Origin of the sequence: Erwinia sp. V90_4, assembly GCF_029967685.1 — a bacterium.
Taxonomy (GTDB): Bacteria; Pseudomonadota; Gammaproteobacteria; order Enterobacterales; family Enterobacteriaceae; genus Erwinia; species Erwinia aphidicola.
Genome location: NZ_JASCAQ010000046.1, coordinates 1 through 56,861 on the forward strand (window position 1 = coordinate 1; position 56,861 = coordinate 56,861).

Annotated in this window: 46 protein-coding genes, 1 pseudogene and 1 riboswitch; of the genes and pseudogenes, 32 read left to right on the forward strand and 15 right to left on the reverse strand. The window is 57.3% G+C overall.

The annotated features are described in order from the left end of the window. From QLG07_RS11570 to wbaP, 4 genes are all read right to left on the reverse strand, one after another. On the reverse strand, positions 1-2,114 hold a 2,114-nt coding region (locus QLG07_RS11570; protein WP_282469255.1), incomplete at its 3' end, for a polysaccharide biosynthesis tyrosine autokinase. A gap of 11 nt (positions 2,115-2,125) precedes the next feature. Further along, the gene (locus tag QLG07_RS11575) at positions 2,126-2,560 is read right to left on the reverse strand and encodes a protein-tyrosine-phosphatase (protein ID WP_048915574.1); all 435 of its coding nucleotides are present in this window, start codon (positions 2,558-2,560) and stop codon (positions 2,126-2,128) included. A 15-nt stretch (positions 2,561-2,575) separates the two neighbouring features. Continuing rightward, positions 2,576-3,709 (reverse strand): polysaccharide export protein, encoded by a 1,134-nt coding sequence (locus QLG07_RS11580; protein ID WP_048915573.1) that lies wholly within the window; start codon positions 3,707-3,709, stop codon positions 2,576-2,578. A gap of 129 nt (positions 3,710-3,838) precedes the next feature. Further along, positions 3,839-5,272 carry an undecaprenyl-phosphate galactose phosphotransferase WbaP gene (gene wbaP, locus QLG07_RS11585; RefSeq protein WP_048915572.1) on the reverse strand — a complete coding sequence of 478 codons (1,434 nt, stop codon included), beginning with the start codon at positions 5,270-5,272 and terminating at the stop codon, positions 3,839-3,841. Positions 5,273-6,083: 811 nt separating this feature from the next. Here wbaP and QLG07_RS11590 point away from each other — a divergent pair. Continuing rightward, a complete protein-coding gene (locus QLG07_RS11590; RefSeq protein WP_099754597.1) occupies positions 6,084-7,649 on the forward strand; it encodes a TerC family protein in 1,566 nt (521 codons plus the stop codon). A 92-nt stretch (positions 7,650-7,741) separates the two neighbouring features. Here QLG07_RS11590 and asmA read toward each other — a convergent pair whose 3' ends face one another. The 3 genes from asmA to udk all read right to left on the reverse strand — a co-directional run bounded on the left by asmA (position 7,742) and on the right by udk (position 10,928). Beyond that, positions 7,742-9,589 carry an outer membrane assembly protein AsmA gene (asmA, locus tag QLG07_RS11595; RefSeq protein ID WP_099754598.1) on the reverse strand — a complete coding sequence of 616 codons (1,848 nt, stop codon included), beginning with the start codon at positions 9,587-9,589 and terminating at the stop codon, positions 7,742-7,744. Between the two features lie 90 nt (positions 9,590-9,679). Further along, positions 9,680-10,261 (reverse strand): dCTP deaminase, encoded by a 582-nt coding sequence (gene dcd, locus QLG07_RS11600; protein ID WP_048915569.1) that lies wholly within the window; start codon positions 10,259-10,261, stop codon positions 9,680-9,682. Positions 10,262-10,286: 25 nt separating this feature from the next. Then, positions 10,287-10,928, reverse strand: a complete 642-nt coding sequence (udk, locus tag QLG07_RS11605; protein ID WP_048915568.1) for a uridine kinase — start codon at positions 10,926-10,928, stop codon at positions 10,287-10,289. 189 nt (positions 10,929-11,117) lie between these two features. On the opposite strand from udk, the gene QLG07_RS11610 reads away from it, so the two are divergent. From QLG07_RS11610 to QLG07_RS11620, 3 genes are all read left to right on the forward strand, one after another. After that, positions 11,118-11,747, forward strand: coding sequence for a phosphatase PAP2 family protein (locus QLG07_RS11610; RefSeq protein WP_282469256.1), 630 nt, complete (start codon positions 11,118-11,120; stop codon positions 11,745-11,747). A gap of 155 nt (positions 11,748-11,902) precedes the next feature. Then, the gene (locus QLG07_RS11615; protein WP_282469257.1) at positions 11,903-15,241 is read left to right on the forward strand and encodes a diguanylate cyclase; all 3,339 of its coding nucleotides are present in this window, start codon (positions 11,903-11,905) and stop codon (positions 15,239-15,241) included. A gap of 112 nt (positions 15,242-15,353) precedes the next feature. Beyond that, complete coding sequence (locus QLG07_RS11620; RefSeq protein WP_282469258.1) at positions 15,354-15,623, forward strand: helix-turn-helix transcriptional regulator; 270 nt, start codon at positions 15,354-15,356, stop codon at positions 15,621-15,623. 44 nt (positions 15,624-15,667) lie between these two features. Here the strand turns inward: QLG07_RS11620 and QLG07_RS11625 are convergent, their stop codons facing one another. Then, positions 15,668-16,348, reverse strand: a complete 681-nt coding sequence (locus QLG07_RS11625) for a helix-turn-helix transcriptional regulator (RefSeq protein WP_282469259.1) — start codon at positions 16,346-16,348, stop codon at positions 15,668-15,670. Between the two features lie 244 nt (positions 16,349-16,592). On the opposite strand from QLG07_RS11625, the gene yegD reads away from it, so the two are divergent. Beyond that, complete coding sequence (gene yegD / locus QLG07_RS11630; protein WP_282469260.1) at positions 16,593-17,945, forward strand: molecular chaperone; 1,353 nt, start codon at positions 16,593-16,595, stop codon at positions 17,943-17,945. Positions 17,946-18,126: 181 nt separating this feature from the next. On the opposite strand, the gene QLG07_RS11635 is transcribed toward yegD, so the two are convergent. Further along, positions 18,127-19,089 carry an aldo/keto reductase gene (locus QLG07_RS11635; RefSeq protein WP_099755259.1) on the reverse strand — a complete coding sequence of 321 codons (963 nt, stop codon included), beginning with the start codon at positions 19,087-19,089 and terminating at the stop codon, positions 18,127-18,129. Between the two features lie 246 nt (positions 19,090-19,335). Here QLG07_RS11635 and QLG07_RS11640 point away from each other — a divergent pair, with 246 nt between their 5' ends. The 15 genes from QLG07_RS11640 to QLG07_RS11710 all read left to right on the forward strand — a co-directional run bounded on the left by QLG07_RS11640 (position 19,336) and on the right by QLG07_RS11710 (position 39,963). Next, a complete protein-coding gene (locus QLG07_RS11640) occupies positions 19,336-20,568 on the forward strand; it encodes an MdtA/MuxA family multidrug efflux RND transporter periplasmic adaptor subunit (RefSeq protein ID WP_282469261.1) in 1,233 nt (410 codons plus the stop codon). Next, on the forward strand, positions 20,568-23,687 hold the full coding sequence (locus tag QLG07_RS11645; protein WP_282469262.1) for an MdtB/MuxB family multidrug efflux RND transporter permease subunit: 3,120 nt from the start codon (positions 20,568-20,570) through the stop codon (positions 23,685-23,687). Before QLG07_RS11640 ends, QLG07_RS11645 begins: the two co-directional genes overlap by 1 nt. Then, positions 23,684-26,758 (forward strand): multidrug efflux RND transporter permease subunit MdtC, encoded by a 3,075-nt coding sequence (gene mdtC, locus QLG07_RS11650; protein WP_282469263.1) that lies wholly within the window; start codon positions 23,684-23,686, stop codon positions 26,756-26,758. The genes QLG07_RS11645 and mdtC overlap by 4 nt, the downstream gene beginning before the upstream one ends. Position 26,759: 1 nt before the next feature. After that, a complete protein-coding gene (gene mdtD, locus QLG07_RS11655; protein WP_099754689.1) occupies positions 26,760-28,169 on the forward strand; it encodes a multidrug transporter subunit MdtD in 1,410 nt (469 codons plus the stop codon). Beyond that, a complete protein-coding gene (baeS, locus tag QLG07_RS11660) occupies positions 28,170-29,555 on the forward strand; it encodes a two-component system sensor histidine kinase BaeS (protein WP_099754688.1) in 1,386 nt (461 codons plus the stop codon). It begins immediately after the preceding gene. A 14-nt stretch (positions 29,556-29,569) separates the two neighbouring features. Next, complete coding sequence (gene baeR, locus QLG07_RS11665) at positions 29,570-30,277, forward strand: two-component system response regulator BaeR (RefSeq protein ID WP_048915558.1); 708 nt, start codon at positions 29,570-29,572, stop codon at positions 30,275-30,277. Between the two features lie 177 nt (positions 30,278-30,454). Next, complete coding sequence (yegQ, locus tag QLG07_RS11670; protein WP_282469264.1) at positions 30,455-31,846, forward strand: tRNA 5-hydroxyuridine modification protein YegQ; 1,392 nt, start codon at positions 30,455-30,457, stop codon at positions 31,844-31,846. A 359-nt stretch (positions 31,847-32,205) separates the two neighbouring features. Then, positions 32,206-33,105 carry a lipid kinase YegS gene (yegS, locus tag QLG07_RS11675; protein ID WP_191149694.1) on the forward strand — a complete coding sequence of 300 codons (900 nt, stop codon included), beginning with the start codon at positions 32,206-32,208 and terminating at the stop codon, positions 33,103-33,105. 182 nt (positions 33,106-33,287) lie between these two features. After that, positions 33,288-33,743: a hypothetical protein gene (locus QLG07_RS11680; protein WP_282469265.1), complete on the forward strand. Its 456-nt coding sequence runs from the start codon at positions 33,288-33,290 to the stop codon at positions 33,741-33,743. After that, positions 33,712-33,909 (forward strand): hypothetical protein, encoded by a 198-nt coding sequence (locus QLG07_RS11685; protein ID WP_282469266.1) that lies wholly within the window; start codon positions 33,712-33,714, stop codon positions 33,907-33,909. The genes QLG07_RS11680 and QLG07_RS11685 overlap by 32 nt, the downstream gene beginning before the upstream one ends. Before the next feature lie 162 nt (positions 33,910-34,071). Continuing rightward, positions 34,072-35,286, forward strand: coding sequence for a D-mannonate dehydratase ManD (manD, locus tag QLG07_RS11690; protein ID WP_048915555.1), 1,215 nt, complete (start codon positions 34,072-34,074; stop codon positions 35,284-35,286). A 10-nt stretch (positions 35,287-35,296) separates the two neighbouring features. Next, entirely contained in the window at positions 35,297-36,307 is a 1,011-nt protein-coding gene (locus QLG07_RS11695; RefSeq protein ID WP_282469267.1) for a Zn-dependent oxidoreductase, read from the forward strand. Positions 36,308-36,400: 93 nt separating this feature from the next. After that, complete coding sequence (locus tag QLG07_RS11700) at positions 36,401-37,684, forward strand: MFS transporter (protein WP_048915553.1); 1,284 nt, start codon at positions 36,401-36,403, stop codon at positions 37,682-37,684. A 43-nt stretch (positions 37,685-37,727) separates the two neighbouring features. Next, a complete protein-coding gene (locus QLG07_RS11705; RefSeq protein WP_282469268.1) occupies positions 37,728-39,191 on the forward strand; it encodes a mannitol dehydrogenase family protein in 1,464 nt (487 codons plus the stop codon). 91 nt (positions 39,192-39,282) lie between these two features. Then, complete coding sequence (locus QLG07_RS11710) at positions 39,283-39,963, forward strand: GntR family transcriptional regulator (RefSeq protein ID WP_048915551.1); 681 nt, start codon at positions 39,283-39,285, stop codon at positions 39,961-39,963. Between the two features lie 88 nt (positions 39,964-40,051). Here the strand turns inward: QLG07_RS11710 and fbaB are convergent, their stop codons facing one another. From fbaB to thiM, 4 genes are all read right to left on the reverse strand, one after another. After that, complete coding sequence (gene fbaB / locus QLG07_RS11715) at positions 40,052-41,104, reverse strand: class I fructose-bisphosphate aldolase (RefSeq protein WP_048915550.1); 1,053 nt, start codon at positions 41,102-41,104, stop codon at positions 40,052-40,054. 161 nt (positions 41,105-41,265) lie between these two features. Beyond that, entirely contained in the window at positions 41,266-42,639 is a 1,374-nt protein-coding gene (locus QLG07_RS11720; protein WP_282469269.1) for a hypothetical protein, read from the reverse strand. Between the two features lie 186 nt (positions 42,640-42,825). After that, a complete protein-coding gene (gene thiD, locus QLG07_RS11725; RefSeq protein WP_282469270.1) occupies positions 42,826-43,626 on the reverse strand; it encodes a bifunctional hydroxymethylpyrimidine kinase/phosphomethylpyrimidine kinase in 801 nt (266 codons plus the stop codon). Next, the gene (gene thiM, locus QLG07_RS11730; RefSeq protein WP_282469271.1) at positions 43,623-44,414 is read right to left on the reverse strand and encodes a hydroxyethylthiazole kinase; all 792 of its coding nucleotides are present in this window, start codon (positions 44,412-44,414) and stop codon (positions 43,623-43,625) included. Before thiM ends, thiD begins: the two co-directional genes overlap by 4 nt. Positions 44,415-44,448: 34 nt before the next feature. Continuing rightward, a riboswitch (TPP riboswitch) is annotated at positions 44,449-44,546 on the reverse strand. Positions 44,547-44,650: 104 nt separating this feature from the next. Here thiM and QLG07_RS11735 point away from each other — a divergent pair. After that, positions 44,651-44,887 (forward strand): annotated as a pseudogene (locus QLG07_RS11735) (carbonic anhydrase family protein); the annotation flags it as partial. A gap of 8 nt (positions 44,888-44,895) precedes the next feature. Here QLG07_RS11735 and QLG07_RS11740 read toward each other — a convergent pair. Further along, entirely contained in the window at positions 44,896-45,444 is a 549-nt protein-coding gene (locus QLG07_RS11740; RefSeq protein ID WP_282469272.1) for an XRE family transcriptional regulator, read from the reverse strand. 103 nt (positions 45,445-45,547) lie between these two features. Here QLG07_RS11740 and QLG07_RS11745 point away from each other — a divergent pair, with 103 nt between their 5' ends. The 4 genes from QLG07_RS11745 to QLG07_RS11760 all read left to right on the forward strand — a co-directional run bounded on the left by QLG07_RS11745 (position 45,548) and on the right by QLG07_RS11760 (position 47,411). Beyond that, complete coding sequence (locus tag QLG07_RS11745) at positions 45,548-46,210, forward strand: AzlC family ABC transporter permease (RefSeq protein ID WP_048915545.1); 663 nt, start codon at positions 45,548-45,550, stop codon at positions 46,208-46,210. Further along, positions 46,210-46,533 (forward strand): AzlD domain-containing protein, encoded by a 324-nt coding sequence (locus tag QLG07_RS11750; RefSeq protein WP_282469273.1) that lies wholly within the window; start codon positions 46,210-46,212, stop codon positions 46,531-46,533. The genes QLG07_RS11745 and QLG07_RS11750 overlap by 1 nt, the downstream gene beginning before the upstream one ends. 93 nt (positions 46,534-46,626) lie before the next feature. Next, positions 46,627-47,052 carry a GNAT family N-acetyltransferase gene (locus QLG07_RS11755; protein ID WP_048915543.1) on the forward strand — a complete coding sequence of 142 codons (426 nt, stop codon included), beginning with the start codon at positions 46,627-46,629 and terminating at the stop codon, positions 47,050-47,052. Positions 47,053-47,162: 110 nt separating this feature from the next. Continuing rightward, positions 47,163-47,411 (forward strand): hypothetical protein, encoded by a 249-nt coding sequence (locus QLG07_RS11760; protein ID WP_062818168.1) that lies wholly within the window; start codon positions 47,163-47,165, stop codon positions 47,409-47,411. A gap of 54 nt (positions 47,412-47,465) precedes the next feature. Here QLG07_RS11760 and apbC read toward each other — a convergent pair whose 3' ends face one another. Further along, on the reverse strand, positions 47,466-48,578 hold the full coding sequence (gene apbC, locus QLG07_RS11765; protein ID WP_048915541.1) for an iron-sulfur cluster carrier protein ApbC: 1,113 nt from the start codon (positions 48,576-48,578) through the stop codon (positions 47,466-47,468). 132 nt (positions 48,579-48,710) lie between these two features. On the opposite strand from apbC, the gene metG reads away from it, so the two are divergent. The 7 genes from metG to cui all read left to right on the forward strand — a co-directional run bounded on the left by metG (position 48,711) and on the right by cui (position 56,551). After that, positions 48,711-50,792, forward strand: coding sequence for a methionine--tRNA ligase (gene metG / locus QLG07_RS11770; RefSeq protein WP_282469277.1), 2,082 nt, complete (start codon positions 48,711-48,713; stop codon positions 50,790-50,792). 82 nt (positions 50,793-50,874) lie between these two features. Continuing rightward, complete coding sequence (locus QLG07_RS11775; protein WP_048915539.1) at positions 50,875-51,270, forward strand: CidA/LrgA family protein; 396 nt, start codon at positions 50,875-50,877, stop codon at positions 51,268-51,270. Continuing rightward, the gene (locus QLG07_RS11780; RefSeq protein WP_048915538.1) at positions 51,263-51,955 is read left to right on the forward strand and encodes a CidB/LrgB family autolysis modulator; all 693 of its coding nucleotides are present in this window, start codon (positions 51,263-51,265) and stop codon (positions 51,953-51,955) included. The genes QLG07_RS11775 and QLG07_RS11780 overlap by 8 nt, the downstream gene beginning before the upstream one ends. Positions 51,956-52,078: 123 nt before the next feature. Next, on the forward strand, positions 52,079-52,969 hold the full coding sequence (gene cdd, locus QLG07_RS11785; protein ID WP_282469274.1) for a cytidine deaminase: 891 nt from the start codon (positions 52,079-52,081) through the stop codon (positions 52,967-52,969). Positions 52,970-53,103: 134 nt separating this feature from the next. Beyond that, the gene (locus tag QLG07_RS11790; protein ID WP_048915536.1) at positions 53,104-54,801 is read left to right on the forward strand and encodes an NAD-dependent malic enzyme; all 1,698 of its coding nucleotides are present in this window, start codon (positions 53,104-53,106) and stop codon (positions 54,799-54,801) included. A 151-nt stretch (positions 54,802-54,952) separates the two neighbouring features. Continuing rightward, entirely contained in the window at positions 54,953-55,666 is a 714-nt protein-coding gene (gene sanA / locus QLG07_RS11795; RefSeq protein ID WP_282469275.1) for an outer membrane permeability protein SanA, read from the forward strand. A gap of 348 nt (positions 55,667-56,014) precedes the next feature. Beyond that, a complete protein-coding gene (cui, locus tag QLG07_RS11800; RefSeq protein ID WP_282469276.1) occupies positions 56,015-56,551 on the forward strand; it encodes a colicin immunity protein Cui in 537 nt (178 codons plus the stop codon). The last annotated feature ends 310 nt before the right edge of the window (positions 56,552-56,861 follow it).

Genomic DNA, 56,861 nt, shown 5'->3' on the forward strand with positions numbered 1-56,861 from the left:
GCCTTACGCACTACGGCATTGAGGATCACCCCTTTAATATCGATACCATTCTGGGCGAAGCGCTTGTAGCTGAACTCGACCTCTTTCACGGTGTTGGTTTCGAAACGCGCCACCATCAGTGAAGTCCCTGCCATCTTGCCAATGATGGAGGCATCGGTCACAGCCAGAATCGGTGGCGTATCGATCAGCACCAGATCGTAGTTCTTGCTGGCCCAGTCGAGCAGCTCGCTCATGCGGTTATGCATTAACAGTTCGGACGGATTCGGTGGCACCTGGCCGCGGGCGATAAAGTCAAAGCCGTACGGACCGTGCTGCACCAGTTCACTGCTGAGCGGCGTTTTACCGGACAGGATGTTCGACAAACCGCTTTTGGTTTCCGCACCCAGCAGGTCGTGGGTGTATCCACGGCGCATATCACCATCGATGAACAGCACTTTCTGACCGGCCTGAGCCACCAGTGTCGCCAGGTTGGTACTGATAAAGGTTTTACCAATCCCCGGGCTGGCACCGGTAATCATCAGAATGTTGTTTTTCGCTTCCATCATCGCAAAGTGCAGGCTGGTACGCAGGCTGCGGATCGCTTCGATAGAGAGGTCGGTCGGGTTACCCAGCGCCAGCAGCGTGTTGTGCGGGTCAGCTTTGGCTTTCAGGCCGCGTTTGGCCAGCGCTTCAGCATCTTTCTTACGCTGCCAGTCGGAGAGCGGCACGCTGGCGTAAACGCTCAGGCCCAGCTCTTCCAGCTGCTCAGGGTTGTCGATACCGTGGTGGAACAGTGCCTTCAGCAGAATCACGCCTACGGAGACCACCAGGCCAACAATCAGGCTGGCGGCAATCAGCAGCAGTTTCTTCGGTGCCACAGGCGTACCGGCAGTTTCCGCATGGTCGATAATACGCACATCACCGACGGTGCTGGCTTTGCTGATGTTCAGCTCCTGCTGACGGTTCAGCAGCTGCATGTAGATCTCCTGCCCGGCCTGCACATCACGCGTCAGACGCACGATTTCCTGCTGGGTTTGCGGCATCTGGCTGATTTTGCCGTTCAGCTTTTTCTGCTGATCTTCCAGCGTCTGGCGTTTTTCCAGCAGCGCACGGTAGGTTGGGTGATCTTTCTTGAACAGCTGGGACACTTCTGCTTCACGGAAGGTCAGCTCGTTCAGCTGGCTCTGGATGCTGACGGAAGAGTCGAGCGCCGACTTGGCTTCCAGCGACATATCCACCGAGTCATTCTGGCGACGGTAGCTGTTGAGCTTATCTTCAGCCTGGTCCAGCTTAGCGCGCACTTCCGGCAGCTGGTGCTTAAGGAACTCGAGGCTCTTCTCGGCTTCTTCAGATTTACGCTCAACGTTCTGATACAGATAGTTGTTAATAATCTGGTTCAGGACCAGGCTGATCTGCTGCGGATCTTCACCGTTATAGGTCAGGCCCAGCACGCCGGTGTCTTTACCCATATCGGCCACGGTCAGGTTGCTGCTGACCAGTTTGATCGCCTGCAGGTCGCTGAGTTTGGTCACGGTGAAGCTGGTACCCTCATCCGCTTTAATGTCGCTGACCAGCATGGTGACATCGCCGTGCTGCTCGAACTGACCCACTTTACCTTTAAACAGCTCATCACCATCTTTGCTGACGGTGTAGCTGTCCGGGCCATCAACTTCAACGGTCAACTGACGCTTTTCCCACACCGCCGGCACTTTCATGCGCGAGATGGCGATCTGCGCCGGTTTGTTGCCCATCATGCGCGACAAACCTTTACCGATCAGCGGGAAGAAGTCTTCCTGCACCAGCACGTCGAGGCCAAGGTCCTGAACCGTTTTGCCCAGCACCATACGCGAGGTCACGATTTCCACTTCGGTCGCGGAGGCCGGCTGTGAATTCGGCATCATCTGCGTCAAATCATTCAGGACGGTGTTGGCGTTTTTCGACTCCACCTGCACCATTGCATCGGCGCTATAAATCGGTGTTGCGAACAGGCTGTACAGCGTGCCCATCAGCATAAACAGCGCTGTGACAGCCACAATGATCCAGCGATGGTCAATAAGTTGTCCCACAAGGTGCGCCAGATCGAATCCGCTAGAATCGTCTTTAGGCGCTGACGGTGCCTTACTTTTTATTTTCATGGAGGTCCCAACTATCGGCTTAATGCGTTGACCCATTTCTGGGCAGCGTTTTCAAGGATTCCGTACACGGCTTCAAAGGCATCGCGGCTTTTCTTATACGGGTCCGCTATTTCCTGCTGATTGATCCAGTGTCCAAACAGCATGGTTTTGCCACGTACGGAGGGGTTGATGCGGCACACCTGGTCGACATGTTTTTTTTCCATCACCAGGATCAGGTCATAATCCCGGCACATGTTCGAGGTGAGCTGCTGTGCCGCATGACCTTCCAGCGACACACCATGCTCACTGGCCACGCTGCTGGCGGTTTCGTCAGCAGCGTGATCAACCAGAGCGCCCAGCCCTGCGGAAGCGATATTCTTCTCAGGCAGTGCGGTTTTCAGCAGCCGTTCCCCGGTCGGGGAGCGGCAGATGTTGCCTACACAAACGACTAAGATTGAATTAATCATAATGATCCCCGAGGGTTACCAGTTATGAAGCGTCTGCACGGTTCGTGTCGCATCGTAAACACCACTGATGGTTGGGACCAGCTGTGAAATCACGCGGTTCCAACGTGCCAGAGGCGTCGAGGTGACATAAACGATGTCATAAGGTTCTAGCTGGAACTCAGTTCCCATTACCATCGCGGCGGCATCTTTAGTATTAAGCTGATAGATGTTGGCGATTTTACTGCGGTTTTGTCCACGAATCGGACGGATAACGAAGACGCCCGTTGCATCTGCCACGGTCTGGTCCATACCCTGTGCATTACCCAGCGCTTCCGACAGCGTCATACCGCTGCGGTCCATTTTCAGCGTGGCCTGCTGCTTGACTTCACCCATCACAAACACTTTGAGATCGTCATTACGCGGCACATAGAGAATGTCGCCCGGGTAGAGCAGATGGTTTTGCGACAGGTCGCCATTCTGCATCAGCGCCTGCAGCGAGATCGGCTGCTCCTGGCCGTTGTGCGTCAGCACCACGTTGCGCCAGTCGGCGTTGGCAGTCAGACCGCCCGCGGCATTGATCGCATCCAGAATCGTCAACGGCACGTTAGTGATTGGCTGCTGGCCAGAGGTGGTCACTTCCCCGGTCACGTAAGTTTTTTGCGATTTGAACGAGGCGATGCTGACATCCACCTGCGGGCTTTCGATGTACTGCGCCAGACGGCGGGCAATCTCATCGCGCACTTCCTGCACGGTACGGCCGGCAACGCGCACGCGGCCGATGTACGGATAGAAGATGGTGCCGTCGGAATGTACCCAGTTACCGGTGTCGCTGGCGCTACGATACTGACCGGCTGGCGTGGTCAGTTCCGGGTGATCCCAGACGGTCACGGTCAGGACATCGCCCACACCAACGCGGTATTCATAGTTCTGCACCTCGCGCTGCAGACCGGCATTGGCCTGCGCCACAACGGGCTTCGGCTTCATGCGTTCTACCAGGCTTGGCGTCAGCGGGTAGACATTGACGTATTTATCAATGTCGAAGTCGCTGTCCTGTTGCTTGACGACATCTTTCCCCATGGTGGAGAGATGACTGCCCGGCTCGATAGTACAGCCGGAAAGGAGTGCTGCCGATACCAGCAGGGGTATCAATTTAGTTTTGATTGTAATCATCTAGTTCATCGCTATCAGTAATTTGAATGATAGTGGCGAGACCGCCGCTGTGTAGCGTCTAAAAGTAGCTAATTGCTCAAATCAGGCACTGGTACTGTTGGTCATTATCTTTAGCCCCCTGGCTTCGTTTTAATAAGCCCCATCGCGTTTCAACACCACGCCGACGGTTTTAAATAAGATGGCGATATCGTTCCACAGTGACCAGTTCTTCACGTACCAGGAGTCGAAGTAAACACGGGTTTCATAGTCCACGTCGTTACGCCCACTCACCTGCCACAATCCAGTCATGCCTGGTTTAGCCATAAAGTAGTAATCAACATCCCCCGCATAACGCTCCAGTTCGGCTTCGATCACCGGACGTGGACCCACCAGGCTCATCTCACCGCGCACCACGTTCCACAGCTGCGGCAGTTCATCAAGGCTGGTTTTGCGGATGAAATGGCCAACGCGGGTAATGCGCGGGTCATTTTTCAGCTTAAAGTCTTTATCCCATTCTTCACGCGCTGCCGGGTCGGTTCGCAGCACCTCCTCCAGAACCTCCTTGGAGTTCACTACCATTGAGCGGAACTTCAGACATTTGAATTTGCGGCCGTTAAGGCCCACGCGTTCGTGACCGTAGATAGGCGCCCCACCATCGCGGGAGACCATAAAGATCAGGACAGCCAATGCGGGCATCAGCATGGTGATAATGCTCAGCGCACCCACAATATCGAAGCTGCGTTTCAGGAAACGCGAAGTGCGCTTGGCGAGATTGTTATTTACGCGCAGGATCATCACTTCATGACTGAAGATATATGCCATATCCGTGCCATAAAGCGGAACGCCGCGTAAAGAAGGGATGACCGAAACAGAACGGCAGTTATGCTTAGCCAGATTTTTCAGCCACAGATCGCGCGACTGGCTCTGCTCATATTCCACGGCCACGATAAACTGCGTTTCGCTGTTTACCAGTGACCATAGCTGCTGCTCATCTTTGAGTACCGGAATACCAAACAGCTCCAGAGCGGGCTGGCTACCGTCAACATCAAAGAATGCCACCACGTCGAAGCCCATCACTTCTTCGCTTTGCAGCGCTTTATACGCCTCTTCCGCATTCTTACCGCTGCCAAGAATAATGGACTGTTTCTTCCATAACTTGTTGCGGTTAAGCACGCGTTTCACTACCGAGCGCCCGATTGGAATCATCACCATCGCCAGCAGCCAGGTTAATACCCAGATCCAGCGGGAGAGTTCCCATTTGGACAGTGCGCTAATCGACAGATCAACAATGGAGAACACCAGAATTGTTCTGAAGACTTCTTTTAACTCAAACCAGAACGGCTTGCGGTAAGTGTAATGGCGTAATCTCACCCAGAACCAGCCAACACAAACTACAGAGAGTAAAATATGTGTTGCTATTTTCAGGTTTAGATCGTGAGCCGGTATTTCTGACAGAATATCACCAGGCAAACTATTAATCAGCATAATGGCAATTGCCAGTGCTGCATTAAAACAGATGAGATCTGAAAGAGCCAATGACAGTTTTATTAACAACCCTTTAAAGGTAAATTCAATATCGCGCATAGTTAACTCGTAATTTTTATCTTAGGAAGCCTGTGTTTTATTGGTTTCAAACCTGAAGATGCGTGTCTTAGCAACACGGCGGTTATTACACAGGAAACTTATTTAGGGAGTCTGGCAAAAAGGTCATTATAGCTGCATAGCGGCAAGAGATTTTGGCAATAAAATCAACATAAACGTTTACTGTCCGCGGCGCTTCCTGAACAGTCTCAAGACTCGTCAGGACACGCTACCGCCCCTGGCTTGTAGCTGCCAATGCGCTGTAAATGTTTCCGTACCATGTTGTTCACCCGTCATCTCTTACGGCAGGCTTTAGCGTTTATCAGCAAGTTGCGTGTCGAATCACATAAATCAACATCCAACCGCTCAGCACTGCGCTAAATACAACATCCACGCAGACATTCAGTAACACGTTGCTATACTAGTTATAACTGGCCTGTTTACAAGAGGCTCCCTGCGCCCGTACCTTCTTTTAGGAATAAGACTACCTTACGACTGTGTCAGTACCACTCATAGCCCCACCCCTTACACAGTAAAATTCGGAATTAGCCCATATAGCAATTTAAGACTAATCCTGCTCGGTGCGTTATTACCCGTTAAGTATCACGCTTTAATCAGATAGCCCCTATACGATTATTCCTGAAAGCCATCAGATTAAGAATTTCGGAAGTAATGGGTTAATAACACAGCGTGATTGCTGTTTTTTTGTTCGCCAGCCTGCTAAGCAAAAGGCGCAGAAATGCCGTTGCAGGTTGAAATGCCCGGCAAAGCGTCCCATCATTGAAATATTGCAAATGCTGTTCAGGTGAAAACAATGTTCGAATGGATCGCCGACCCGTCAATATGGGCTGGCCTGGTCACGTTAGTGGTACTGGAACTGGTGCTGGGCATTGACAACCTGGTGTTCATTGCCATTCTGGCGGAAAAACTCCCCCCTGCCCTGCGCGACCGGGCGCGCGTAACCGGATTACTGCTGGCGCTGGTGATGCGCCTGCTGCTGCTGGCTTCAATTTCCTGGCTCTCTTCACTGACCGCACCATTATTCAGCGTGGGCGCGCACCCCTTTAGTGCACGCGACCTGATCATGCTGGTCGGCGGATTATTCCTGCTTTTTAAGGCCACCATGGAGTTGAATGAGCGGCTGGAAGGCAAGGATGATGAAGAGGGGCCGCAGAAGCGTGGCGCACGTTTCTGGCCAGTGGTGGCGCAAATCGTGGTGCTGGATGCGGTATTCTCACTCGACTCGGTGATTACTGCCGTCGGAATGGTAGACCACCTGGCCGTGATGATGGCCGCAGTGATTATCGCAATCCTGCTGATGCTGCTGGCCAGTAAGCCGCTCACCCGCTTCGTCAACGGCCACCCCACGATTATTATTCTCTGCCTGAGCTTCCTGCTGATGATTGGCTTTAGCCTGGTGGCTGACGGCTTTGGCTACGCGATCCCGAAAGGCTATCTGTACGCGGCGATTGGCTTCTCGGTAATTATTGAAGCGCTTAACCAGCTGGCGCACTTTAACCGCCGACGTTTCCTGTCAGGCAATGCCCCGCTGCGCAAACGCACCGCAGAAGCCGTTCTGCGCCTGCTGCGCGGGCATCATGAAGAGTCAGAGCTGGATGCTGAAACCGCCTCGCTGGTGGCCGATAATCCAGGGCGTAAAGCGATCTTTAATAAGCAGGAGCGCATGATGATTGCACGCGTGCTGGCCATGGGCCAGCGCAGCGTCAGCAGCATTATGACTTCACGCCACGATATTGAGCATATTGATCTCGCCGAAACGCCGCAGCAAATTATGGCGTTGCTGGATAATAACCAGCACACGCGATTGATTATTACCGAGGGCAATGACGACCCACTCGGCGTGGTCCATGTCATTGACCTGCTGAAGCAGGCGCTGCACGGCAACGATCTCGACCTGCGGGGGTTAATTCGCCAGCCGCTGGTGTTCCCGGAGCAGCTCTCCCTGCTGCCCGCGCTGGAGCAGTTTCGCAACGCGCGTACCCACTTTGCCTTTGTGGTCGATGAGTTTGGTTCGGTCGAGGGCGTGGTCACGCTGAGTGACGTCATGGAAACCATTGCCGGTAATCTGCCCAATGAGGGGGAGAAAACCGACCCGCGCTATGATATTGAGCAGCACAGCGACGGCAGCTGGACCGCCAACGGCCATATGCCGCTGGATGATTTAGCCATGCATCTGCCGCTGGAACTGGATGATAAGCGTGAGTACCACACCCTGGCGGGCCTGCTGATGGAACATTTGCAGCACGTGCCGCAGGAGGGAGAAGAGGTGGAGGTCGGCCAGTATCTGTTCCGTACCCTGCAGGTGGACAGCCACCGGGTGCAGAAAGTGCAGATCGTTCCGTTAAATATCACCCCATAATGCTAACTGTAGGGGCGGACCCTCTTTTTCGGTCCGCCCGGTGCAAACATCCGCACGGGTCGACCGCAAAAAATGGTCGACCCCTACAGCTTTTACATATCCTTGAGTAACTTTTTCGCATCGCTGTTTTTGTCACTGTCCGGGTTGCGGCCAATCCACTCTTTCAGGCGTTGGCGCGCTTCGTCACGCAGCTGCTGGCGCAGCACATCATCCACCTTCAGGTTGTAGTTAATCGCTGACCACGGACCGTAAATGCGCAGCGGCACCGGCGTTTGCTGCAGGCGTTTAACCAGCGTGTCGTCGCCGCTCCAGCCCGCCGTCACCGTGACGCCAAAGCGCACATCCAGCGCCCGCTTAACCAAATCAACGCTGCCCGCACCGGTATAGTTCAGCAGGTTCGAGCGGGCATCCAGCGTGCCGAAATCAATCACCCCATTGTTCAAGGTGGCGCTGCCGGTAATTGACTGCAGGTCCGGAATATTCTCATCGCCCTGGCCGTGCACTTTGCTGCTGCTATTTTCCACCGCACGCTGAATCAGCTGTTGGAAATTCAGCCCGGCGAACTGGGCATTCTCCACACTAAGCTGGGCTTTGCCCCGCCACTGGCGTTTAAAGTCATCCACGCTCAGGCCGCTGCCGGTAAAATTGCCGTTTAGCGACAGAACGCCGCTGACGGTGTCCGGCATGGCGAAACTTTTCAGCAGCGGTGGCAGATTGATTTGATGCAGTTCAGGAGCCAGCGTCACGCGCGTCGTGGCGGTACGCACATCAACGGTCCCGGGCAGCGAGAAACTGCCGTTTTCAGACTGCCCTTTAAAGTTGTCCACCGTCAGCAGCCCGTCTTTACTCACGCCATGCACCGCAACCTTGCTGAACGGCATACCGCGCCAGCGCAGCTGATCCACCGCCAGCGTCAGTTCACCGTCCATCGCGTTCAGCACCGAATCGGCATTATCAGATTCAGGAGTGCTGGAGATCACCGGCCCGCGCCCGCTGCGCTGATCTGACCCGCTGGTGCTGTCCTCGGCATCGGCGACAAATCCGAACAGCGAGTCAAGATTCAGGCTGGGCGAGTGCAGATCGGCCAACAGCTGCGGCCGCTGGCCGAGGGTGCCCGAAAGGGTACCGGCCAGCGTGCTGTCGTTGGCGCTGAGGCTGAAATCGCTCAGTTCGAAACGCTGAGCGGTTGCCGCCCAGCGCGCTTTCATCTGCCCTTTACCCTTGATGCCCTCCTGCGGCAGATCGGCCCCTTTCAGCTGGTAATCAAGCTGGTTAACCAACGCGCTGAGGTGCTTCGGGTAATCGGTGATATCGAGATCGGCATCAAAGTGCAGCTGCAGTTCACGCTGATCGCGGTTGATGCGGCTGCTGAATTCAATGTGTGCCTGGCGCGGCTGAGTTTGATCGAGCGACAGATTAAAATCGCGCACGTTAAGCTGCTCGCCGTTATTTTGCTGCCAGACCAGCAGGCTGTCGTTGATACGCAGGCGGGAGATATCAAAGCGCCAGCCGCGCGTCACCTCATCCACCGACAGCTCGCTGTTGTCGCTGGCCGGGCCAATCGGTGCATCTGCCGGGCGCTGGCTTTCGCTGTCCGGCGTCAGGCGCACCACCGCCCCTTTCAGCATCACCTGCTTAACGGAAAGCTGATGGGAGAGCAGCGGCAGTAAGTTGACGTCGAGGCGCATATTGTCTGCGTGGACAATCGGCTGGGCCGCACCGGGTGCGGTCAGGGTGATCGGGCCGGAAAGAATGCTGAGCTGCGGCCAGACGTGCCAGCGCAGCTCACCGTTCAGCGCCAGCTGATAGCCGCTGCGCTGCTCGACCTGACGGATCATATAGGCGCGAAAATCATTCGGATTGACCAGCACCACTAACGCAGTCATTCCTGCCACCATCACCACCAGGAGGATGGCCAGTGTGGTTATCAATCTTTTCATGCCTACTCCTTAAACCCTTCATCTTTCAAATTGCAGGTGTGTTGGCTGCCTTCCTGCAACCTGAAATCTCTTGGGCCTGACATCTGTCCGCTAGTCTTTATCTATCCGGCTGGCGTCGGCACCCTGCTGACCCTTGTACTTGGCATCCTGGCGGCTGTTATAAGGACGAGCAGCCGGCCCGGAAAGTGGCTCAAAACTGAGTGCGCCAATCAGCATCCCGGGGCGCAGCGCCAGCGGTAGCTTACCTGAATTATAGAACTCCAGCACGATGCGACCCTGCCAGCCAGGGTCGATGCGGTGCGCCGTAACGTGCACCATCAGGCCAAGGCGCGCCAGCGAAGAGCGCCCGTCCAGCCAGCCGACTAAATCGTCAGGCAGCGTGACGGATTCAAACGTCACCGCCAGCGCCAGCTCGCCAGGATGAAGATAAAAAGCATCCCCTTCCGGCAGCACAATCTCGTCGCTCATCACGCGGTCAAGCGCTGCGCTGACTTCATCCTTAGGGCCGCTTAAATCGATAAAGGGGGCCGTATGGCCGCGAAAGGTGCGGAACTGGTTGCCCAGACGCACATCAACGGTTGCTCCATTGATACGCTCAACCGGCGGGCGCGGCTCAATGCCCAGCTTGCCGTTGTCGAGCCAGGCTTCTATATCGCGGTCACATAATCTCATTGCGCTACTCCAGCTGACGCTTCGATCATTCGAAGAACTGATTAATTTTTGCTTTCAGGATATCGATAGCAATGCGGTTTTTACCGCCGCGCGGCACGATGATATCGGCGTACTGTTTGGACGGTTCGATAAACTGCAGGAACATCGGGCGCACTGTCTTCTGATACTGTGCCATGACCGAATCCATCGAGCGGCCGCGTTCGTTAACATCACGCTTCATACGGCGCATCAGGCAGATATCCAGCGGCGTGTCGACGAAGATGGAGAAGTTCATCTCCTGGCGCAGGCGCGCATCGGTCAGCAGCAGAATGCCTTCAAGAATAATCACTTTCTTCGGTTTGAGAATAATCGTTTGCGAGGTGCGGGTATGCTCAACGTAGCTGTAGACCGGCAGTTCAATCTGCTGCCCTGCTTTCAGCATCTGCAGATGTTGCAGCAGGAGGCTGTGATCCATGGCGCTCGGGTGGTCGTAGTTGGTTTTGACCCGCTCTTCCATGGTTAAATGGCTTTGGTCTTTGTAATAGGCATCCTCTGGGATAACGCCGATGTTTTCATCACCCACCCGATCGCGCACTTCACGATACAGCGTACTGGCAATAAGACTTTTTCCCGAGGCAGATGCGCCCGCGATACCTACGATGACGCACTGGTGTGACTTGTCAGTCATATATTAAAGACCTGATTTTGAGACGATATTAAAAAGTATGAATACACCTGGATGGAACGCCGCAATTATAGGGAGTTAGCCGCTCTGATGCCAGAGAAAAGCGCCCTTGCTGTTTTCGGACTTTCCCGTTAGGCGACAAATGCTTTCACCGTTAAACTGGACAGCAGAAAAACAGCAAAAGGAAACAGCGTGTCCTGGCATCTCATTCATCTCCTGACTTACTTTGGCGACAGCATGTTGCTGATCCCGACCGCCATTATTATGGCGCTGCTGCTGCACTGGAAAAGTGACGATAAGCGCACCGCGTGGTACTGGGTGCTGGCGTTTTGCGCGGCGGGTGCAGTAGTTAGTCTGTCTAAAATTGCCTTTCTCGGATTTGGCATCGGCAGCGCACGCTTTAATTTTACCGGGTTCAGCGGCCACAGCGCGATGTCTGCCACCCTGTGGCCGGTGATGCTGTGGCTGCTGAGCGGCCGCCTTAGCAACTTCTGGCGCGGGCTGGCGCTGGTTGTCGGCTATCTGATCCCGCTGATGGTGGGGATTTCACGCCTGGTGCTTAACTACCACTCCACCAGCGAAGTCATCTGCGGTCTGATCCTCGGTTTCACCCTCAGCACCGCCTTCCTCGTCAGCCAGCGCCGCATCCGCCCGCACGGATTCTCCCCCGTCCAGCTGTGCATTGCCCTGCTGCTGCCGCTGTTGCTGATTGGTCATGGGCGCATCGCCACCACTCAGCAGTTTTTACAGCGTCTGTCGGTGCAGATAGCCGGCATCGACCATGCCTGGACGCGCGAAGAGCTGCTGAAGCTGCGCCAGTAACAAGATTCACTGGCCGCCCCGCGCGGCCACAATCGCCGGTCAATCGTCCGAATACAGGCATCTTTGTATTTCGCGCGCTGCATCGCTTATTTCTTATGCTAGCATGGCAAAAGTTATTAAGATTACGCCTATATCGGCGCCGTGCTGGATGTGTGATGACGATAGAAACTTTGCCCCGCCCCGAGACCTCTCCCCAACCCTGGCTTAACGTCGGGCTGCTGGGGGTATTGAGTTTTGTCGTCACGTTTTACTGCCTGGAACTGATTAAGGTCAGCGGGCAGATCTCCCCGCTCTGGTTCTCTACCGCCCTGATGACCATCGTGGTGTTCCGCAACCCACGCCGCACGCTGCCGCTGCTGTTACTCGGCTGCGTGCTGGGCGTTGCCTGCGCCAATGCGCTGGTGATTGGCCCGGCTCTGTCTAACCTTCTCTTCCCGCTGATCAACCTGATCCAGGCGCTGCTCGGCGGCGCTCTGCTGCGCCTGCTGCTCGATCGCCATGCGCCGCTTAGCTCGTTATTAAGCTGGAGTAAAATGTTGGTGGCCGTGGGGATTTTCACCCCGCTGGTCGGCGGGCTGCTGGCCAGCTGGCTGCTGGACATTCATGGTCATGCCTCGCTGCGCTTCTTTACGACCTGGGTCATGTCTGAAGTGGTCGGCATGCTGGCAATCGGACCGGTCTGCCTGCTGTGGCAGCGCGATTATGTGCGCCGCCACCTGCGTCAAAATGTGCTGTTTGAAGCCCTGCTGACGCTGACCGCCACGCTGGCGCTGTGTTGGGTCACGCTGCGCTATGCGCCCTGGCCATTTACCTTCGTGATTGTGATCCTGTTCTACAGCGCGGTTCGCCTGCCGCGCCTGGAAGCTTTTGTGGTCTATCTCGCCACCGTATCGATGATGTCGCTGATGCTGGTGTTCCAGCTGATCCCCACCGACACCACCGCGCGCCAGCTGCTCTCCATGCCCTGGGTCCCCTTCCTGCTGGCGCTGATCCCCAGCCATATGATGACGCTGGTGATGCACTCCTTCCGCGAAGAGCGCAAACATATCTCGGAGAGCGAAACGCGTTTCCGCCATGCCATGGAGTTTTCCGCCATCGGCATGGCGCTGGTTTCCCCCTCCGGCCAGTGGTTACAGGTCAATAAATCCCTGTGCAAACTGCTGGGGTACACCCCGAAAGAGCTGCTGTCGCTTAACTTCCAGCAGCTGACCCATCCGGACGACCTCAACGCCGACCTGACGCAGCTGCATGCGCTGCTGACGGCAGAGGTCGACAACTACAGCATGGAAAAACGCTATCTGCGCAAGGACGGCGAGATTGTCTGGACGCTGCTGGCGGTGTCGCTGGTGCGCGACAGCGAGCACACTCCGCTGTATCTCATCGCACAGATCGAAGATATCACCGGCCTGAAGCAGACCGAAAAGGTCAACCAGCGCCTGATGGAACGCATCACGCTGGCGAATGAGGCGGGCGGGATTGGCGTCTGGGAGTGGGATTTTAATAGCGGCACCATGAGCTGGGATAAGCGCATGTTCCAGATCTATCAGTTACCCAGTGCGATGCAGGCCAGTTATCTGACATGGGTAAACAGCCTGCACCCCGCCGACCGGGAGATGGCGATTAAAGTCTTTGATGATGCTGCCAGAAATGGCACCCCGGCGGACGTGGAATTTCGTATTGAAACCGCCACTGGCATTCGCTACATCCGCAGCCAGGGCAGCATCGTGCTGGATGAGAAAGGCAATGTCGAACGCATGCTGGGTATTAACCAGGATGTCACCGCTATGCGCCTGCTGACCGACGCGCTGTATCAGGAAAAAGAGCGGATGCACATCACGCTCGACGCCATCGGCGAAGCGGTGATCAGCACCGATGAAGAGATGCGGGTCATCTTTATGAACCCGGTGGCCGAGAAGATGAGCGGCTGGCTGCAGCATCAGGCTTCCGGCAGGCCGCTAAGTGATATTCTGCGTATCACCCACGGCAGCCATGGCCCCCGCATGGATAATCTGCTGCAGTGCGATGTGCCGCAGGAAAAAACGCCGGGCGACTTTGACGCCGAGCTGGTGCTGCATAACCGCTCCGGCGAGCAGTACGCCATTCACTACAGCCTGTCGCCGTTGAGCACACTGCAAGGCGAGCAAATCGGCAGCGTGATGGTAATTCAGGACGTCAGCGAGTCGCGGGAGATGATGAAGCGCCTGAGCTACAGCGCCTCGCACGATATGCTGACGCGCCTGCCGAACCGGGTCAGCTTCGAGCGTCAGCTAAAACGCCTGATCGCCAGCGCCAGCGAGCATCAGGTGCAGCATGCGCTGGTGTTTATCGACCTCGACCGCTTTAAGGCGGTGAACGATACCGCAGGCCACGCGGCGGGCGATGCGCTGCTGCGCGAAATCTCCGGGGTGATGCAGCATCACCTGCGCGGCACGGATTTCCTTGCCCGCCTCGGCGGCGACGAATTCGGCGTGCTGCTGGCGGAGTGCAGCATGGAGAAAGCCAGTGAGGCGGTCGGCCGCATCGTTGATGCCGTTAACCAGCATCGCTTTCTTTGGGAGGGCCGCCTGCACCGCGTCGGGGCCAGCGCCGGGTTAACCGTGATTACCCGGGAGAATGCCAGCGCCAGCGAGCTGATGGCCCAGGCCGACCTCGCCTGCTATAACGCTAAGCATAACGGCCGGGGTCAACTGTCGGTGTATGAAAATCACCTGCACCAGCGCCTGAAGCCAGTGATGAGCCGCATTGAAAATGAGCAGATTATCACCCAGCAGCCGATGCGCCTGCAGATCCGCGCCGCCGCCCCGCCGCGCAAAATTCATGCGGTCAGCTTCTGGCTGGCGGAGATGCAGCTGTTTACCCCGGAAGGTTATGAGATTGATGAGGCCAGCTTCCGCGCTGGCTTACAGGATGGTGAGCTGTTCGTTGCGCTCGACCGCAAGCTGATGAGTGAGTTTTTCCAGCACTATGCGCAGGGAGTAATCGGCAAGTCGCTGACGCTGGCCCTGCCGCTTTCCGGCTTCGGGCTGCGTGAGGATGCCTTTATCAGTGACGCGCTGGCGATGATAGGGCGCTATAACGTTCCGGATCATCTGCTGTGGTTCACCATCAATGCCGATGTGCTCAGCCAGCCGGACGAGCGCCTGCATGCTAATATCGGCCGCCTGCGCGCTGCCGGCTGCCGCATCGTGCTGCGCGATTTTGGCCGCAATCTTGATGCCTTCAATCAGCTGCCCGCTGATGAGATTGATTACCTGATCCTCGCCCCGGAACTGGTCAGTAACGTCCACTGTAATCTGATGGACGAAATGATGGTGTCAATTATTCACGGTCACGCCCAGCGCCAGGGGATCCTGACGCTGGCCGGCCCGGTCGACCTGCCCGCCGCGCTTAATACTCTGTCATCAATCGGTATTGATGCCGTGTGGGGCGATGCCATCGCCGCACCCCAGCCATTATCTACGCTGCTGGTGAACAGCTATTTTGCGATTAAGTGACCGATGACGAGCGGTAATTTTCTCCGTTAGAGGTATTCACATGAGTTCTTCATCCTTGTTTAAACTGGCCAAATGCTTAAATTAAGCAGCTGTTTAATCAAGGAATGAAAAAATGAAAAATCAAGCTGGCGCCTCTTTTTCAGACTGGCATAAAGAAACGATTATGGCTGAGGTGCGGAAAATACACGGTTCCCTGGCTGAGCTTTCTCGTCAACACGGCCTGGCCTCTGGCACCCTGACCAATACGTTGTCACGCAACTGGGCAAAAGGTGAGGAGATAATAGCACAGGCAATAGGTATCAGCCCGGAAGTCATCTGGCCATCACGCTACTTTAGGCCTAATGGTGAAAGGATAGTCAGGAAAAGAAGAAATAAAATTTAGCGTTGGTAAAATAGCCTGAAGCGCCCAAACCTCAGGCTATTTGTTTATTTTTTGCAGAAAAAATTTTTTGGCACGTAGTTATCGAAGTTATTTGCAATGCAATAATCAATTAACTCTCTTCTACTCGACACGCCGCATTTGAGATAGATTCTGTTTAATGAGTTATCCACGGTGCCGCTGGATATGCCCAGCATAGAACCAATATCTTTGCTGGAAAATGCCTGAATAACATAAAAAACCAGCTCCCACTCTCTCTCTGTGAAAATTTCCGACGGGCGGTTGAACGATATGCAGGAGCGAATTTTTATCTGCTTCATACGGTTAACGATAATATTTTCTACCGGGCGGCAGTGAGAGAAGGTACCCAGGCAAATGCCGGCACCATCTGTGATAGGAAATTTATCAAAGTACCAAGGCTGAAACCAGGAGTGACGATTAAATTGGTAAATTCTTGCAACGGTCACTCTGTCCTTCTTGCGCTCAACCATGCGATCCTGTTGCTGAAATAAGGGTGCGTCTACATGATGAGCATTCGGTAGTTCGTCATCAAAATGCCCTTCTATTTTATAATTAACTGGAAGACTGGCTAACTCAAGATAGCGTGAATTTGCATAAACATACTGCGATTTATTATCTTTTACCGCCCAGGGATCCTCGCTATGCTCCCAGAACTGAATCAGTGGCTGGATGATCTCCTCCAGCTTACTTTTACGCGCTTTGTTCATCCGTGCCTCTCTGTCATTAAAAAAATAAACACGATCAACCTAGCAAAGGTAATACCTCTGAGAACCTCAGAACATCACATTGATAACTAAATCGTAAAAATACTATTCGCAGATATTAATCTCAGCCCGCTGCGGCAGAGCGCGCTGTTAACGCCTCTGCTGTGTATTGCCACACTTGCCGCTTGCGCCGCCCCCGCACACAGGCTAAAGTCGCCCCCTTTTTTCACACTCAGCGGAGGAAACGATGTTTATCGGTTTCGACTACGGTACGGCAAACTGCTCGGTTGCCATCATGGAAAACGGCGCACCAAAGCTGCTGCCGTTAGAGCAGGGCTCGCCTTATTTACCTTCAATGCTGTGTGCGCCGACCCGCGATGCCGTCAGTGAATGGCTGTTCCGTCACCACCAGGTGCCGACTCCGCAGGCGGAAAACCAGGCGCTGCTGCGCCGTGCCCTCGCCTTTAACCGTGAGGAAGATATCGAAGTGCTGCCGGGCAGCGTGAAATTCGGGCTGGCGTCGCTGGCGCAATATATGGATGACCCGGAGGAGGTGTGGTTTGTTAAATCACCAAAATCCTTCCTCGGTGCCAGCGGCCTGAAACCTCAGCAGGTGGCCTTCTTTGAGGACCTGGTGTGCGCGATGATGCTGCAAATTCGCCATTCTGCGCAAAGCGCGCTGAATGACAGCGTGACGCAGGCCGTGATTGGCCGCCCGGTCAACTTCCAGGGGTTGGGCGGCGATGATGCCAACCAGCAGGCTGAAGGTATTCTGGCACGCGCTGCCAGCCGCGCCGGGTTTAGCGATGTGGTATTCCAGTTTGAACCGGTCGCTGCCGGGCTGGATTTTGAAGCCACGCTGAGCAAAGAGATGCGCGTGCTGGTGGTGGATATCGGCGGGGGAACCACCGACTGCTCGATGCTGCTGATGGGGCCGCAGTGGCATGATAAAGCCGACCGTAAGCAGAGCCTGCTGGGCCACAGCGGCTGCCGCGTTGGCGGAAACGATCTCGACATTATGCTGGCGTTTAAAGAGCTGATGCCGCTGCTGGGCCTTGGTGGGGAAACCGTGAAGGGCACTGGCCTGCCCGCGCTGCCGTGGTGGAATGCCGTGGCGATTAACGACGTTCCGGCGCAGAGTGATTTTTACGCCGCAGCTTCGCGCAAGCTGCTGCAGGACCTGATCCGCGACGCGGCCGAGCCGCAAAAGGTGCAGCGTCTGCTGAAAGTGTGGCAACAGCATCTCGGCTATCGCCTGGTGCGCGCGGCGGAAGAGAGCAAAATTGCCCTGTCGCAGCAGAGCGAGGTGCTGACCGCGCTGGACTTTATCGAGAGCGGGCTGGAAACCGGGATTAGCGTGGCGGGATTAGAGACGGCTATCAGCCAGCCGTTAGAGCGGATCCAGGAGCAGGTGACGCTGGCGTTAAATACCAGCGGCACCCGTCCTGACGTCATTTATCTCACCGGCGGCAGCGCCAAATCCCCGGTACTGCGTGCCGCACTGCAGCAGCAATTGCCGGATATCCCGCTGGCCAGCGGCGATGATTTCGGCTCGGTCACCGCCGGGCTGGCACGCTGGGCGCAGGTGATGTTCCGCTGATTTGATGCGGTTGCGGGCTGGCCCGCCTGTAGGAGTCGATCATCTTTTTCGATCGGCCCTTTCACTCGTGCGGTGCGGGCGGGCTGACCGGAAAAGAGGGTCAGCCCCTACGAATCCCTCATCCCGCTGATTTCAGACCTTGAAATCCCTCGTAGGGGTCGGGCATGCCCGACCCGTTTTTTTAATAACTGCTCACTTCCGACAGCAGGCGCAAATCGTCATCCTTCAGCTTCAGCACCGCCGCTTTGCTTAGCTCTTCAACCTGTGCCAGGGATGTTGCGCTGACGATCGGAGCGGTGATGCTCGGGCGGGCAATCTGCCATGCCAGTGCCACCTGCGTCGGCGTAGCGCGATGTTTCTCCGCCACCTCTACCAGCGCTTTCACAATCTTCAGCCCGCGATCGTTAAGATACTTCTCGACCACGCCCTGCCCGCGCGCGCTTTTCGCGGCGTCCTCTTTACTCAGGTATTTCCCACTGAGGAAACCGCTGGCCAGCGAGTAGTAGTTAATCACCCCCAGTCCGTGATCTTTCGCGACTTTCTCCAGCCCGCTCTCATAGCCTTCACGGTCGTAAAGGTTATATTCCGGCTGCAGAGTCTCGTAGCGCGCCAGGCCATTGTCGCTGCTGACTTTCAGCGCCTCCTCCAGACGTTCATCGGAGTAGTTAGAAGCACCAATCACCCGCACCTTGCCCTCTTTAATCAGCGCATCAAACGCCGCCAGCGTCTCCTGCAACGGCGTATCGGCATCGTCACGGTGCGCCTGATAGAGGTCGATATAGTCGGTTTGCAGGCGCTTGAGCGATGCCTCAACCGCCTGACGAATATAGTGCGGCGCGAGGCCGGTTTTGCCATCACCGAGGTCCATGCCAACCTTGGTGGCGAGAATAATTTTGTCGCGCTTGCCGCTCTGCTTCAGCCAGTTACCAATAATCACCTCTGACTCGCCGCCCTTGTTGCCCGGCGCCCAGCGTGAATAGACATCGGCGGTATCAATAAAATTGAGTCCCTTTTCCACCAGCGCGTCGAGCAGCGAAAAAGAGGTCTTTTCGTCGACGGTCCAGCCAAATACGTTGCCACCAAAAGTCAGCACCGGAACCTGAAGCTTGCTGCGGCCCAGCTGGCGATGTTCTAAATTACTCATGATCATTCTCCTGATATGAAGGATGCAACAGCCTGTAAGCTTAGCAAACTAAGCTTTTCGCGCTGCGCTAATTTGTGGCAAAAGATTTGCGTATTCGGCCCGATGAACGCGGGACAGAACAAAACTAACCCGTTATCCTTATTTCCTTCATTTTTCAGCGCTTGAAATCCGCTATTGTGACTATATTCGGGATACTGTTTTGTCCCGCCTGGGCTTCAGGCCCTGCTACCGGAGAGCAAAAAAACCATGAAATCGCAGCGCCGCGTTCCGCTAATTCCCCTGATTATCCTCGTTGCCCTGATCGGTGGTGGCGCTTACTGGTGGCACAGCCACAGCGCCTCATCCACTGCTGAGCCAAAAGCCGGCACTCAGCAACCGCGTGGCAAAGGTGGGCGACACGGCGGCGCGGGTGCAGCGATGGCTCCCGTGCAGGCGTCAGAGGCGGTACGTCAGAGCGTGCCGCAGTACCTTTCCGGATTAGGGACCGTCACCGCGGCCAATACCGTGACGCTGCGTAGCCGGGTGGACGGCGATTTAATGGCGATTCACTTCACCGAAGGGCAGGAAGTCAAAGCCGGTGAGCTGCTGGCCGAAATCGATCCGCGCCCGTACCAGGTCGCGCTGATGCAGGCTCAGGGACAGCTGGCGAAGGATCAGGCGACATTAGCCAACGCCCGCCGCGACCTGGCGCGCTATGAAAAGCTGGCAAAAACCAGCCTGGTGTCAAAACAGGAGCTGGATACGCAGCGCTCGCTGGTCAGTGAAACCCTCGGCACCCTTAAAGCCGACGAAGGCAGCGTGGCCAGCGCCCAGCTCAACCTGAGCTACAGCCGCGTCACCGCACCTATCTCCGGCCGCGTCGGGCTGAAACAGGTCGATATCGGCAATTACATCACCAGTGGCGATACCAACGGTATTGTCGTGATCACCCAGACGCACCCGATTGACCTGGTGTTCAGCCTGCCGGAAAACGATATTTCCAGCATTCTCAGCGCGCAGAAAAGCGGCGCGGTGCCGGTCGAAGCCTGGGATCGCAACAACAAAAACCTGCTCACTACCGGCCAGCTGCTGAGCATGGACAATCAGATTGATACCACCACCGGCACCGTCAAGCTGAAGGCGCGCTTTACCAATGAAGACGATCGGCTGTTCCCCAATCAGTTTGTTAATGCGCGTCTGAAGGTCAGCACGCTGCAGGATGCGATTGTTATCCCGACCGCCGCGCTGCAGATGGGCAACGAAGGCAGCTTCGTCTGGGTGGTCAACAGCGACAGTAAAGTCAGCAAGAAAATTGTCAGCGTAGGCTTCCAGGACAGTGAAAAAGTCGTGGTGAAGGCCGGGCTGGAAGCCGGGGAGAGAGTGGTCACCGACGGGATTGACCGCCTGACCGAAGGCGCGCAGGTGGAGGTGGTGGCTGCGCAGGCCACGCCGCTGACCTCAGGGAAAAGCGCCCTGCCAAGCAAGGGAGCCAGCGACTGATGCAGGTGATGCCCCCAACGCCAGGCGGCGGACCGTCCCGCCTGTTTATTCTGCGCCCGGTCGCCACCACCCTGCTGATGATCGCTATCCTGCTGGCGGGGATTATTGGCTACCGCTCGCTGCCGGTTTCGGCCCTGCCGGAAGTCGACTACCCCACCATTCAGGTCGTCACGCTCTATCCGGGCGCCAGCCCGGACGTGGTGACCTCGGCGATTACCGCCCCGCTGGAGCGCCAGTTCGGGCAGATGTCCGGGCTGAAGCAGATGGCCTCGCAGAGTGCGGGCGGTGCATCGGTAGTCACGCTGCAGTTCCAGCTGGCGCTGCCGCTCGACGTTGCCGAGCAGGAAGTGCAGGCGGCGATCAATGCCGCCACCAACCTGCTGCCTGACGATCTGCCCAATCCGCCGGTTTACAGCAAGGTTAACCCGGCCGACCCGCCGATTATGACCCTTGCCGTCACCACCTCCAGCATGCCAATGACCCAGGTGCAGGATATGGTGGAGAACCGCGTGGCGCAGAAAATTTCCCAGGTGTCCGGCGTCGGGCTGGTGACGCTCTCCGGTGGCCAGCGGCCCGCGGTGCGGGTGAAGCTCAACGCCCAGGCGCTGGCGGCGCTCGGTATCACCAGTGAAACGGTGCGCACCGCCATCAGCAACGCCAACGTCAACTCGGCCAAAGGCAGCCTGGATGGCCCTGACCGCTCGATTACCCTCTCCGCCAACGACCAGATTAAAACCGCCGAAGGCTACCGCCAGCTGATCGTCAGCTACAGCAACGGTGCGCCGGTGCGCCTGGGCGATGTGGCATCGGTTGAACAGGGGGCGGAAAACAGCTGGCTCGGCGCCTGGGCTAACCGCCAGCAGGCCATTGTGCTGAACGTGCAGCGCCAGCCGGGCGCCAATATTATTGCCACCGCTGACAATATCCGCCAGATGCTGCCTGCCCTCACCGCCTCGCTGCCAAAGTCGGTCAACGTGCAGCTGCTGAGCGACCGCACCACCAATATTCGCGCTTCGGTGCACGACGTGCAGTTTGAGCTGCTGCTGGCGATTGCGCTGGTGGTGATGATCATCTATCTGTTCCTGCGCAACGTGGCGGCGACCATCATCCCGGCGGTGGCGGTACCGCTGTCGCTGGTCGGCACCTTCGCGGTGATGTACTTCCTCGGCTTTTCGGTGAATAACCTGACGCTGATGGCGCTGACCATCGCCACCGGCTTTGTGGTCGATGACGCTATCGTGGTCATCGAAAACATCACTCGCTACATCGAGAAAGGCGAAAAGCCGCTAACGGCGGCGCTGAAAGGGGCGGGTGAGATCGGCTTTACCATTATCTCGCTGACCTTCTCGCTGATTGCCGTGCTGATCCCGCTGCTGTTTATGGGCGACATCGTCGGCCGCCTGTTCCGCGAGTTTGCGGTAACGCTGGCGGTGGCTATCCTGATCTCCGCGCTGGTGTCGCTGACGCTAACGCCGATGATGTGCGCGCGCATGCTGAAGGCCGAGTCGCTGCGCAAACAGAACCGGTTCTCCCGCGCCAGCGAAGCCTTTTTTGAGCGCGTGATTGCGCGCTACGGCATCATGCTGCAAAAGGTGCTCAGCCATCCGTGGCTGACGCTGGGCGTGGCGCTCAGCACCATGGCAATCACCGTGCTGCTGTGGCTGGCTATCCCGAAAGGCTTCTTCCCGCTGCAGGATAACGGCATTATTCAGGGCACCGTTCAGGCGCCGCAGTCGGTTTCCTACAGCAATATGGCGCAGCGCCAGCAGGAAGTGGCCTCGATCATTATGAAAGATCCGGCGGTGCAGAGCCTGACCTCCTTCGTCGGCGTGGACGGCACCAACCAGGCGCTGAACAGCGGCCGCCTGCAGATCAACCTCAAGCCGCTTGACCAGCGTGACGACCGTATTCCGGTGGTGATCGCCCGCCTGCAGCAGGAGGTGGCGAAGCTGCCGGGCATTAACCTCTATCTGCAGCCGGTGCAGGACCTGACGATTGATACCCAGGCCAGCCGCACGCAGTATCAGTTCAGCCTGCAGGCAGGTTCGCTCGATTCGCTCAGCCTGTGGGTGCCGAAACTGCAGGCCGAGCTGAACAAATTACCGCAGCTGAAAGAGGTGAGCAGCGACTGGCAGGACCAGGGACTGGAAGCCTATATCCGCGTCGATCGCGACAATGCCAGCCGGTTGGGCATCTCCCTGTCTGACGTCGATAACGCGCTGTATAACGCCTTCGGGCAGCGGCTGATCTCAACGATTTATACCCAGGCCAGCCAGTATCGCGTGGTGCTGGAGCACGACACCGCCGCAACGCCGGGGCTGGCTGCGCTGCAAAGCATCCGGCTGAAGAGCACCGATGGCGGCAGCGTGCCGCTCAGCGCCATTGCCAGCATCGAGCAGCGCCACGGCGCGCTGAGCATTAACCACCTCGATCAGTTCCCGTCGACCACCTTCTCGTTTAACGTCAGCGACGGTTATTCGCTGGAGCAGGCAGTGAATGCGATAACCCAGGCGGAACAGGATCTGGCCATGCCGACGGAGATCATTACCCAGTTCCAGGGCAGTACCCTCGCCTTCCAGGCGGCGCTCTCCAGTACCGTGTGGCTGATTGTTGCGGCGGTTGTGGCGATGTATATCGTGCTCGGCGTGCTGTACGAGAGCTTTATTCACCCGGTCACCATTCTCTCGACGCTGCCGACCGCCGGGGTGGGTGCGCTGCTGGCGCTGCTGATCAGCGGCAGCGAGCTGGACGTGATTGCCATTATCGGCATTATTCTACTGATCGGCATCGTCAAGAAGAACGCCATCATGATGATCGACTTTGCGCTGGCGGCCGAGCGTGAACAGGGCATGACGCCGTATGAGGCGATTTATCAGGCCTGTCTGCTGCGCTTCCGTCCGATCCTGATGACCACGCTGGCGGCACTGCTCGGTGCGCTGCCGCTGATGCTGAGCACCGGCGTCGGTGCCGAACTGCGCCGCCCGCTGGGCACCGCGATGGTGGGCGGCCTGATCGTCAGCCAGGTACTGACGCTGTTCACCACGCCGGTGATCTACCTGCTGTTTGACCGTCTGGCGCTCGCCACGCGCCGCCGCTTCAGCAAGCAGGAGGCAGAGTGAAATTTTTCGCGCTGTTTATTCATCGCCCGGTCGCCACCCTTCTGCTGACGGTGGCGATCCTGCTGGCGGGCATGCTCGGCTTTCGCCTGCTGCCGGTGGCCTCGCTGCCGCAGGTCGATTTCCCGGTGATTGTGGTCAGCGCCTCGCTGCCCGGCGCCTCGCCGGAAACCATGGCCTCCTCGGTTGCCACCCCGCTGGAACGGGCGCTGGGACGCATTGCCGGGGTGAGTGAAATGACCTCTACCAGCTCGCTCGGCAGCACGCGGGTGATACTGGTATTCGACTTCGAGCGCGATATCAACGGCGCGGCACGTGACGTGCAGGGCGCGATTAATGCCGCCCAGAGCCTGCTGCCAACCGGGATGCCAAGCCGCCCGACCTATCGCAAAGTGAATCCGTCCGATGCGCCGATCATGATTATGACGCTAACCTCGGACACTTACTCCCCCGGCCAACTGTACGACTATGCCTCAACGCAGCTGGCGCAGAAGCTGGCGCAAATTGATGGCGTAGGCGATGTCACCATCGGCGGCAGCTCGCTGCCTGCGGTGCGCGTCGACCTCAATCCGCAGGCGCTGTTTAATCAGGGCGTGTCGCTGGACGCGGTGCGTACCGCCATTGCCGACGCCAACGTGCGTAAACCGCAGGGTGCGATCGAGGATCAGCAGCAGCGCTGGTGGCTCAAAACCAATGACGAGCTGCAAACCGCTGCCGAGTATCAGCCGCTGATCGTGCATTACAACAATGGTGCGGCGGTGCGGTTGCAGGATGTCGCTACTGTCTCGGACTCGGTGCAGGACGTGCGCAACGCCGGGATGTCCAACGCCCGCCCGGCTATTCTGGCGCTGATCCGCAAAGCGCCGGAAGCCAATATCATTGATACCGTCGACCGGATTAACGCCCAGCTGCCCGAACTGCGCAAAGTCATTCCAGCGTCGATCAAACTGGAGGTGGCGCAGGACCGTTCACCGACCATCCGCGCCTCGCTGCATGAGGTCGAGCAGTCGCTGGCGATCTCGGTCGGGCTGGTCATTCTGGTGGTGTTTGCTTTCCTGCGCTCCGGGCGCGCCACGCTGATCCCGGCAGTCGCCGTGCCCGTCTCACTGATCGGCACCTTCGCCGCGATGTACCTGTGCGGCTTCAGCCTCAATAACCTGTCGCTGATGGCGCTGACCGTGGCGACCGGCTTTGTTGTCGATGATGCAATTGTGGTGCTGGAGAATATCTCACGCCACGTCGAAGCGGGGATGAAACCGCTGGCGGCGGCGCTGCAGGGGGTGCGTGAAGTCGGCTTTACCGTGGTCTCGATGAGTATTTCTCTGGTGGCGGTATTTATCCCGCTGCTGATGCTCGGCGGGCTGATAGGCCGCTTCTTCCGCGAGTTTGCCGTCACGCTGTCGGTATCGATCGCCATATCGCTGCTGGTGTCGATTACCCTGACGCCGATGATGTGTGCCTACCTGCTGCGCAACAAGCCGCGCCACCAGCAGCCGCGCATTCGCGGTTTTGGTAAGCTGCTGCTGGCCGTACAGCAGGGCTATGGCCGCACCCTCAATCTGGTGCTGAATCATGCACGCTATACCTTGCTGCTTTTTCTTGCCACCATCGGCCTGACCCTGTACCTCTACGTCTCGATCCCGAAAACCTTTATGCCGGAGCAGGATACCGGGCGGCTGATGGGCTTTATCCAGGCCGACCAGAGCATCTCCTTCCAGTCGATGCGCGGCAAGCTGGAAGACTTTATGCGCATCGTCCATGCCGACCCGGCGGTTGACAGCGTGGTGGGCTTTACCGGCGGGTCACGCACCAACAGCGGCTCGATGTTTATCGCCCTGAAACCGCTGAGCGCGCGCACGGAAACCGCCCAGCAGGTGATTGCCCGCCTGCGCGGCAAGCTGGCGAAAGAGCCGGGCGCCAATCTCTACCTGATGGCCGAGCAGGATCTGCGCGTCGGCGGGCGCGAGTCCAACGCCGGCTATCAGTACACGCTGCTGTCCGACAGCCTCGACGACCTGCGCGAGTGGGAGCCGAAAATCCGCCGCGCCTTTGCCACACTGCCGGAGCTGGCCGACGTCAACTCCGACCAGGAGGACAAAGGCTCGGAGATGGCGCTGACCTACGACCGTGAGACTATGGCGCGGCTGGGGATTGACGTGGCGGACGCCAACGGCCTGCTGAATAACGCCTTCGGCCAGCGCCAGATCTCCACCATCTATCAGCCGCTCAACCAGTATAAAGTGGTCATGGAGGTTGACCCGCGCTACACCCAGGATATCAGCGCGCTTAACCAGATGTACGTGATCAACAGTGAGGGGCAGTCCATTCCGCTCTCCTCCTTCGCCAAATGGCAGCCGCAGAACTCACCGCTGTCGGTGAATCATCAGGGGCTTTCTGCGGCTTCAACCGTGTCCTTTAACCTGCCGGAAGGGGTATCGCTGTCCGAGGCTTCCGCCGCGATTGACCGCAGCATGACTTCGCTGGGTGTGCCTTCCAGCGTGCGCGGCAGCTTTGCCGGTACCGCGGCGGTGTTTGAACAGACGCAGAGCAGCCAGCTGTGGATGATCCTCGCCGCTATCGCCACGGTGTATATCGTGCTGGGGATCCTGTATGAGAGCTACGTCCACCCGCTGACTATTCTCTCTACCCTGCCCTCGGCAGGCGTCGGCGCGCTGCTGGCGCTGGAGCTGTTCTCCGCGCCGTTCAGCCTGATTGCGCTGATAGGGATCCTGCTACTGATCGGGATCGTCAAGAAGAACGCCATTATGATGGTCGACTTTGCGCTCGAAGCGCAGCGCAGCGGCAATCTCACGGCGCGTGAGGCGATCTTCCAGGCCAGCCTGCTGCGCTTCCGCCCGATTATGATGACCACGCTGGCAGCCCTGCTGGGTGCACTGCCGCTGGTGCTGACCAGCGGTGACGGGGCCGAACTGCGCCAGCCGCTGGGGATCACCATCGTCGGGGGGCTGGTCATGAGTCAGCTGCTGACGCTCTACACCACTCCGGTGGTGTATCTGTATATGGATAAACTGCGGCGTAAAGCTAAGCCGCAACCGGCACACGAAGGAGCCTGAGATGGCTAACGCGCCCCCCGCTTCGGTACGCTGGCAGCTGTGGATTGTTGCCTTCGGCTTTTTTATGCAGGCGCTGGATACGACCATCGTGAATACCGCGCTGCCGTCGATGGCCGCCAGCCTCAACGTCAGCCCGCTGCATATGCATTCGGTGATTGTCTCCTACGTGCTGACGGTGGCGGTGATGCTGCCGGTCAGCGGCTGGCTGGCCGACCGCTTCGGGGTGCGCAACGTCTTCTTTAGCGCGATTATCCTGTTCAGCATCGGGTCGCTGTGCTGCGCGATCTCCGCCACGCTGGATCAGCTGCTGCTGTCGCGCGTGGTGCAGGGCATCGGCGGGGCAATGATGGTGCCGGTCGGGCGGCTGACGGTGATGAAGCTGGTGCCGCGCGCGCAATATATGGCGGCGATGACCTTTGTCACGCTGCCGGGGCAGATTGGCCCGCTGCTCGGCCCGGCGCTTGGCGGCGTGCTGGTCGAGTACGCCAGCTGGCACTGGATCTTTCTGATTAATATTCCGGTGGGCATTGTTGGCGCGATCGCCACGCTGATGCTGCTGCCCAACTTCACGCTGCAAACCCGGCGCTTCGACTTTAGCGGCTTTTTTCTGCTCGCGGCGGGGATGGCCACGCTGACGCTGGCGCTTGACGGCCAGCGCGGCTTAGGTATTTCACCGCTGCTGCTGTGCCTGCTGATCCTCGCCGGAGTATTCGCCCTGCTGTTCTATCTGCTGCATGCGCGCAATAACGAGCGCGCACTGTTCAGCCTGAAGCTGTTTGACAACCGCATCTACTCAATTGGGCTGCTCGGCAGCCTGACCGGGCGCATTGGCAGTGGGATGCTGCCGTTTATGACGCCGATTTTCCTGCAGATCGGCATGGGCTACAGCCCGTTTCACGCCGGGCTGATGATGATCCCGATGGTGCTCGGCAATATGGGCATGAAGCGCATTATCGTGCAGATCGTTAATCGCTTCGGCTATCGCAACGTGCTGGTCGGATCCACCCTCGGGCTGGCGCTGGTGGTGCTGCTGTTCCCCGCCGTGGCGCTGCTGGGCTGGAACCTGCTGCTGCCGCTGGTGCTGTTGTTACAGGGCATGGTCAACGCTATCCGCTTCTCGGCGATGAACACCCTGACGCTGAAAGAGCTGCCCGATGAGCTGGCCAGCAGCGGCAACAGCCTGCTGTCGATGGTGATGCAGCTGTCGATGAGTATCGGCGTGACCATCGCCGGGCTGCTGCTCGGCACCTTTGCCCACCAGGCGGTGACCGACAGCCCGACGGTGCACCAGGCCTTTATTTACACTTATTTCTGCATGGCGCTGGTTATCGCCCTGCCCGCGCTGGTGTTCTGGCGCGTGCCTGCGGAAACTGGCCCTAATGCGCTGCTGGCGCGCAGGAGAAAGCATTAAATGTTGGCAAAATTACGTATCGGCATCACCGCCAAGCTGTTCGCGGCGATCTTCTCCACCTGCATGCTGGTGCTGATCACCATGCACTGGGGGGTGCGCCTCAGCTTTGAGCACGGCTTTATCGATTACATTAAACGCGGCAACGAGCAGCGGCTGATGATGCTGAGCGATGCGCTGGCGGACCAGTATGAACAGCACGGCAACTGGGACTTCCTGCGCAACAACAATAAGCTGGTGTTTAATATTCTGCGCTCGCTGGAGCAGAATCCCGACGCCAGTAATCAGCTGCCGCCGCACGGCTGGCGCACGCAATTCTGGATTATCGACCAGCAGTATCACGTGATGATGGGGCCGCGCGCGCCAGTGCCGCCGGAAGGTTCGCGGCGCAATATCACCACCAGCAGTGGCAAAGTGGTCGGCTGGGTGATTGGCTCGCCGCCCGAGCGCCTGACGCGCAGCGCCGATATCAACTTTGACCAGCAGCAGAAGCGCACCAGCTGGATGATCGTCGGGCTGACGATGCTGCTGGCCGCAGCGGTAACCTGGCTAATGTCGCGCGGCCTGTTGGCCCCGGTAAAACGGCTGGTCGACGGTACCCATCACCTCGCCGCCGGGGATTTCGCCACCCGGGTTGAGTCCTCCAGCCGCGATGAGCTTGGGCGGCTGGCGCAGGACTTTAACCGCCTTGCCAGCACGCTGGAGAAAAACGAAAGCATGCGCCGCGCCTTTATGGCCGATATCTCGCACGAGCTGCGCACGCCGCTGGCGATCCTGCGCGGCGAGCTGGAAGCGATTCAGGACGGGGTGCGCAAGCTGACGCCGGAGTCGATTGTCTCACTGCAGGGTGAAGTCGCGACGCTGACCAAGCTGGTTGACGATGTGCACCAGCTCTCGTTGTCCGACGAGGGGGCGCTGGCTTACCGCAAAAGCCAGATCGATCTGGCGTCGCTGCTGGAGCTGGTTTCCGGTAACTTCTCCCACCGCTTTGCCCGCCATCCGCTGGCCCTGACGCTGGATTTGCCGGCGACCGCGCCGCAGTTTGGCGATCCGGACCGCCTGATACAGCTCTTTACCAATCTGATGGAGAACAGCCTGCGCTATACCGACCCCGGCGGCACGCTGCATATCAGTTTGCAACCCCTGCCGGACGGCAATTTACTTCATTTTGACGACAGCGCGCCCGGTATTAGCGATGAGCAGCGGAGCCAGATTTTTGAGCGTTTTTATCGCGCGGAAGGATCGCGTAATCGAGCCAGCGGCGGTTCTGGTCTTGGGCTGGCTATCTGCCAGAACATTGTCGAAGCCCACGACGGCACCATCGTTGCGGAGCACTCCGATGCCGGCGGCGTGAGAATTACGGTACACTTACCGTATAAGACTCACTGATATGGACTCATTTAATGCTTCCGGACAACGCTGCTCCGCTGATCTTAATCGTTGAAGATGAACCGAAACTTGGCCAGCTGATGGTGGATTATCTGCAGGCCGCCAACTATCGCACCCACCATCTGATGCGCGGGGATGAAGCCATCGACTGGATTAAGCAGCACGCGCCGGACCTGGTGCTGCTCGATCTGATGCTGCCGGGGCTGGATGGTCTGTCAGTGTGCCGCGAGCTGCGCCGCTTCTCCGAGCTGCCGGTGATGATGGTTACGGCGAAAATTGAAGAGATTGATCGCCTGCTGGGGCTGGAGATTGGCGCGGATGATTACATCTGTAAGCCTTTCAGCCCGCGGGAAGTGGTGGCGCGGGTGAAAACCATTCTGAAACGCTGCCAGCGCACGCCGGAAGAAGCACAGGCAGTCTCGCTGCTGAAGGTTGATGAAAACCGCTTTCAGGCCAGCTGGGACGAAAAACCTCTCGACCTCACTCCGGCGGAGTTCCGCCTGCTGAAAACGCTGGCGCAGGAGCCGGGCAAGGTATTTTCCCGCGAACAGCTGCTAAACCACCTGTACGACGATTATCGCGTGGTGACCGACCGCACCATCGACAGCCATATTAAAAATCTGCGCCGCAAGCTGGAGTCGCTCGACGCCGACCAGCCCTTTATCCGCGCCGTGTACGGCATGGGCTATCGCTGGGAAGCCGATGTCTGTCGTTTGATTTAGATCAAATCCCGCCGCGATTCCCGCCAGTACAATCCCCCGCCGGGCAACACATCGGGCGAGGCATGCCTCGCCCCTACGATTACGCAGACCCGCGCCAGCCCGTAGGGGTCAGGCATGCCTGACCCGCACCTAAATCACTTAATTGCAATTTCTGACCTGACATCAGACTGAGACATCATGCATAAACCGGAACTGCTTTCTCCGGCCGGCACCCTGAAAAATATGCGTTACGCTTTTGCGTATGGCGCAGACGCAGTGTATGCCGGTCAGCCTCGCTATAGCCTGCGCGTGCGCAATAATGAATTTAATCATCACAACCTCGCTATCGGCATCAATGAAGCCCACGCGCTCGGTAAAAAATTCTACGTGGTGGTGAACATCGCCCCGCATAACGCCAAGCTAAAAACGTTTATTCGCGACCTGCAGCCAGTGGTGGCGATGGGGCCGGATGCGCTGATTATGTCCGATCCCGGGCTGATTATGCTGGTGCGCGAAGCCTTCCCGCAGATGGATATCCACCTGTCGGTGCAGGCCAACGCCGTCAACTGGGCAACGGTGAAATTCTGGCAGCAGATGGGGCTGACGCGGGCAATCCTGTCGCGCGAACTGTCGCTGGAAGAGATTGGCGAGATCCGCCAGCAGGTGCCGGAGATGGAGCTGGAGATCTTCGTGCATGGCGCACTGTGTATGGCTTATTCCGGCCGCTGCCTGCTCTCCGGCTACCTCAACAAGCGTGACCCGAACCAGGGGACCTGCACCAACGCCTGCCGCTGGGAATACAACGTGCAGGAAGGTAAAGAGGATGCCGTCGGCAATATCGTTCATCGCCAGCAGCCGATTGCGGTGCGCAACGTTGAACCCACGCTGGGCGTCGGTGAGCCAACCGATAAAGTGTTTATGATCGAAGAAGCGATGCGCCCCGGCGAATATATGACCGCCTTCGAAGATGAGCACGGCACCTATATTATGAACTCAAAGGATCTGCGCGCGGTGGCGCACGTTGAGCGCCTGACCCGGATGGGCGTCCACTCGCTGAAGATCGAGGGGCGCACCAAGTCGTTCTACTACTGCGCCCGCACCGCTCAGGTTTATCGCCGGGCGATTGATGACGCCGCCGCCGGAAAACCGTTCGACCCTGCCCTGCTGGAAACGCTGGAAGGGCTGGCGCACCGCGGCTATACCGAAGGGTTTCTGCGCCGCCACACGCACGATAGCTACCAAAGCTATGATGCCGGGTACTCCGTCTCCGACCGTCAGCAGTTTGTCGGGGAATTTACCGGCGAGCGGCGCGGTGCGCTGGCCCAGGTCGATGTGAAGAACAAATTCAGCGTGGGCGATAGCCTGGAACTGATGACCCCGGCGGGCAATATCAATTTCACCCTGGCACAGATGGAAAACGGCAAGGCGCAGCCGATTGAGGTTGCACCGGGCAACGGTCATCTGGTGTGGCTGCCGCTGCCGGAGGCGGTGGATCTGCAATACGCCCTGCTGATGCGCAATCTGTCAGGCACCACCCCCCGCCCCCCCCATGCGGTCGACTTGGCAAAAGAAGTCACACAATGTTACTGATATTAGAATCTGGTCACATAACCTCAGGGCATTCCTGGTTATGATGCTCCCGCTCCTAACGAACAAATCCAAATAGCACCCTCTGACCCAGAGATTTCCAGTTGCAGGAAGGCAGCAAGCGAACGCATCCCCCGGAGCTTACACCAGTAAGTGACTGGGATGAGAGAACGCAGCTAACGCCTCTGCGGCTTGAAAGATAGTGGTCAGAAACCACCTCATTTGGCTCGCCCGGCTCCCCCGTGCGGGCCATTTCTTTTTTTCATGCCCTATTTTTTCAGACGTTGTCCCCCTGCGTTACCCCCAGGCGCCAGGATATGCTATATCTTGATGCAAACTGCAAACGCCATCAGGAATTAAAAATGGAAAAACATTCACTTACCCTGGCGATCCTCAACGGTAAAAGCGCTGGTAATGAAGAGCTGCGCGCGGCGATTAGCACTTTGCGCCAGCAGGGCTTCCCGCTGGAGGTACGCGTTACCTGGGAACACGGCGACGGCGAACGCTACGTGCACGAAGCGGTCGCGCTGCAGGCCAGCACCGTGATTGCCGCGGGCGGCGACGGCACCATCAATGAGATCGCCACCGCGCTGGCCCGTCTGGCGCCGCAACACCGGCCGGTGCTGGGCCTGGTGCCACTGGGTACGGCCAACGACTTCGCCACCAGTGCGGGTATCCCGCTGGAGATGGAAAATGCGCTGCGCCTGGCCATTCTTGGTAAAGCCACGCCTATCGACATCGCCCGTGTCAATAACGACCGCTACTTTATCAATATGGCGACCGGCGGCTTCGGTACGCGCATTACCACCGAAACCCCGGAAAAGCTAAAGTCGGCACTCGGCGGCGTCTCCTACTTTATTCATGGTCTGATGCGCATGGATACTCTAAAAGCCGACAGCTGCACGCTGCAAGGCCCGGATTTTCACTGGCAGGGTGACGCGCTGGTGATTGGCATCGGTAACGGGCGCCAGGCCGGGGGTGGGCAGCGCCTGTGCCCGACCGCGCTGATTAATGACGGCAGGCTGGAGCTGAGCATCGCCACCTCGCAGGAGCTGCTGCCCACCCTCATTCACAAGCTGACCAGCGACGAAGAAAACCCGAACCTGATCACCGCTTCCCTGCCGTGGCTGACTATCCGTGCGCCAAATGAGATGACCTTTAATCTCGACGGCGAACCCCTGAGCGGAACGGAATTCCGTATTGAGGTGATGCCGGACGCGCTGGAGTGCCGCCTGCCACCTTCCTGCGAACTGTTAGCCTAACCCCTGAAGGCCGATCGCAAAACGGTCGGCCTTAATATCATTACCGATCATTATTTTGCGGCACGCCTTCCGGTTTATTCCTTTCATCAGAACTTTAAATAGACCGGTAAGTTGTAATCGTTATTATTCGTTGTAGATGAGCAGGCGTTATTATTCTGCGGACGACAGGGACGATTGCAAGAATGGAATTTAAGACTTTTTACTATCACACTAACCGGATAACCTATATTTATCATTTCGCCTCGCGGGGGATTGAATATGAGATAAATATCGAGCAGGTCACCAACGCCGATCAGGCCACCATCAGGCTGCAGGACGGATTTACCCTGAGTAAAAATGGCGCGTATGAAGTTAGCTTTGATATTAAAGCGAACCGCTTAGCGAAGCAGTTTTATGCGCGGGCGTTGCCTGGCCAGGTGTCAGCAATACAGGTTTTTCGCCAGATTGAGAAAGCATTAATTGCACACCTCGAGGAATTTAATGCTGGTATGTATATCTTCGCCGCCAGCGATATTAAGCTGGCAGCAATTTATCTACGCATCATTAAAAAACACCACGCCAGGGGAAATACTCTGGAATCAGGCTTTAAACCCATCGGGAGGGGATATGTTATACGGACAAAATACTGTTACCGCTGAGCAAAAAGAAGCTGAGCGAAAAGAAGATGAAGAGGCGGCGCAAAGATCTCTCAGGATGTGCATTGAGATGATGGTGCGGGCCGGAGAAGCCTGGGACGCCTGGCAGGCCGAAGAAGCGGCGAAGGCAGCCGCCGCCGCGCAGGCTAACTCCTCTGCCTGCGACTAACCGATTTTCCACTACCTGATAAGCGCCACCCGGCGCTTTTTTGTCGTCCCCCCGATGTTAAGCAAATGTGATCCCCTTCGCGAATTCTGCATGAGCAACTTGTATGGTAGTACGTTAAGAGCGTATTTTTTCACCATTGTCAGCGCACAAGGCGAACTCAGAATGAAAATTGTTAAAGCAGAAGTCTTTGTTACCTGCCCAGGCAGGAACTTTGTCACCGTTAAAATCACCACTGACCAGGGGCTGACCGGCGTCGGCGATGCCACACTCAACGGGCGTGAGCTGCCCGTTGCCTCCTACCTGAAAGATCACGTCTGCCCACAGCTGATTGGCCGCAATGCGCACCAGATTGAAGATATCTGGCAGTTCTTCTATAAGGGCGCTTACTGGCGTCGTGGCCCGGTCACCATGTCGGCGATCTCTGCCGTGGACCAGGCACTGTGGGATATCAAAGGGAAAGCGGCGAATATGCCGGTTTACCAGCTGCTGGGCGGCGCATCACGCACCGGGGTGATGGTTTACTGCCATACCACCGGCCACAGCATTGATGAAGTGATGGACGACTATGCCAAACACCAGGAGCTGGGTTTTAAGGCGATCCGCGCTCAGTGCGGCGTGCCGGGGATGAAAACCACCTACGGTATGGCGAAGGGGAAAGGTGAAGCTTATGAACCCGCCACCAAAGGTGCCCGCCCGGAAGAGCAGCTGTGGTCGACCGAGAAATACCTCGACTTCACGCCGAAACTGTTTGAGGCGATCCGCGACAAGTTTGGTTTCAACGAGCATCTGCTGCACGATATGCATCACCGCCTGACCCCGATTGAAGCGGCGCGCTTTGGCAAAAGCGTGGAAGCGTACCGCCTGTTCTGGATGGAAGACCCAACCCCGGCCGAAAACCAGGAGAGCTTCCGCCTGATCCGCCAGCACACCGTCACGCCGATTGCCGTCGGCGAGGTGTTTAACAGCATCTGGGACTGCAAGCAGCTGATTGAAGAGCAGCTGATCGACTATATCCGCACCACTATTACCCACGCGGGCGGCATCACCGGGATGCGCCGTATCGCCGACTTTGCCTCGCTCTACCAGGTTCGTACCGGCTCACACGGCCCGTCCGACCTGTCGCCAATCTGCATGGCGGCGGCGCTGCACTTTGACCTCTGGGTGCCTAACTTTGGCGTGCAGGAGTATATGGGCTATTCGGAGCAGATGCTGGAGGTGTTCCCGAACAGCTGGAGCTTCGACAACGGCTATATGCATCCGGGCGACAAGCCGGGCCTCGGCATTGAGTTTGATGAGAAGCTGGCGGCGAAATATCCCTACGAACCTGCGTATCTGCCGGTGGCACGCCTGGAAGACGGCACCCTGTGGAACTGGTAAGGAGAGAACAATGAAAAGTGTGGTGATTGAACGCCCGGGCGAACTGCAGCTGCAGGAGCGCCCGCTGCTCACCCCGTCCACGGGTGAAGTGCGCGTCAAGGTGCGCTACGCCAGCATCTGCGGCTCTGACGTGCATATCTGGCACGGGCACAACCCCTTTGCCCGCTATCCGCGCGTTATCGGCCATGAGTTTTTTGGCGTAATTGACGCCGTCGGCGACGGGGTGGATGCTGCGCGCATCGGCGAACGTGTGGCGGTGGACCCGGTAGTGAGCTGCGGCTACTGCTACCCCTGCTCCATCGGCCGCCCTAACGTCTGTCGCGAGCTGCAGGTGATTGGCGTACATCGCGACGGCGGCTTCAGCGAGTATGCGCTGGCCCCGGCGGGCAATGCTTACACTCTGCCGGAAGCCATCCCTGATACGCTGGCCAGCCTGGTTGAGCCGTTTACCATCGCCGCCAATATCACCGCGTTCCTTAAGCCGCAGCCGGATGACGTGGCGCTGATTTACGGCTCCGGTCCGATGGGGCTGACCGCCATTCAGGTGCTGAAAGGCGTGTATAAGGTCAGGCAAGTGATTGTCGCCGACCGGCTGGATGAGCGACTGGCGATGGCCAAAGCCAATGGCGCGGACGTGGTGCTGAATAATGGCGAAACGCCGCTGGCAGAACAGCTGAATGGCGTGCAGCCTACGCTGATTATCGATGCCGCCTGCCATCCGTCGATTTTGGCGGAAGCGGCGGCGCTCGCCTCCCCCGCCGGGCGCATCGGCCTGCTTGGATTCTCCGGCGAGGCGTGCACCGTGACGCAGCAGAGCCTGACCAGCAAAGAGCTGTCGCTGTTCACCTCGCGCCTGAACAGCCACCGCTTCCCCGAGGTGATTGCCTGGATGGAGCAGGGGCTGATCCAGCCGGAAAAACTGGTTACCCATACGCTGCCGCTCAGTCAGATTGAGCAGGCGATGACGCTGTTCGAAAAGGATCCGCGCAGCTGCTGCAAAGTGATTTTACAGGTTAGCTAACACCAGAACGCCGCAGGCCCGGTTCCCGGCCTGCGGTCAATATCAATACCTCAATCCCTACCCACTAAAAATATAACAAGCGGAGTTATTACTATGTTTAAGAACCTGCGCTGGACGATAGTCTTATTACTGTTCCTTGTTTACATGATCAACTATCTCGACCGCGTCGCGCTGTCGCTGACCGTGCCGATGATTGAAAAAGACCTGATGCTGAACGCCGAAGAGTTTGGCCTGATTTTCGGCAGCTTCTTCTTCGGCTATGCCATCTTTAACTTTGTCGGCGGTCTGGCGACCGACAAATTCGGCCCGACGCTGACCCTCGGCGTCGCCGTCGGGATGTGGTCGCTGTTCTGCGGCTTCACCGCGCTGGCGACCGGCTTCTGGTCGATGCTGATCCTGCGCGTGCTGTTCGGCATGGCGGAAGGGCCTATCTGCGCCTCGGCTAACAAGGCGATTAACGGCTGGTTCCCGAAAAAACAGGCGGCAACCGCGATGGGGCTGCTTAGCGCGGGTTCTCCGCTCGGCGGGGCCGTGGCGGGGCCGATTATTGGCTACCTCGCCCTCGCCTTTGGCTGGCGCCCGGCGTTTGCCATTATCTGCAGCATCGGCATCGTCTGGATGGTGGTGTGGTTCTTTATCGCCTCGGATAACCCGCTAAAAAGCAAAATCATCAGCGAGCGTGAGCGCGCCCTGATTGCGCAGATGAAAGATGAGCAGCTCAGTGCGGAAGAGGAGCTGTCGCAGTCGCAGCACGGGCTCGGCTACTACCTGCGCCAGCCGATCATTCTGGTCACGGCGTTCGCCTTCTTCTGCTACAACTATATTCTCTTCTTCTTCCTGAGCTGGTTCCCGGCCTATCTGGTACAGGCGCACGGGCTGGATATTAAGGCGATGAGCATCACCACCATGATCCCGTGGATTGTCGGTTTCGTCGGCCTGGCGCTGGGTGGGATCATTTCAGACAAGATCTTTAAAGTCACCGGTAAGTTACTGCTTTCCCGCAAAATTGTGCTGGTGGTCTCGTTAATGGCAGCGGCGATTTGTGTCGGCCTGGCGGGTACGGTAAAAGAGGTAACGTCGGCGGTTGGCCTGATGTCGGTTTCCATCTTCTTCCTGTATATCACCGGGGCCATTTACTGGGCGATTATTCAGGACGTGGTGCATAAGAGCCGCGTCGGCAGTATCAGTGGTTTTATCCATCTGATTGGCAGCCTGTCCGGTATCGTTGGCCCGATTGTCACCGGCTATATCGTGCAGCACACCGGCAAGTTTGACAGCGCCTTTATCCTCGCCGGCTGCGTGGCCGCGCTGGGCGCGCTGCTGGTACTGCTGGTGATTAAACCGCCGAAAACCCATAACACCCCGGTTTCAGTGTGACCCCTGCGGGCGGGGATAACCCGCCCTAAACTAAGGATGTTTTATGCTCTCCCTCGATAAGCTTCCGCAAGACGTACAGCGCCCGCAGTATGACCGTAAGGCGCTGCGCACCCGCATGGTACATATCGGTTTTGGTGCTTTCCACCGCGCTCACCAGGCGGTATGCAGTGACCGCCTCGCCGCCGAGCAGGGCAGCGACTGGGGCTATTGTGAAATCAATCTCAACAGCGGCGAGCTGATTCAGGCTCTGCGCCAGCAGCAGCTGTGCTACAGCGTGGCAGAGATGGCCGATGACCGCCTCAATCTGCGGGTCATTGGCGTGGTGACCGCCGCTCTGCACGGCCAGTCCGACGGCATCAGTGCGGTACTGGATGCACTGTGCCAGCCGGATGTGGCGATTGTTTCGATGACCGTGACGGAAAAAGGCTACTGCCATCATCCGGCCAGCGGCAAGCTGAACCTTGAACACCCGGCTATCGTGCACGATCTGGCCCATCCGGATGCGCCTGAGTCGCTGCCGGGCATTATACTTGCCGCCATCCGCCGCCGCCGCGAGCTGGGGCTGGCTCCTTTCAGCGTGATGTCCTGTGACAATATGCCAGAAAACGGCCACGTCACGCGCCAGGTTATCAGCGCACTGGCCCGCCAGCAGCAGCCCGAACTGGCCGACTGGATTGAGCAGAACCTGACTTTCCCGTCGACCATGGTTGACCGTATCGTTCCGGCGATGACGGATGACACTCACCGCGCCCTGCACGATAAGCTGGGCTGCGAAGACCCGGTAGCCGTGGCCTGTGAACCCTTTTTCCAATGGGTGATTGAGGATAATTTTGTCAGCGGGCGCCCGGCCTGGGAGCTGGCTGGAGCAGAGCTGGTTACCGACGTGCTGCCGTTCGAAGAGATGAAGCTGCGCATGCTGAACGGCAGCCACTCTTTTCTCGCTTACCTCGGCAATCTGGCGGGCTATGAACATATCAGCGACTGTATGGCCGATGCCAAATTTAAACAGGCCGCACGCCAGCTGATGCTCGACCAGCAGGCGCCGACGCTGCGCACTCAGGGCGTGGACCTGACGGCCTACGCCGATTCCCTGATAGCCCGCTACAGCAACCGCGCAATCAAGCACCGCACCGCGCAGATTGCCAACGACGGCAGTCAGAAGCTGCCGCAGCGCTGGCTGGACAGTATTCGCTGGCACCTCGCCAACGGCAGCAACTTTGACCTGCTGGCGCTTGGCGTGGCGGGCTGGATCCGCTATGTCGCTGGCAAGAACGAACGGGGAGAGCCCATCGCGATTAACGACCCGCTGCGTGACGATCTGGCGCAGCGTGTGGCATCCAGCAGCGAAGGTCAGGAGCGCGTGAGTGCATTACTGGCGATGACTAACGTATTTGGTGAAGATTTACCCGCCAGCGCGCAGTTTGTCAGCCGGGTCAACCATTTTTACCAGCAGCTGCTCAGCCAGGGTGCCAAACTGACGGTACATCAGCGGGTTGCTGACGTTTAACGGTAGCGCATAAACGCCATGCTGATTAGACTGGTGCTTTCCCGTCGCTCGCAGGCAGGCTGCTGAGTCTGCCGCAAAAGGAAGTTGCCGAATGTCGTATACCATTACCGCCAGTGAACCGGTCAACCAGCAAATCTACCGCTTTTTGCGCCAGGAGATCGTCACTTGCGCCATTCACCCCGGTTCGCTGCTGTCGGAAAAAGAGGTGTCTGCGCGCTTCAACGTCTCGCGCCAGCCGGTGCGTGAAGCCTTTATCAAGCTGGCGGAAGCTGGACTGGTGCAGGTACTGCCGCAGCGTGGCACCTTCGTGCGTAAAATCTCCGCGCAGCGCGTGGCCGATGGGCGATTTATTCGTGAGGCGGTGGAAGTCGCAGTCGTGCGGCGGGCGGCCGTCGAAGCGAGCGCAGACGGCCTGGCGGCGCTGGAGCACAATCTGCAGCTGCAAAGACTGGCGGCAGAGCGCCATGACAGCCAGGCGTTCCTGCTGCTGGATGATGAGTTTCATCGCCTGATTGCGCAAAGTATTCACTGTGAGCTGGCATGGGAGACGGTGGAAAATATCAAAGCCACCATGGACCGTGTGCGCTTCCTGACGCTGAGCAAAGTCTCCCCGCCCGAAAGCCTGATAGAGCAGCACCAGCTGATATATCAGGCGCTGCGCGCGCGCGATGCCGATGCCGCCGAAAGTGCGCTGCGCCGTCATTTGCAGGAGATGATCTTCTCCATCACTCCGATTGCCGAGCAGAACAGCGAGTGGTTCGAAGCGCTGTGAAATCTGTCACGGGTCGACCGGAAAAAATGGTCGACCCCTACGGAATTTTGTAGGGGCTGACCCTCTTTTTCGGTCAGCCCGTTTTACCTCAGGCGATAGTCACGTTCTTCGCCAGATACACATCCTGCACCGAATTAATCAGCGCCACGCCCTCTTTCATCGACTTCTTAAACGCCTTGCGGCCAAGGATTAACCCCATGCCACCCGCACGTTTGTTGATCACCGCGGTACGCACCGATTCGGCGGTATCCGTCTCCCCTGCTGCTGCACCACCGGAGTTAATCAGCCCGGCGCGGCCCATATAGCAGTTGGCCAACTGATAACGCACCAGATCGATAGGATTATCGCTGGTCAGTTTGCTGTAAACGCGCTCGTCGGTATGACCGAACTTCAGCGCCTGGTAGCCGCCGTTATTCTCCGCCATCTTCTGCTTAACGATATCCGCCCCGATGGTGGCGGCCAGATGGTTGGCCTGGCCGGTCAGATCGGCGCTGGCGTGGTAATCCACCCCCTCCTTCTTGAAGCTATCGTTGCGCAGGTAGGCCCATAGCACGGTGACCATTCCCAGCTCATGCGCGCGCTCAAACGCGGCGGAGATCTCTTCAATCTGGCGACGCGACTGCTCAGAGCCGAAATAAATCGTGGCACCGACCGCCACCGCACCGAGGTTGAACGCCTGCTCGACGCTGGCGTAGAGGGTCTGATCATACTGCGTTGGGTAGCTGAGGGTTTCGTTGTGGTTCAGCTTGACCATAAACGGAATGCGGTGGGCATAGCGGCGCGATACCGACGCCAGCACGCCATAGGTGGACGCCACGCAGTTGCATCCGGCTTCAATCGCCAGCTCCACGATATTTTTCGGATCAAAATAGAGGGGATTGGCGGCGAAGGAGGCACCCGCAGAGTGCTCAACGCCCTGATCGACTGGCAGGATAGAGAGGTAACCTGTCCCGGCTAAACGTCCGGTGTTGTACAGGGTCTGCATATTGCGTAGTACCGCAGGCGGGCGGTTATTATCCACCATCACCCGATCGACATAATCCGCGCCCGGAAGATAGAGGCTGTCCGCTGGAATAGTCATGCAGCGATGTTGCAAAAGAGAGTCCGCTTCTTTGCCCAATAACTGTACGATGTCCGTCATGGTAACTCCTGTCAAAGTTGTGGAGGCCGCAGTCACGCGGCCCGCTGGTCAGATTTTCTGACCTCAACAGGGTGAACCCTAAACAGCCGTTAAAGCAAATTGCTGACTCCATTTTTCAGAACGATCCGCACTAAAAAGCGCAGATTAAGCGTGCACGGGATTTACAGCACCACCCCTCTCTTTTTCAACGCTTTCACCAGTTTGACCGCGCCATGATAGTTAAGGTGATCGCCATCGCGGTAATCCGTGCGGCTAAATGGTTTCTCATCATTAAAGTCGTGCAGCGTAAAGTGATAACTCTCAATGCTTTTTAGGAATGCACGACTCTCCAGTACCATCGCAGGTTCGATGTTCTGCAAATAGGCCGCAGGGAAAGGGGGAATAACGTAGTGGATACGGATGCCTTTCTCCTGCGCCAGCGCGCACATCTCGTGCAGGATCTGCTGATTAACCTGCTTACTTTTCTTATACTTATAGGATTTGCTGTGGCGCAAAGCGCGATGCTGGGCGTTCGCCTCAAACAGCGCCGGATCGGGTGAAGCCGTCGAATTAATCTGGATTTCCAGTTGGTCACTCAGATGATTAATCCTGCCAGTATCCTCCAGCAGCTGGTGGAACTCTGACAGCCTCTCGAGGTGGTTGAGTGCAGGCAGATAATGGGCCAGCAGCGCCTCATCACTATTATCCAGTAAATCATTGGTAATATCGTTGTTCGGGATGATGCGATTTTTATGGTTATAGTGGCTCATAATATGCACCACTCTGATATTATCCTCCTCGCGCGTCTTAGCTAACTCGAAGAAGAGATCAAAGTAGCCCGACATTAATATAATGGTTTTGGTTTTTTTACTGCTGGCATAATGACGCATCATTGTCTGCGCCTGACGCAGGTCCAGGCTGTGCATCGATAAATTTGTCGCCTTGCTCAAACAATTTTTTGGCAGCGAATAATAGCCGTAGGAGTTTCCTATAATCAGAGTGGGCGATTTTTTCATCAGCACCAGATTATGCTTGTGCTGCAGAAAGGAGACAAACGCATCCTGCTCGCTCGTGTAAGGAAGAGCCTTCAGCATCATAATCTGTTGGAAATCAGCGACTAAAACTGCCCCCTGCGCCTCGGGCAGATGATTAATCGCATCTGCGCCATGATCGTAAATAATTACCGGATGGCAGCTGTTGCTTAACGGCGCAGAGAGAATATCAACCGGGATGTCGCCATCACTTCCCACCTTGATATAAAATAACTCGCCGACTTTTTCCTTATCCAGAAAACCGAAAAAGTAAGTGGCATTCTCTTCATTACCCAAAAAGAAAACATCCATTTTTCTTGCGAGCAAAAGCTTTTGCCAGAAGTTAAACAGGGCTATTTTCAGTACATTTAACATGGGCAGGGAAAAGTTATTCTCAATAGTTTCAGAAAGCGCATCAATCATATTTACGGTATCACTGCTTTCATCGAGAAAAGTTTTATTCTCGGAGAGTAACAGCGCCAGCTGATTAATTTTCTCAGCAGGATCAGAGGTTAACTGCTGCACAATTGATTTAAACTGGCTGAGAAAAAGGGAATCAGGATGCAAAGTATACCGCCGTGTCAAAAGTTAAAAATGCCTCTGCAAAACTTAACACGAGCCCAGCGGCAGCAATAGTGTGTGTAGAGCTCAGATATGGCGACTTTTCTGGCGATGACTCATCGCCAGAAAAGTTGTACTGGGCGAACTTATTCACCACCACTGATGGAAATGGTGCACCGGGCCGTGCCCGTGGCCGACCTCCAGCGAGTCAGCCTGCTCCAGCGCCCCCTGCAGCCACTGTTTGGCGGCCTGCACCGTCGTTACCCAGTTATCATGGCGCGGACGCAGCGCTGCCAGCGCCGCCGAGAGCGTGCAGCCGGTGCCGTGGGTGTTGCGCGTGTTAATACGCGGTGCGGTGAAGCGCTGTTCTAACTCGCGGGTTAACAGCCAGTCAGGGCTCTCCTCTTCGCTGAGGTGGCCGCCCTTCATCAGCACCGCCTGGCAGCCGAGCGTCAGCAGCGCCCGCCCCTGTGCGCGCATCTCGGTTTCGTTGCGCGCGGGCTGGCACTGTAACAGAGCCGCGGCTTCAGGCAGGTTTGGGGTGATCAACGATACCTGCGGCAGCAGGCGTTCGCGCAGCGTGGCAACGGCCTCCACCGAGAGCAGCGGATCGCCGCTTTTCGCCAGCATCACCGTATCCAGCACCACCCATGGTGCGCTGGCACCCTTCAGGCGATCGGCCACCACGTCGACGATGGCACTTTCCGCCAGCATGCCGATTTTAATGGTGTCGATGCGGACGTCGGACAGCACCGAATCCAGCTGCGCGGCGACAAAATCCGGCTCAATGCGATATACCGACTGCACCCCGGTAGTATTTTGCGCCACCAGCGCGGTGATCACGCTGGTGCCGTAAGCGCCCAGCGCGGAGAACGCCTTAAGATCGGCTTGAATACCCGCCCCGCCGCTCGGGTCGGTACCGGCAATAGTCATGGCGTTGATACGTTTCATACCAGCGCCTCCGGATTGAGTTGGTACAGGGCATCGAGAAACGCCGGGATAAAGCTGCCCGGCCCCTTCACCTGCGCGGCAGCACGCTCGCCAGCCAGCGACACCACGCGGCAGGCGCTGGCGACATTCACCAGACGGTCGCCCGGCAGCGCGGCAAACCCGGCCACCACCGCCGACAGTGCACAGCCGGTACCTACCACGCGAGTCATCAATGGCGAACCGCCGCTCACGCTTAGCGTGCGCTGCCCGTCGGTGACAAAATCGACCTCGCCGGTTACCGCAATCACCGCGCCGCTGGCAAGCGCTAGGGTTTCGGCGGCCTGTAACGCTGCATCCGACGGATGCAGGCTGTCGACGCCACGCCCGCTGACCGCCTGTTTTGCCAGCGCCATAATTTCGGAAGCATTACCGCGGATCGCGGCGGGCCTGCTCGCCAGCAGCTGCTGACAGAATTCACTGCGGAAATCCAGCGCGCCGACCGCCACCGGGTCCAGCGTCCAGGCGTGTCCGGCGCCATTCGCCGCGCCGATCGCCGCACGCATCGCGTCACTGCGCGAATGCGTTAGCGTGCCGACGTTGACCAGTAAGGCATCGGCGATGGCGCTGAACTGCGCGGCTTCATCCGGGTCGATCACCATCGCCGGGGAGGCCCCCAGCGCCAGCAGCACGTTGGCGGTAAAGGTTTGCACCACGTCATTGGTCATACAGTGGATTAACGGTGATTTTTGGCGAAACAGCGCCAGAGAGTGGGCCACGTCGGCGTGGCTGAGGCTTTGAGGTTGGATCATGATTACTCCCAACCGGCGATCAAGAAGGCGATGCCGGTCGGGCATCTGACTTCCCTACGCTGGCATTATCCAGTTCAGGTTATGCGGGTTTTTCTCAGCCGGACGGTAGGTCTGGCACCCCGAGTCATTGATAAATCATTAAATTTTCGAATTCATTACGCCTGCAGCGAAGTCACAGAATACGGGGGATGGCGCTATCTTGTAAACCCATTTGTCATGCATCCGAATACGAGACGCAGAGTGTGAAGCTGGATGAGCGTTATGACCTGAAACCCCTGTTCCCGACCGATCTACACTACTACCGTTTCAGCGGCTCGCTGACCACACCACCTTGCACAGAGGGCTTGCGCTGGCTGGTGATGAAAAATCCGGTCACCTTGTCCGCAGCACAGCTGGCGCAGTTCCAGAAAGCGCTGGCACAGAGCAACAATCGCCCGGTGCAGCCGCTGAATGGCCGTATGGTGGTCGAGTAAAGGCTTTTCTATCCCTGCTCCGCCACCAGCAGCGCCAGCGTATCCGGCTCCAGTGCCTTGAAGATATGCGGGCGATCGCCGGGATAGCAGATGTAATCGCCGGGAAATAACTCTTCCGGCGACTCTTTCAGCCCCACCAGCGCCCGCCCCTGGGTGATGATAATATGCTCAACAGAGCCGGGAATATGGGGCTGTGAGAGGCGTTCCTCGCCAGGCTGGGTGATCAGCAAATAGATATCCCGCCGCGCGCCCGGCGGACAGCTGGCCAGCAGGATGGCCTCATAGTTGCCGCGCTCGGCCACCACTTTACTTCCCTCTCCGCGCCGTATCACCTGAGTCTTATTGCTCTCCGGCTCCAGCAGTTTAGCAAACGGGATATTCAGCGCCACGCACAGCGCCCACAGCGTTTCCAGGCTGGGATTGCCGTTACCCGCCTCCAGCTGCGACAGCGTGGATTTAGCGATCTCTGCCCGCCGGGCGACTTCGGCCAGCGACAGCCCTGCGCGCGTCCGCTCGCGCACCAGGCTTTGGGCAATCAGGGCGATTGGCTGGGTCATGCCTTACCTCACAGTTCGTTAAAACGAACGAAACGTTCGTCTTGATAACCTATTCTAATGCGTTCATTATAATGGCAGTTTCGTTCGATAGGGTTAGAAAAGCATGTTTAGCCACAATTTTTCCTCGCTGACGCCCGCCACGCGTAAGGCGATCTACCTGATCTGCCTCGCCGTTGGCGTGGTGGGTGTTTCCTACGGTTCTCTGGCAACGGCTTACGGTTTTCCGCTGTGGGTGCCGCTGTTCTCCTCGCTGTTTGTGCTGGCCGGGGCGTCAGAGTTTATGTTTATCGCCATTATTGCCAGCGGCGGCAATCCGTTAGCCGCCGCCGCCGCCGGGCTGCTGGTCAATGCCCGCCATTTTCCGTTTGGCATTGCGGTGCGCGACCTGGTCGGTTCACGCCTCTCCGCGCTGCTTGGCTGCCATATTATGAATGACGAGAGCGTGGTATTTGGCCTGTCGCAGTCCACGCCGCAGCAGCGTAAGGCCGCATTCTGGCTGTGCGGGCTGGGGGTGGCGATCGTCTGGCCGCTTGGGGCGCTGATCGGCAGCCTGATTGGCACCCTGCTGCCCGATACCAGCGTGATTGGGCTGGATGCCGTGTTCCCGGCGATCCTGCTGGCGCTGGTGATCCCGGCGTTTAAGTCTCGTACCACCCTGACGCGCGCCTCCTGCGGCGCGGCGCTGTCGCTGCTGGCAGTGCCGTTTACTCCGGTCGGCTTACCGGTGCTGCTGTCGATGGCCGGCCTGCTGGCGAGGAGGAAATAATGCCCGCTCACTCTTTGATCATCAGCGGTATCGCGATTCTGGCGCTCGGCACCTGGCTGATGCGTTTTGCCGGCGCAAAACTCGGTAACCGCATGGCGCTGTCAGAAAATGCGCGCATGCTGCTCTCCGATGCCGCCACCACGCTGCTGTTTGCCGTTGCCCTGGCGAATACCTTCTATGAAGGGGTACATTTTGCCGGGATTGCCCGCGTGGCTGGGGTGGCCGTGGCCGTGGTGCTGGCCTGGCGTAAGGCGCCGCTGATCGTCGTGATCTTCGCGGCGGCGCTGATCACCGCCCTGCTGCGTTATGCCGGGGTCAGCTAACCTCCTTTGCGCGCTTTTTCTTCTTCAGAAACGGCTGTTTTGCGATAAACTCTGCGCCGTTGCCACACGGCGTTTTGCTGCAGGAGTTTCATCATGAATATTCGTCCGTTTACCGAAGCTGACCGCCCATTTTTGCGCACGCTGTTTCTCGCCTCGCGCAAGGCGAACTGGACCTGGCTGGACGACGCTGAATGGCAGTTAGAGGATTTTGACCGCGTGACGCTCGGCGAGCGCGTACTGGTGGCAGAAGAGGACGGGCACCGCGTGGGTTTTGCCGCGGTGCTGGATAACGATAACTTTTTGCACAGCCTGTTTATTGATCCGGCCTGGCAGGGCAGCGGCGCGGGCAGCGCGCTGTTGCAGGCGGTACAGAACAGCTTTACCTCTACCGGGGCGCTCAAGTGTCTGGCGGAAAACTTACAGGCGCAGAGCTTCTATAAAAAGCACGGCTGGCGGGTAGTGGCGCAGGGCGAGAGCGACCAGGGTGAATACCTGTTAATGCACTACGTGCTGAAATAGCCGCCACCGCAGCATCACACCTGCACTGAAATATAAAATCGGCTTGCCGCCTGTCGAACACAACCGACTATAATGCGGTTTTAGCTCTAAGAATGGCGCCAGAACCGACGATGACCAACAGACCTCTTCACGAACAGGCGGGCGTAAGCAAAAACGCTTATGAGATGCTGCAATATCTGAAGCGCATTGCGCGTGGCGACAAGGCCTTTACTATCCAGGACACCCTGCTCAACCACCGCTGCAACGTGACGCCGGATAATGACTTTACCCTGATTAACCAGCTGTTTGACGGCGGGAAAATCGATTTTGATTATTCGATGGTGGATGGCTTCCAGCAGCGGCACGTGCGTTTAGTGTGAAATATCTTAAACGGGCCGACCAGAATAAAGGTCGGCCCCAACAAAGATAGAGAATTACAGCGCGCGGAAGGCGATATCCTGCGGGATAACGTCGCCCTGCCAGTAAAGCTGGGCCGCCACGGCGTTCGCCAGCTGGCGGTAAAGGCGCGTAAACTCACTGTCCGGTCGGCGCACCACGGTTGGCTCACCAGCATCGAGGTCTTCGCGCAGGCTGATGTGCAGCGGCATCTGGCTCAGCAGCCGGGTGTGATACTGCGCCGCCAGCTTCTCCGCCCCGCCGGTGCCAAAGATCGGTTCATGATGGCCGCACTGGCTACAGATATGCATGCTCATATTTTCCACCACGCCCAGTACCGGGACGTTGACCTTCTCGAACATCACAATGCCCTTGCGCGCATCCAGCAGCGCAATATCCTGCGGTGTGGTGACCACTATCGCCCCGGTTACCGGCACGTTCTGCGCCAGCGTCAGCTGGATGTCTCCGGTGCCTGGCGGCATATCGAGGATCAGGTAATCCAGCTCCGGCCACAGCGTTTCATTCAGCAGCTGCATCAGCGCCTTGCTGGCCATCGGGCCGCGCCACACCATGGCGTTATCTTCGCTGACCAGGTAGCCAATCGAGTTGGTTGCCAGGCCGTGCGCCATTATCGGCGCCATATGCGTGCCGTCCGGTGAGGTCGGGCGCTGATCTTCCACGCCGAGCATGTCCGGGATCGACGGGCCGTAGATATCCGCATCCAGCAAACCCACTTTCGCCCCTTCCGCGGCCAGCGCCAGCGCCAGATTCACCGCCGTCGTCGATTTCCCCACCCCGCCCTTACCGGAGCTGATGGCGATAATATTTTTCACGCCGTTGGTGCCCGGGCGGTTTTTCACCCGCTGCAGAGTGGCAACATCCAGCGTTAAGCGCCAGGCGATCGCACTCGCCTGAGTCAGGCGCAGCAGCTCGGCGCTGAGCGAAGCTTTCAGCTCCTCAAACGGGCTTTGCCAGACAAACGGCATGCTCAGTTCGATATGCAGCGTGTTATCCATCAGCGCGCAGTGGCGTAACGCCTTCAACGTAGTGAGGTTGTGCTGCAGAGTGGGGTGTTCAAACGTCGTCAGCACGCCCATCACGATAGCACGCAGCGCCTCGGGGGAGTGATGCCCCCTGGATTGTGAAGTCATCTCGGTTCCTTGATATTGCTGGTGGTTTTGTTCGATATCTGCGTTTAAGCATATCAGATCTGCCATGTGCTGACCTTAGCCGCTGGAAAAATCCTCTGGCAGTAGAAGCCCTTGTTTACGCAGGGTCCGGCAATCGGTTACCATCTAAACCCCTTTTTCAACAGGTATGAGCTAAGTCTCACTATGACTCAAGTCGCGAAAAAAATTTTGGTAACGTGCGCACTGCCGTACGCTAACGGCTCCATCCATCTCGGCCACATGCTCGAGCATATCCAGGCAGATATTTGGGTCCGATACCAGCGAATGCGCGGCAATCAGGTTTACTTCATCTGTGCCGATGACGCACACGGTACGCCAATCATGCTGAAAGCTCAGCAGATGGGTATTGCGCCGGAGCAGATGATTGCCGAGATGAGTCAGGAACATCAGACCGACTTTGCCGGTTTCGAAATCAGCTATGACAACTACCACTCGACGCACAGCGAAGAGAACCGTGAGCTGTCTGAGCTGATCTATACTCGTCTGAAAGAGAACGGTTTTATTAAGAACCGTACCATCTCTCAGCTCTACGACCCGGAAAAGGGCATGTTCCTGCCGGACCGTTTTGTCAAAGGCACCTGCCCAAAATGTAAATCTCCGGATCAGTACGGCGACAACTGTGAAGTGTGCTCGGCCACGTACAGCCCGACCGAACTGATCGACCCGAAATCGGTGGTTTCTGGCGCCACGCCGGTGATGCGTGACTCTGAGCACTTCTTCTTTGACCTGCCAGAGTTCAGCGCCATGCTGCAGGCGTGGACGCGCTCCGGCGCGCTGCAGGAGCAGGTGGCGAATAAGATGCAGGAGTGGTTTGAATCCGGCCTGCAGCAGTGGGATATCTCGCGCGATGCCCCCTACTTCGGCTTCGAAATTCCCGGTGCGCCGGGCAAATACTTCTACGTCTGGCTGGATGCCCCCATCGGTTACATGGGCTCGTTCAAGAACCTGTGTGATAAGCGTGGCGACATCAACTTTGACGACTTCTGGAAGAAAGATTCGGACGCCGAGCTGTACCACTTCATCGGCAAGGACATCGTCTACTTCCACAGCCTGTTCTGGCCGGCGATGCTGGAAGGCAGCAATTTCCGCAAGCCTACCAACCTGTTTGTGCACGGCTATGTCACGGTCAACGGCGCGAAAATGTCTAAATCGCGCGGCACCTTTATTAAGGCCAGCACCTGGTTGCAGCACCTGGATGCCGACAGCCTGCGCTACTACTACGCGGCCAAGCTCTCTTCGCGTATCGACGATATCGACCTCAATCTGGAAGATTACGTGCAGCGCGTTAATGCGGACATCGTAAACAAGGTGGTGAACCTGGCCTCGCGCAATGCCGGTTTCATCAACAAACGCTTTGGCGGCCAGCTGTCTGCTGAACTGGCCGACCCGGCGCTGTACAAAACCTTTACTGATGCCGCTGAGAGCATTGGCGAAGCCTGGACCAGCCGTGAATTTGGCCGTGCCATCCGCGAAATCATGGCGCTGGCCGACGTGGCCAACCGCTATGTTGACGAGCAGGCTCCGTGGGTAGTGGCGAAGCAGGAAGGCCGCGATGCCGATCTACAGGCGATCTGTTCAATGGGCATCAATATGTTCCGCGTGCTGATGACCTGGCTGAAGCCGGTGATGCCTTCGCTGGCCGAGCGCACCGAAGCCTTCCTGAATCAGGAACTGAGCTGGGACGGCATTCAGCAGCCGCTGCTGAGCCACAACATTTCGGCGTTCAAGGCGCTGTATAACCGCGTTGAAATGGACAAGGTTAACGGCCTGATTGAAGCCTCCAAAGAAGATGCCGCGGCGGCAAAAGCACCGGCTAGCGGCCCGCTGGCGGACGACCCGATCGCTGAAACCATCAGCTTTGACGACTTCGCCAAAGTTGATATGCGTATCGCGCTGATTGAGAATGCCGAGTTCGTTGAAGGTTCTGACAAGCTGCTGCGCCTGTCGCTGGATCTCGGCGGCGAGAAGCGCAACGTGTTTTCCGGCATCCGCGCCGCCTATCCTGACCCGGCGCTGCTGGTCGGCCGCCTGACGGTGATGGTAGCGAACCTGGCGCCGCGTAAAATGCGCTTTGGCATCTCGGAAGGAATGGTGATGGCAGCCGGTCCTGGCGGGAAGGATATCTTCCTGCTCAGCCCTGACAGCGGCGCACAGCCAGGCCAGGCGGTTAAGTAACTTCGTAGGGGCGGGGCATGCCCCGCCCGGGTCAGGCATGCCTGACCCCTACGGCGATTGTCGTTCAATCCTGGGGCCGACCATGCGCAACGTTCCGCTTGTTTTATGGCAATACCTCCGCGCCTTCTTCATAATCTACCTCTGTCTTTTTGCCGGTCGCGGCATTGAAACGCTGTTGCCCGTCGCCATCCCCGGTAGCATTCTCGGTATGCTGCTGCTGTTTGCCCTGCTCGCTTCACAGCTGCTGCCCGTTCACTGGGTGAAACCCGGCTGTCATCTGCTGATCCGCTATATGGCGCTGCTGTTCGTGCCGATCAGCGTCGGCGTGATGAACGATATGGATATTCTCACCGCCCAGTTTGCCCCAATTGTGCTCTCCTGCATTGTCAGCACCCTGATTGTACTGGTGACCGTCGGCCTGATTTCGCAGCGCCTCAACGATCGCCACATCCAGCGGGCGGGAGGCGAAAATGAGTGATATCTGGTGGTCGCTACCGCTGACTATTGCGGTGTTCTTCGCGGCGCGAAGGCTGGCGGCAAAAGTGAAAGTGTCGATCGTCAATCCGCTGCTGATCGCCATGGCGGTGATTATTCCGCTGCTTTTGCTGCTGCAGCTGCCCTATACGCGCTACTTTCAGGGCAGCAAGCTGCTCAATGACCTGCTGCAACCGGCCGTGGTAGCGCTGGCGCTGCCGCTGTATGAGCAGATGCATCAGATCCGCGCACGCTGGAAATCGATTATCAGCGTATGCTTTATCGGCAGCCTGACGGCGATGATCTCCGGCACCGCGATTGCGCTGTGGCTGGGCGCAACGCCGCAGATCGCCGCTACCCTGCTGCCGAAATCGGTCACCACGCCGATTGCGATGGCAGTCTCCGGCACGCTGGGCGGCATCCCGGCGATCAGCGCCATCTGCGTGCTGCTGGCCGGGGTGCTCGGCGCGGTGTTCGGCCATATGCTGCTGAACCTACTGAAGGTGCGCAGTAAAGCGGCGCGCGGGCTGGCGATTGGTAATGCATCACACGCTCTTGGCACCGCTCGCGCTGCTGAAGTGGACTATCAGGAGGGCGCATTCAGTTCGCTGGCGCTGGTACTGTGCGGGATTATCACTTCCCTGCTGGCGCCGTTTATTTTCCCGCTGCTGATGGCGCTGTGGGGGTAAAACTTGCGATAAGTCTCGCAATTTGTTGATCGTTTTCATGTATTGCATTGATAGAGCGATTCAGATCACATATAAATGGCTGCCGGCCCGCTAGCACGGGCGGCTTTTTGCGAGAGGCTTACTATGCACCCACGTTATCAGCAGGCATTTGCCACGCTGCCTACCCTGTTACAGAGCGCTTTGCAGCCGATATTATCCGCTGACGACTTTGCCGGATTTATCACTGCCAGCCAGGCACACCAGTTAAAACAGCACTGCGGTTACAGTGACAGCGAGCTGGCCTTTGCCCTGCTGCCGCTGGCGGCGGCCTGCGCCGTGGCCACCCTGTCTGATTTTAAAGTGGGGGCGATTGCGCGCGGAGCCAGCGGCACGCTGTGGTTTGGTGCCAATATGGAATTTGCCGGGGCCACCATGCAGCAGACGGTGCATGCCGAGCAGAGCGCGGTCACCCATGCCTGGCTGCGCGGGGAAAGCGCGCTGGCCTCGATAACCGTCAACTACACGCCGTGCGGCCACTGCCGCCAGTTTATGAACGAGCTGAACAGCGGAACGCAGCTGACGATTGAACTACCCGGCCGCGCTGCCGCAACGCTGGGCCACTATCTGCCGGACTCTTTCGGCCCGCGCGACCTGGCGATCACCACCCTGCTGATGGATGCCGTCGACCACGGCATCGTCCCTTCGGGTGATACGCTGGAGCAGGCCGCCATGAATGCCGCCAACCGCAGCCATGCCCCTTACAGCCAGGCTTACAGCGGCGTGGCGCTGGAGACGGCTGAAGGGGGTATCTTCGCCGGAAGCTACGCGGAAAATGCCGCCTTTAACCCTGGCCTGCCGCCGTTGCAGGGGGCACTGAACCTGCTGAACCTGGCAGGGCACAGCCTGAATACCATCCAGCGTGCAGTACTGGCTGAATCCCCGCAGGCGAAGCTGAGCCAGCAGAATGCCACCGCCGCCACCCTGGCTGCCCTCGGCTGCGGTAATCTCAGCGTCGTTGCTCTGGTTAAAGCGTAACAAAGCCTCTGTTCGTCGAGGAGGATCGCAGCTTTTGTTATTACTTGTTAACAAAAGCTGTACTTTCAGATGAATTATTTTAGGATTGGCGCCACGACACTTCCGATCCTGACACCTGACAGAGTATTAATTGCATGGAACTCGAATACGAAAGTAAACGACCGCTGTATATCCCCTATGCCGGCCCTATCCTGCTGGAATTTCCCCTTCTGAACAAAGGCAGTGCGTTCTCCATTGAAGAGCGTAATGACTTCAACCTGAATGGTCTGCTGCCAGAGACGGTGGAAACCATTGAGGAGCAGGCTGAGCGTGCATGGCGCCAGTTCCAGGACTTTAAAAACGATAACGATAAGCACGTCTACCTGCGCAATATTCAGGACACTAACGAAACGCTGTTCTACCGCCTGCTGGACAATCATCTGGAAAAGATGATGCCAATTATTTACACCCCGACCGTGGGCGCGGCCTGTGAGCACTTCTCCGAAATCTACCGCCGCGCGCGCGGCCTGTTTATCTCCTACCCGAACCGCTCCAGCATTGAAGACATGCTGCAAAACGCCACCAAGCAAAACGTGAAGGTGATCGTGGTCACCGACGGCGAGCGCATCCTTGGCCTGGGCGACCAGGGCATCGGCGGTATGGGCATTCCTATCGGTAAGCTGTCGCTGTACACCGCCTGTGGCGGCATCAGCCCGGCGTATACCCTGCCGGTGGTGCTGGATGTCGGCACCAACAATCAGCAGCTGCTGAACGACCCGCTGTATATGGGATGGCGCCATCCGCGCATCACCGGCGAAGAGTATGACGCGTTCGTCAACGAGTTCATCAACGCTGTCAAGAGCCGCTGGCCGAACGTGCTGCTGCAGTTTGAGGACTTCGCGCAGAAGAATGCCATGCCGCTGCTGGAGCGCTATCGCGACGAAGTGTGCTGCTTTAACGATGATATCCAGGGCACCGCAGCGGTGACGCTGGGTACGCTGATCGCCGCCAGCCGCGCCGCGGGCAGCAGGCTGTGCGAGCAGAAGGTGGTGTTCCTTGGTGCCGGTTCCGCGGGTTGCGGCATCGCCGAGCAGATCGTCGCGCAGATGAAGTCTGAAGGGCTCAGCGACGAAGAGGCGCGCGGGCGCGTATTTATGGTCGACCGCTTTGGCCTGCTGACCGACAAACTGCCAAATCTGCTTAACTTCCAGAGCAAGCTGGTGCAGAAAAGCGACGGCCTGAGCGGCTGGGACAGCAGCAGCGATTCGCTGTCGCTGCTCGACGTGGTGCGTAACGCGCAGCCAAGTATTATGATCGGTGTTTCCGGCCAGCCGGGCCTGTTCAGCGAAGAGATCGTGCGCGAGATGCATAAGCACTGCGCACGCCCGATCATTATGCCGCTGTCGAACCCGACTTCACGCGTGGAAGCAACGCCGCAGGATATTATGGCGTGGACCGACGGCAATGCGCTGGTCGCCACCGGCAGCCCGTTCTCCCCGGTGAGCTGGAAGGATAAAACCTACCCTATCGCACAGTGCAATAACTCCTATATCTTCCCGGGTATTGGGCTTGGCGTGATTGCCTCTGGCGCGACCCGCGTCACTGACAGCATGCTGATGGCGGCCAGCCGCGCGCTGGCCGACTGTTCCCCGCTGGCGAACGAGGGCAGCGGCCCGGTGCTGCCTGAAGTGAAGGACATTCAGGGCGTGTCGAAAGTGATCGCAATGGCGGTCGGTAAAGCCGCACAGCTGGCCGGCGTTGCCGTGGTGACTTCTGAAGATGTACTGTCGAAAGCCATCGCCGCCAACTTCTGGCTGCCGCAGTATCGTAATTACCGCCGCACCTCAATTTGATCGTCTGAACCCTCACTTGATAGCCGGGTGCAGCATTGCGCCCGGTTATTTGTGCGAAATCCCGCCATCCGACGCACTGTCACTTGCTTCACTCCCCTGCCTCAAGTAGCCTTGAATTCTCTTTTGATTGCCAACCCGAGCGCCGTCCAGCATGTTGAAACGCCTGATTTATGGTCTGATTATCATCGTCGCCCTGATGGTGATGGCCGCGCTTGGCCTGGACCGCTGGATCAGCTGGAAAACGGCACCCTATATATATGACGATCTGAAAACGCTGCCGCACCGTCAGGTTGGCGTGGTCCTGGGCACCGCGAAATATTATCGCACCGGGGTAATCAATCAGTATTATCTCTATCGCATGCAGGGCGCGTTGAACGCCTACAACAGCGGCAAGGTGAACTATCTGCTGCTGAGCGGGGATAACGCGTTACAGACCTACAACGAGCCCATGACCATGCGCCGCGACCTGATCGCCGCAGGCGTTGAGCCATCCGATATCGTGCTGGACTATGCCGGTTTCCGCACCCTCGATTCGATTGTGCGCACGCGTAAGGTCTTTGATACCAACGACTTTATTATCATCACCCAGCGCTTCCACTGCGAGCGTGCGCTGTTTATCGCCCTCCATATGGGCATTCAGGCGCAGTGCTATGCGGTGCCATCACCCAAGAATATGCTGAGCGTGCGTATGCGTGAAGTCGGCGCCCGCCTCGGCGCGCTGGCGGACCTGTACCTGATGAAGCGTGAACCGCGCTTCCTCGGACCGCTGGTGCCGATCCCCGCCGTACACGAAGTGCCGGAAGATGCGCAGAGCTACCCGGCGGTGACGCCAGAGCAGCTGCTGGAGATCCAGCAGAAGAGATAAGGCTTAAGCGTTAAATCCACTGTGCGTGTTATCAGCCTATTTCCGAAATAAAAAGGGCCGACCCAAAAGCGGTCGGCCCCTACGCGATCTTCTGCCACTTGTAGGGGTTGACCTTCTTTTTCGGTCAACCCGTTGCAGTGTATATTATTTTTCGAATAGTCTTGCCAAATAATAACCTGCATCAGGGTTTGCTATTAGCAAAATAACCCATTGGAAACAATACGGGATTTTTTGATTCAGTAGCCATGATGTAGCTTGCAGTCAATCGCGACATCATCATCCTTGAACAATGATCGTGCGTGAGTATACTGTGGAAACGACTGGAAATTCCTATTAGCAGGAGGCTATATGACCGAAGATGAAAACATCAGAAACGGACAGCAAATTTCAAAGCATCTCTTTTTAATTCTTTTTATTGGATTAATTCCGTTTATCGCTATTTTTATCCTGTTAACGTTAAATCCTTATATGAAAGTTTTCATCACTATCGCAGATTTGACACGTGACTGGCCGGGAATGACTTCAGCACACAATCCGCTGATGAGTAAAATAATGGATGTTTACTTGAAATTTTTCCCAACATTCTGTTTATTTTACGCTTTCATAACATTTAAATACACCATTCCCAAAGACAACCCTCATCTCCTAAAATCTATTTTTGCAGCTCTCCTTATGATTGCCTTGGGCGCCCTGCTGGTATATTACATCTCTTACTGCAACCATGAGCTAACCAGAGAATTCAGGTTTCACAGAATAATATCTTACAGCGATTTTTTTATGACACTTTTCTTTATGTTAGCTTTTTCAGCATTTTATTTTATTGGTTCCTTTTCATTAACAGGAATAATCGGTAACTCACGCGTAATCATAAAAGGGCGCGGTTAGCGCCTAGTGGATTATTTACGGTCAGGAACCTACTTTTATTAGAAATTATTAAGTGGCGGTGCAGTGGCGGAGAGAAGACAACCCATAACACCATGACTTACATGCTACTTATTGGCTGTTTTACGAACTCAATATTTTTGAATATATTTATAGCATTTAAAAAAACAAAAAAAACAGTTCAATCGACATGAATAAAATAAACAAAACGACATTAAACACTGGTTTCCCTATAGACTGGACGAGAATAAAACGTTAAATCCACTGTGCGTGTTATCAGCCTATTTCCGAAATAAAAAGGGCCGACCCAAAA

Excerpts from the sequence above, each read along its gene's own strand:
- cui (WP_282469276.1), top strand. The coding sequence starts at position 56,015 with ATGACCGAAGATGAAAACATCAGAAACGGACAGCAAATTTCAAAGCAT.
- QLG07_RS11685 (WP_282469266.1), top strand. The coding sequence starts at position 33,712 with ATGTTATACGGACAAAATACTGTTACCGCTGAGCAAAAAGAAGCTGAG.
- fbaB (WP_048915550.1), bottom strand. The coding sequence starts at position 41,104 with ATGACGGACATCGTACAGTTATTGGGCAAAGAAGCGGACTCTCTTTTG.
- QLG07_RS11700 (WP_048915553.1), top strand. The coding sequence starts at position 36,401 with ATGTTTAAGAACCTGCGCTGGACGATAGTCTTATTACTGTTCCTTGTT.
- QLG07_RS11740 (WP_282469272.1), bottom strand. The coding sequence starts at position 45,444 with ATGACCCAGCCAATCGCCCTGATTGCCCAAAGCCTGGTGCGCGAGCGG.
- asmA (WP_099754598.1), bottom strand. The coding sequence starts at position 9,589 with ATGAAAAGATTGATAACCACACTGGCCATCCTCCTGGTGGTGATGGTG.
- mdtD (WP_099754689.1), top strand. The coding sequence starts at position 26,760 with ATGGCTAACGCGCCCCCCGCTTCGGTACGCTGGCAGCTGTGGATTGTT.
- baeR (WP_048915558.1), top strand. The coding sequence starts at position 29,570 with ATGCTTCCGGACAACGCTGCTCCGCTGATCTTAATCGTTGAAGATGAA.
- QLG07_RS11745 (WP_048915545.1), top strand. The coding sequence starts at position 45,548 with ATGTTTAGCCACAATTTTTCCTCGCTGACGCCCGCCACGCGTAAGGCG.
- QLG07_RS11620 (WP_282469258.1), top strand. The coding sequence starts at position 15,354 with ATGAAAAATCAAGCTGGCGCCTCTTTTTCAGACTGGCATAAAGAAACG.
- QLG07_RS11625 (WP_282469259.1), bottom strand. The coding sequence starts at position 16,348 with ATGAACAAAGCGCGTAAAAGTAAGCTGGAGGAGATCATCCAGCCACTG.
- QLG07_RS11580 (WP_048915573.1), bottom strand. The coding sequence starts at position 3,709 with ATGATTACAATCAAAACTAAATTGATACCCCTGCTGGTATCGGCAGCA.
- yegS (WP_191149694.1), top strand. The coding sequence starts at position 32,206 with ATGGAAAAACATTCACTTACCCTGGCGATCCTCAACGGTAAAAGCGCT.
- QLG07_RS11615 (WP_282469257.1), top strand. The coding sequence starts at position 11,903 with ATGACGATAGAAACTTTGCCCCGCCCCGAGACCTCTCCCCAACCCTGG.
- baeS (WP_099754688.1), top strand. The coding sequence starts at position 28,170 with ATGTTGGCAAAATTACGTATCGGCATCACCGCCAAGCTGTTCGCGGCG.
- apbC (WP_048915541.1), bottom strand. The coding sequence starts at position 48,578 with ATGACTTCACAATCCAGGGGGCATCACTCCCCCGAGGCGCTGCGTGCT.
- QLG07_RS11640 (WP_282469261.1), top strand. The coding sequence starts at position 19,336 with ATGAAATCGCAGCGCCGCGTTCCGCTAATTCCCCTGATTATCCTCGTT.
- QLG07_RS11635 (WP_099755259.1), bottom strand. The coding sequence starts at position 19,089 with ATGAGTAATTTAGAACATCGCCAGCTGGGCCGCAGCAAGCTTCAGGTT.
- QLG07_RS11645 (WP_282469262.1), top strand. The coding sequence starts at position 20,568 with ATGCAGGTGATGCCCCCAACGCCAGGCGGCGGACCGTCCCGCCTGTTT.
- QLG07_RS11780 (WP_048915538.1), top strand. The coding sequence starts at position 51,263 with ATGAGTGATATCTGGTGGTCGCTACCGCTGACTATTGCGGTGTTCTTC.
- yegQ (WP_282469264.1), top strand. The coding sequence starts at position 30,455 with ATGCATAAACCGGAACTGCTTTCTCCGGCCGGCACCCTGAAAAATATG.
- QLG07_RS11750 (WP_282469273.1), top strand. The coding sequence starts at position 46,210 with ATGCCCGCTCACTCTTTGATCATCAGCGGTATCGCGATTCTGGCGCTC.
- QLG07_RS11755 (WP_048915543.1), top strand. The coding sequence starts at position 46,627 with ATGAATATTCGTCCGTTTACCGAAGCTGACCGCCCATTTTTGCGCACG.
- QLG07_RS11775 (WP_048915539.1), top strand. The coding sequence starts at position 50,875 with ATGCGCAACGTTCCGCTTGTTTTATGGCAATACCTCCGCGCCTTCTTC.
- QLG07_RS11575 (WP_048915574.1), bottom strand. The coding sequence starts at position 2,560 with ATGATTAATTCAATCTTAGTCGTTTGTGTAGGCAACATCTGCCGCTCC.
- QLG07_RS11705 (WP_282469268.1), top strand. The coding sequence starts at position 37,728 with ATGCTCTCCCTCGATAAGCTTCCGCAAGACGTACAGCGCCCGCAGTAT.
- yegD (WP_282469260.1), top strand. The coding sequence starts at position 16,593 with ATGTTTATCGGTTTCGACTACGGTACGGCAAACTGCTCGGTTGCCATC.
- thiM (WP_282469271.1), bottom strand. The coding sequence starts at position 44,414 with ATGATCCAACCTCAAAGCCTCAGCCACGCCGACGTGGCCCACTCTCTG.
- QLG07_RS11590 (WP_099754597.1), top strand. The coding sequence starts at position 6,084 with ATGTTCGAATGGATCGCCGACCCGTCAATATGGGCTGGCCTGGTCACG.
- udk (WP_048915568.1), bottom strand. The coding sequence starts at position 10,928 with ATGACTGACAAGTCACACCAGTGCGTCATCGTAGGTATCGCGGGCGCA.
- dcd (WP_048915569.1), bottom strand. The coding sequence starts at position 10,261 with ATGAGATTATGTGACCGCGATATAGAAGCCTGGCTCGACAACGGCAAG.
- thiD (WP_282469270.1), bottom strand. The coding sequence starts at position 43,626 with ATGAAACGTATCAACGCCATGACTATTGCCGGTACCGACCCGAGCGGC.
- QLG07_RS11695 (WP_282469267.1), top strand. The coding sequence starts at position 35,297 with ATGAAAAGTGTGGTGATTGAACGCCCGGGCGAACTGCAGCTGCAGGAG.
- wbaP (WP_048915572.1), bottom strand. The coding sequence starts at position 5,272 with ATGCGCGATATTGAATTTACCTTTAAAGGGTTGTTAATAAAACTGTCA.
- QLG07_RS11680 (WP_282469265.1), top strand. The coding sequence starts at position 33,288 with ATGGAATTTAAGACTTTTTACTATCACACTAACCGGATAACCTATATT.
- QLG07_RS11790 (WP_048915536.1), top strand. The coding sequence starts at position 53,104 with ATGGAACTCGAATACGAAAGTAAACGACCGCTGTATATCCCCTATGCC.
- QLG07_RS11760 (WP_062818168.1), top strand. The coding sequence starts at position 47,163 with ATGACCAACAGACCTCTTCACGAACAGGCGGGCGTAAGCAAAAACGCT.
- cdd (WP_282469274.1), top strand. The coding sequence starts at position 52,079 with ATGCACCCACGTTATCAGCAGGCATTTGCCACGCTGCCTACCCTGTTA.
- QLG07_RS11710 (WP_048915551.1), top strand. The coding sequence starts at position 39,283 with ATGTCGTATACCATTACCGCCAGTGAACCGGTCAACCAGCAAATCTAC.
- manD (WP_048915555.1), top strand. The coding sequence starts at position 34,072 with ATGAAAATTGTTAAAGCAGAAGTCTTTGTTACCTGCCCAGGCAGGAAC.
- sanA (WP_282469275.1), top strand. The coding sequence starts at position 54,953 with ATGTTGAAACGCCTGATTTATGGTCTGATTATCATCGTCGCCCTGATG.